This window comes from Duganella caerulea (assembly GCF_040362985.1).
Taxonomy (GTDB): Bacteria; Pseudomonadota; Gammaproteobacteria; order Burkholderiales; family Burkholderiaceae_D; genus Rugamonas; species Rugamonas vulcania.
The window spans coordinates 564,951-622,438 of sequence record NZ_BPWJ01000004.1 but is presented as its reverse complement, the minus strand read 5'-3'; the positions used below and the strand labels follow the sequence as shown (position 1 = coordinate 622,438).

Below are 57,488 nucleotides of genomic sequence, written 5' to 3'. Positions count from 1 at the left end.
ACGCCCAGAGTTCGCGCGCGGGCAAGCCCTTCATCGCCGTCAACTGCGGCGCGATTCCCGAGGCGCTGATGGAGGCGGAGTTCTTCGGCTACCGCAAGGGCGCCTTCACCGGCGCGGCCGATGAGCGCGACGGCTTCTTCCAGGCGGCCAACGGCGGCACGCTGATGCTCGACGAGGTGGCCGACCTGCCGCTGGCGATGCAGGTCAAGCTGCTGCGGGCGATCCAGGAGCGGCGCGTGCGCAAGATCGGCGCCACCGCCGAGGAGCCGGTCGATGTGCGCATCATCAGCGCCACCCACAAGAACCTGGAACAGTGCGTGGAGCAGGGCAGCTTCCGGCAGGACCTGTTCTACCGCCTGAACGTGATCGAATTGAGTCTGCCGCCGCTGCGCGAACGGCTCGACGACCTGGCCGTGCTGACCACCGCCATCCTCGAGCGGTTGGGCACCTTCGAGCACAAGGTGCGGCTGGGCGAGGGCGTGCTGGAGACCCTGCGCGGCTACTCCTTCCCCGGCAATGTGCGAGAGCTGGAAAATATCCTGGAGCGCGCGCTGGCCTTCGCCAACGACGGCGTGATCGAGGTGGCCGACCTGGCGCTGAAGGGCGCGCGCAACGCCGAGGCGCCGGCGCCGCTGACGGCGTCGCAGTCCGCCGACGGCGCCGCGTCGGCCGTGCCGCCGTCGCCGCCGTCGCCCGCATCGTCGGCGCAGGCGGCATCCGCTGCCGCATCGACTTCGGCGCCGGCATCCGCAGCGGCAGCGACAACCGCCCCGGCCCATGCCGACCCCGCGCCGTCCGCCGCGCTGCCGCATCTCGACGCGCTGCCCAGCAGCCTGCCCGACTACCTGAACCAGATCGAGCGCGACATCATCCTGCGCGCGCTGGCGCAGACGCAGTTCAACCGCACCCAGGCCGCCCAGCTGCTGGGCATCAGCTTCCGCCAGCTGCGCTACCAGATGCAGAAGCTGAACATCCAGGAGCCGGAGGCGTGAGCCGCGCGGAAGTGGGGGCGGACGGCTGGTGGCGGCCGGCGATCCGCTACGACAGCCCGCACGCCGACTGCCGCCCCGACCCCGCCGACATCACGCTGCTGGTCATCCACAACATCTCGCTGCCGGGCGGCCGTTTCGGCGGTCCGCACGTCTCCGACCTGTTCACCGGCCGCTTGGACTATAATACTGACCCCTCGTTCGCCGACCTGCGGGGGCTGAAGGTGTCGAGCCACTTCTTCATCCGCCGCGACGGCCGCGTGATGCAGTATGTTTCTGCCAACGAGCGTGCCTGGCACGCGGGCTTGTCGTCGTTCCGCGGGCGGGAGAAGTGCAACGACTATTCGATCGGCGTCGAGCTGGAAGGCACCGACGGCAGCGGCTTCGAGCCGGCCCAGTACCAGGCGCTGGCCGAGCTGACGGTGGCGCTGCAGGGACGCTACCCGCTGGCCGACGTCCAGGGCCACGAGCACATCGCGCCGGGCCGCAAGACCGACCCGGGGCCGTTGTTTGATTGGGAATTTTATCGGAAAACCTGGCAGTCGCTGCTTAATCGAAAGGCACTGGACCAGCCCGCGTTAGTGGGCGCTAGCGCTGAATTGCGCTTCGCAAAAGGGCTCCCGCAAAGTCAATAGAAAAATTGCCGTAAACGGCAAAATTTCCACTTGTCTTACCATTATCTGACCACTACAATCAGTGTATCGATTCACACCAATCACTAGATATAGTAGTTCCCATGACACTGGTTCTTAAACTATTTACAAGCCGCCAAGGCCAGTCCAACACCCATTTTATTGCAGTTTAACCAGCCAGGCAGGTTTGGCTGGCCGCTTCATTTTGGCCTTTTTTTATACAACATTACGTCGCGCAGCACTGACTGCACGCTGTTATCGGGGAGCTTAAATGCAATCTACTCAAGACATCACCATCAATCCAGCGCTGGTACCAGCAGCCGCTGCGAGCACCGCCAGCAGCCCGGTCACGGCCGCCAGCGACCTCGGTGACTACCGCATCATCCGCCGTAACGGCGCGGTCGTCGCGTTTGAACCGTCGAAAATCGCGATCGCCATGACCAAGGCCTTTTTGGCCGTCAACGGTGGTCAGGGCGCGGCTTCGGCGCGCGTGCGTGAATTGGTAGAACAGCTGACCTCCAGCGTGGTCACCGCCCTGGTGCGCCGCCAGCCATCGGGCGGCACCTTCCACATCGAAGACGTGCAGGACCAGGTTGAACTGGCGCTGATGCGCTCCGGCGAACACGATGTCGCCCGCGCCTACGTGCTGTACCGCGCCAAGCACATGGAAGAGCGCCGCGCCGCCAAGGAAGCGCAAGGCGCCGCCGCCACCATCGACGCGCCGCAAATCCACGTGGTTGAAAACGGCGAGCGCAAGCTGCTGGACATGAACCGCGTCACCGGCTTGATCAACGCCGCCTGCATCGGCCTGGAAAAGCACGTCGACGCCGACGCCATCGTGGCCGAGACGCTGAAGAACCTGTACGACGGCGTGCCGGTCGAAGAGCTGCACAAGTCCGCCATCCTGGCCGCCCGCGCGCTGATGGAAAAAGACCCGGCCTACTCGCAAGTGACCGCCCGCATCCTGCTGCACACGATCCGCAAGGAAGTCTTCGGCAAGGAAGTGGCGCAGGGCGCCGCGGCCGCCGAATACGTGACCTACTTCCCGCAATACATCGCCAAGGGCATCGCCAACGAACTGCTGGACACCAAGCTGGCCGAGTTCGACCTGGCCCGCCTGGCCAAGGCGCTGGTCGCCGACCGCGACCTGCAGTTCGGCTACATCGGCCTGCAAACCCTGTACGACCGCTACTTCCTGCACGTGCGCGACGTCCGCATCGAGATGCCGCAGGCGTTCTACATGCGCGTCGCCATGGGCCTGGCCCTGAACGAATCGGACCGCGAAGCGCGCGCCATCGAGTTCTACAACCTGCTGTCGACCTTCGACTTCATGTCGTCGACCCCGACCCTGTTCAACTCGGGCACCCTGCGCTCGCAGCTGTCGTCGTGCTACCTGACCACCGTGTCGGACGACCTGGAAGGCATCTACGACGCCATCAAGGAAAACGCCCTGCTGGCGAAATTCGCCGGCGGCCTGGGTAACGACTGGACCCCGGTGCGCGCGCTGGGCGCCCACATCAAGGGCACCAACGGCAAATCGCAAGGCGTGGTGCCGTTCCTGAAAGTGGTCAACGACACCGCCGTCGCGGTCAACCAGGGCGGCAAGCGCAAGGGCGCGGTGTGCGCCTACCTGGAAACCTGGCACATGGACATCGAAGAGTTCCTGGACCTGCGCAAGAACACCGGCGACGACCGCCGCCGCACCCACGACATGAACACCGCCAACTGGATCCCGGACATGTTCATGAAGCGCGTGATGGAAAAGGGCGAGTGGACCCTGTTCTCGCCATCGGACTGCCCGGACCTGCACGACCTGGTCGGCAAGGCCTTCGAAAAAGCCTACCTGGGCTACGAAGCCAAGGCCGCCGCCGGCGAGATCCGCGTGTTCAAGAAGATCGCCGCGCTGGACCTGTGGCGCAAGATGCTGTCGATGCTGTTCGAAACCGGCCATCCATGGATCACGTTCAAGGACCCATGCAACATCCGTTCGCCGCAGTCGCACGTGGGCATGGTCCACAGCTCCAACCTGTGCACCGAGATCACGCTGAACACCGGTCCTGACGAAATCGCCGTCTGCAACCTGGGTTCGGTCAACATGCCGGCCCATATGAAAGAGGGCAAGCTGGATCACGTCAAGCTGAAGAAGACCATCCGCACCGCGATGCGCATGCTGGACAATGTGATCGACATCAATTACTACGCCGTCGACAAAGCGCGCAACGCCAATATGCGTCACCGTCCGGTGGGCCTGGGCGTGATGGGCTTCCAGGACTGCCTGCACATGATGCGCATTCCGTTCTCGTCGAACGAAGCCGTGTCCTTCGCCGACACCTCGATGGAAGCGGTGTGCTACTACGCCTACCTGGCCTCGACCGAACTGGCCGAGGAACGTGGCCACTACCAGTCGTACAAAGGCTCGCTGTGGGATCGTGGCATCCTGCCGCAGGACTCGATCAAGCTGTTGGCCGAAGAACGCGGCGGCTACCTGGAGCAGGACACCTCGTCGGCCATGGACTGGACCCCGGTGCGCGACCGCATCAAGAAGTTCGGCATGCGTAACTCGAACTGCGTGGCGATCGCTCCAACCGCGACCATTTCGAATATCATTGGCGTGTCGGCCTGCATCGAACCGACCTTCCAGAACCTGTACGTGAAGTCCAACCTGTCGGGCGAGTTCACCGAGATCAACGCCTACCTGGTGCGCGACCTGAAGGCGCGCGACCTGTGGGACGAGGTGATGATCTCCGACCTGAAGTACTTCGACGGCTCGCTGGCCAAGATCGACCGCATCCCGCAAGACCTGCGTGACATTTATGCAACCGCGTTCGAAGTGTCGCCGACCTGGCTGGTGGAAGCCGCATCGCGCCGCCAGAAGTGGATCGACCAGGCGCAGTCGCTGAACATCTACATGGCCGGCGCGTCGGGCAAGAAGCTGGACGAGACCTACAAGCTGGCATGGCTGCGTGGCCTGAAAACCACCTACTACCTGCGTACCATCGCCGCCACCCACATGGAGAAATCGACCTCCAAGACCGGCGCGCTGAACGCGGTGGCCGTGGACGGCGGCATGTCGGCCAGCGCCATGGCCGCGTCGGCTCCGGCGGCGGCAGCCGCTGCGCCGGCGGTCGAGGAGGGCGCCGCCTGCTACCTGCGTCCCGGCGACGACGGTTTCGAGGAATGCGAAGCCTGCCAATAAGCGGGCGGCAAACGTACTAATATAGAGAGTGAACCGTCCCGGCCCGTCCGGGCGGTTCTTTTTACACCGAATTCAGAAGGAAAACACCATGTCGCTGTCCTGGGACGAAGAGGCCGCACCGGCCGCATCACAAGCTGCTGTCAATCAAAATGCGCAAGCCGCGCTGGCTTCCGGCGAAGCCAACGCCGAGCAAGTCGCGCTGCGCGTCAATGCCGACGACAAGCGCATCATCAACGGCAAGACCGACGTCAACCAGCTGGTGCCATTCAAGTACAAGTGGGCGTGGGACAAATACCTGGCCGGCTGCGCCAACCACTGGATGCCGCAGGAAGTGAACATGCAGCGCGATATCGAGCTGTGGAAGAACCCGAACGGCCTGACCGAGGACGAGCGCCGCCTGGTCAAGCGCAACCTGGGCTTCTTCGTCACCGCCGACTCGCTGGCCGCCAACAACATCGTGCTGGGCACCTACCGCCACATCACCGCCCCGGAATGCCGCCAGTACCTGCTGCGCCAGGCGTTCGAAGAGGCGATCCACACCCACGCCTACCAGTACATCGTCGAGTCGCTGGGCCTGGACGAGGGCGAGATCTTCAACGCCTACAACGAGGTCAAGTCGATCCGCGACAAGGATGAGTTCCTGATTCCGTTCATCAACACGCTGACCGACCCGGCCTTCACCACCGGCACCGTGCACAACGACCAGCAGCTGCTCAAGTCGCTGATCGTGTTTGCCTGCCTGATGGAAGGCCTGTTCTTCTACGTCGGCTTCACCCAGATCCTGGCGCTGGGCCGCCAGAACAAGATGATGGGCGCCGCCGAGCAGTACCAGTACATCCTGCGCGACGAGTCGATGCATTGCAACTTCGGCATCGATCTGATCAACACGATCAAGATGGAAAACCCGCTGCTGTGGACGCCTGCGTTCAAGGAAGAGATCAAGCAGCTGTTCCTGAAGGCGGTGGACCTGGAGTACGCCTACGCCGAAGACACGATGCCACGCGGCGTGCTGGGCCTGAACGCGACCATGTTCAAGGGCTACCTGCGCTTCATCGCCAACCGCCGCGCCACGCAGATCGGCCTGGAGACGCTGTTCGACCAGGAAGACAACCCGTTCCCATGGATGAGCGAGATGATCGACCTGAAGAAGGAACGCAACTTCTTCGAGACCCGCGTCATCGAGTACCAGACCGGCGGCGCGCTGAACTGGGATTAATCAGTACGCTGGCGGTAGAGCGACACACAAAAAGCCTGGCAATTGCCAGGCTTTTTGCTTTTTGATGGCATCTGACTCGCTTGGGGCAGAAGCTGGCGAATGAGTTCGGTCGAGGCTTCGAGACGCAGAATCTTCGCCGGATGGTGCAGTTTGTACAAGCCTTCCCTGACCTGGAAAATGTCGCATCGCTGATGCGACATTTGAGTTGGACGCACTTTTTGCAGCTGCTGCCATTTTGTTTTTCCACCGCCGCCTCCGTCGCCTGGTGGCCATCGAACTCAAACTTGGGCGCTTCAAAGCCGCCCATAAAGGACAGATGGAGTTGTATCTCAAGTGGCTGGACAGGCACGAGCGCCACTCTGGCGAGGAGTCACCCATTGGATTGATTCTGTGTGCGGAATCCAGTCATGAGCAAATAGAACTGCTTCAGATGCATAAGGATGGCATCACTGTGGCCGAATACTGGACTGAGCTGCCTCCCAAGGCGAAATTGGAGCGCAAGCTGCACATGGCACTTGAGGAGGAGAGAGAGCGTTTAACGCGGCGAGGACTATTGTTGGACCGTTCGGAGTGAGAGCCGCTCGCGGTTGGCCTCGATGACGCGGCCGATGGTCTTGATCGGGGCAGTGCGGATCGGGGCGCCCCAGGCCAGATGTACCCGCCTGCTCAGCATCAAGTGCCACCCGCGCAAACGGCGTTTGGGTTCGGCGCTGAGCTCGGGCGAGGCGGCCCTCTTAAAGTCAAACATATTGTCTCTTAACGAGGGGATGCGTCCTTAATGGCTAATATAGTGTCCCTTAACTTTGCGGCTCATAGCGCAGCGGCGAACCGCCGCAGATATTCAATAGCGTAAACAGACGTATCGGCTGACCTTCAGTCTCGGCATGCCGGCGGCGATTTCGCGCCGCCAGCCGGGAACTCATCGAGCGCCAATGGACCGCATGCCGCACGACGTCCACGCCCGATTCGACCGGGCGATGGCGGCGTCCCTCGACTCGAACTGAGTTTGGTGGCGCGGCGCGTCGACCACGCGCGACGAGGTGTGCGCGAAGCGGTGGTGACGAAGTCCGGCAGCGAGATGGCGGACGCCGTCGCCGCATGCGCGAGAACCTCGTCGCCGAGTCGATGGCCGATCGCGGTGCGGTCCGTCGGCGCGCCTTGCCACGCTTGATGAAACGCGTCGCCGCCGGCGCGAACGCGCGTCCGCATCGCCGCGAAAACGGCGAGTGGAATCGAGCGATGTGCGATCGCGCATCGCGTCGCGCGCGCGTGCGATGCGTGAGCACCGCAGTATTGTGCTTGCCATTCGCCGCACTCTGTCTCATAATCGCGACGAAATTAAAACAGTGAGTAGCGGCGGCGCGCAAGCGATGCGCAAGCGCTCTCGATTTCGGAAGCGGGTGGTGCGGATTTTTCGCCGGTGACGACGGCATCGCAGAAACCCAGGCGGCATAAGGCGCGCTTTGATGCGGTCTTTTTTTCGCGCGACAGCGCGGACGCTTTTTCGAACTCGATCGAGCGCGCACATCGCGGCGCGACGACGCAAGCGGGCATGCCGAATCGGCGTGCGTATGTGAGTTGGGCAGCTTAACGCGAAAAAAAGCGCGCGAATATCTCTCGTGCTGGTTGCGTACCGACAAGGTTTTCGTGTACTTTACGAGATTGAAAATGCGTGTTTTGAAATGTGCGGAAATTTGAAGTCGCACATGCCGCAGAAATGATCGCGATACGGGATACAGATTCACACAGATATGCACAAGACCACACTGTTTTTGTTGAGCCGTCTTTCCTGATTAGGTTCAGGTTGGGCGGTTTTTTGTTTGAAAACGAAAACCGTGCATGGCTGCGACGTAGGTCCATGGAGCTGAACATACGCCCGACCACCCGCAAAACGTCGCAACAAGATTAGTACCTGAGCGCCGTCCGGCCACGGACGGCGACCAGGTCGATGGCTGAAGTGCTGCACTCGTGAGGGGTTGCAGCAGTTCAGCTGGTGCCGAATTCATTAGCGCAAACCGTAGTCCGTTTGCGCCGATGAATAATTCGCCTGGCCTAATTCCGGGCCGGACGGGTTTAAATCTTGTAATGAATTTTTCCCATCCCCGATGAAGGAGAACTAAAAATGGCAACAGCCGCAAAGAAACCAGCAGCAAAGAAACCGGCCGCTAAAGCCGCCGCCCCAGCGAAAAAGCCTGTCGCAGCGAAAGCCGCCGCCAAGCCAGCAGTGAAAGCTGCCGCCAAACCAGCCGCTAAAGCCGCAGCTAAACCAGCTGTGAAAAAAGCAGCCGCCAAGCCAGTCGCGAAAAAAGCAGCCGCCAAGCCAGCAGCAAAAGCAGCGGCCAAGCCAGCAGTGAAAAAAGCCGCTGCCAAGCCAGTCGCTAAAAAAGCCGCAGCTAAACCAGCAGCCAAGCCAGCAGCGAAAAAAGTAGCCGCTAAACCAGCAGCGAAAAAAGTCGTCGCCAAAGCAGCAGCCAAGCCAGCAGCGAAAAAAGCGGCAGCCAAGCCAGCAGCGAAAAAAGTAGCCGCTAAACCAGCAGCTAAAAAAGTCGTCGCCAAAGCAGCAGCCAAGCCAGCCGCCAAAGCCGCCGCCAAGCCAGCAGCTAAAAAAGTCGCCGCCAAACCAGCAGCGAAAAAAGTAGCAGCCAAGCCAGCAGCGAAAAAAGCAGCCGCCAAGCCAGCAGCAAAAAAAGCAGCCGCTAAACCAGCAGCCAAGCCAGCAGCCAAAGCTGCCGCCAAGCCAGCAGCTAAAAAAGCTGTCGCCAAAAAACCAGCGGTAAAAGCAGCAGCCAAACCGGCTGCAAAGGCAGCGGCTAAGCCAGCAGCAAAAAAGCCGGTTAAAGCAGCCGCCAAGCCGGTTGCTAAAAAGCCAGTCGCTAAGAAAGCCGCCGCTAAACCGGCAGCCGCTCCAGCCGCTGCACCAGCCGCAGCACCAGTCGTGGCAGCCGCCGCGAAACCTGCTGTGAAAAAGGCCGCGCCGAAAAAGGCTGCCGCACCGAAGAAGGAAGCTGTCGCCAAGCCAGCCGCTCCAGCTCCGGCCGCCGCTCCCGCAGCAAAGACCGTGTTGGCACCGGCCGCGGCATGGCCGTTCCCAACCAGCACCCGTCCTAGCTAATTAAATAGCTTGGATGCCTGCTGAGGCAATGGGCCGCTGTGTGAGACAATCACACAGCGGTTTTTTTTTGGAGGGGACTCGTGCTTAGTATTCTCGTGTTGATTGTCGACGCCATCGCCACCCTGCTGGGCGGGGCCTTGCTGTTGCGTTTCTGGATGCAGGCGATCCGCGTCCGCCCACCGGCTTCGGTGGCCCAATTCACGTTCCAGCTGTCGGACTGGCTGGTGCGCCCGCTGCGCCGCATCGTGCCCGGCGTGGGCGGCTACGACTGGGCCAGCCTGATCGGCGCCTTCCTGATCGTGCTGCTGGCCACCTCGGTGATGTACCTGGCCGGCTGGACCACGCCGCTGGTGCTGCTGATGGCCTGCCAGCGTTTCCTGCAGTGGATCCTGTACGGCTTCATGGCCCTGCTGGTGGTCGAGGCCATCTTCAGCTGGGTGAATCCGCATGCGCCGCTGGCGCCGTTCGTGCGCGCGCTCAACGAGCCGCTGCTGCGGCCGATCCGCCGCGTGGTGCCGCTGGTCGGCAACCTGGACCTGTCGCTGCTGGTGGCGCTGATCCTGCTGCAGATCGCGCTGCTGGTGCTGGGCATGCTGTTCAGCGGACGCTGAGCGGGCTGACCCGACGTAAAAAAGCCCCGCCTGCCTGAGCGCGCTTCGAGAGCGCGCCCAGTGCAGGCGGGGCTTTTTTGCGCGGCTCGATTAGTAGCGGTAGCCGAACGCGGCTTCGAAGCGGTCGGCGATCTCGGCGGCCGTCGGCTTGTGGTTCTGCGCGCCCTTGCTGGCGATCTTGATCGCGCCCAGCAGGCTGGCCAGGCGGCCGGTGGTTTCCCATTTCCAGCCGTTGGTGATGCCGAACAGCAGGCCGGCGCGGTAGGCGTCGCCGCAGCCGGTCGGGTCCACCGCCTCGGCCACCGGCACCGCCGGGATCTCGATGCGCTGGCCGCCGGTGTAGATCTCCGAGCCGTTTTCGCCGCGCGTGATGATCAGCGCTTCCAGGCGGCTGGCGATCTGCGGCACGGTCAGGCCGGTGCGGTCCATCAGCAGCTCGATCTCGTAGTCGTTGGTGGTGACGTAGGTGGCCTGGTCGATGAAGGCGATCAGCTCGGCGCCGTTGAACATCGGCAGCTGCTGGCCCGGGTCGAAGATGAACGGGATCTGCAGCTTGGCCAGGTCGGCCGCGTGCTTCTGCATGCCCAGGTGGCCGTCCGGCGAGATGATGGCGATCGCGGCCGGGCCGGCCTTGGCGACGTCGTTCTCGTGCGCGTACGACATGGCGCCCGGGTGGAAGGCGTTGATCTGGTTGTTGTCCTCGTCGGCGGTGACGAAGCACTGGGCGTTGTAGGCTTCCGGCTTGATCAGGATGTTGTCGGTGGACAGGCCCAGCTTGCGGAAGCGCTCCATGTAGGCGGCGTTGTCCTGGCCCATGACGCCGACGATGCGCGGATCGCCGCCCAGCAGCTTGAGGTTGTAGGCGATGTTGGGCGCGCAGCCGCCGAACTCGGTACGCATGGTCGGCGCCAGGAAGGAGACGTTGACCTTGTGCAGCTGGTCGGCCAGCAGGATGCTGTCGAAGCGGCCGGGGAATTGCAGGATGGTGTCGATGGCGATCGAACCGCAAATCAGGGAGGTTGGAGTCATGATGGATCTTAAGGGTAGAAGACTGCGATGTGATAGCCGGATGCTTTCAGCTGGCTCAGTTCAAAGTACAGTTTGACAGATTGTTCGGTGTGCGGGGCGAAGCCCTTGTCCAGCGCGACGTCGGGGCCGAGGTATTCGCGCGGCGTGAACACGCGGCGCAGCACGGCCTTGTCGCTGGCGTCGTCCAGCACCAGTTCGATGTGCGGCCAGGCTTGCGCGGTGCTGCTCTGGTTGCGCAACTGGGTGGTGAAGGAGAACGTGGTGTCGCTCAGGGTTTGCAGCTCGCCCTGTTCGATGCTGAGGTCGTCTATCTGCGCCGGCAGTTCGATCTTGCAGCCGAGCGCGTTGCAGGCGGCGGTCAGCGCCGGCTTGAGCGGCGGCAGCGCGGCGGCGATCTGGTTGCGGAAGGTGGTCAGGCCTTGCGCGGCCAGGGCGGCCACCAGCAGCAGCGAGCCCAAGCTCATGGCGATGGTGGCGGCCTTGCCGAACTTCTGGCGGCGGCGGTCGCGCTTGATGAAGCCGGGTTCTTCGGCTTCGGCGGTGTCGGTGTCCGCTTCCGTTTCGGCGAACGGCTCGGCCATCACATGGGCCGGGGCACGGGCGGACTGGGCTTCCGCCAGGCCGGCCGAGGACAGGTGTACCAGCGCTTCTTCGTCGACATCGTCGAGTTCGTTGAAGCGTTCGGCCAGGCTGGGCGGCGGCGCGGCGGCCGGCATGTCGTCCAGCGTCGGTTCGCGGCGCTCGCTGGCGGCGACCGAGGTGAAGGCGTCGTCGGAGGCCGGCTCGGCTTCGCCTTCCGGCGGGGCGATGTTCTGCTCCATCACGGCCAGCTCGGCGGCCAGCGCGGCTTCCAGTTCTTCGTCCGACATGGCTTCGATGCTGAGCGCGTCTTCGAGCGGCTCAGCGTCGGCTTGCGGTTCGGCGGCGGCGTCGAAGGATTCTGCGCCCCATTGCGGCTCGACGGCGGCGATTGGCTCTGGCGCGACGGCTGGCTCGTGCGCGGCTTCCGGCTCAGGCTCTACATCAAGGTCGAGATTGAGATCCAGCGCTTCTTCCACCGCGGGCGGCAGGCTGGCGGGCTCGGCGGGCAGCGCGAGTGTGGTGGCGATCGGTTCGTCGTCGTAGCGCTGGTCGTCCGGCTCGGGGGCGGCGACATACGCCCCAGCCTCGGCGGCGTTCGGCTCGGGTTCGGCGGCGCCCACCTCGGCCTCGGCCGCGTGTGGCTCAGTCTTGGCGACGTGCGCCTCGGCCTCGGCCGTGTCGAGCGCGGTGTCGAGTTCCAGCGTGTAGATGGGTTCTGCGGTGTCGCTGCCCAGCACTTCGGCCGCGCGGGTGTCGAGCGCGGCCATCTTCTGGTCGAAGGGCGTGGGTTCGGGCAGCGGGGAAGGGGAGAGGGCGGAGACGGGCGCCGCAGGGGGCGCGGCTAGCGGCTCCAGCAGGGCCGCGTTGCCATCGAAGACTTCATTACAGGAGCCACAGCGCACTATGCCCCCACGTAATTTCAACTGGTCATGGGCGACCCGAAATATCGTGTTGCAGTGGGGGCATTTGGTGGCGAGCGCCATTGCTGTGGTTAGCGCGCCGCTGGAACCACGTCGCTGCCGAGGCGGCCATGCAGGGCCACCCAGCCGTCTTGCTCAGCCCAGACGCCCAGCTTGATGAACGGTGCGTACGCGGCGGCCACTTCCTCGGCCTGGCGCGCCAGCACGCCCGACAGGATCAGCGCGCCACCGTCGGCCACGCGGCCCGACAGCATCGGCGCCATCAGCTTGAGCGGGCTCGACAGGATGTTGGCGACCACGATGTCGAAACGCTGGGTCGCATGCTTCGATTGCGCGAAGCTGTCCGGCAGGAAGTACTCGATCTCGCACTTGTTACGCTGCGCGTTGTCGGCCGCCGACTCGATCGCCTGCGGATCGATGTCCACGCCGACCACTTCGCCGGCGCCAACCTTCTTGGCCACCATGGCCAGGATGCCGGAGCCGCAGCCGTAGTCCAGCACGGTCTTGCCCGGCGCCGGGTTCGCTTCCAGCCACTCCATGCACAGGCGGGTGGTCGGGTGCGAGCCGGTGCCGAAGGCCAGGCCAGGGTCCAGTTCCAGGATCAGGCCGTTGGCGTCCGGCGCCTCGTGCCAGCTCGGCACGACCCAGATGTTCTTGCCGATGTGGATGGGCGCGAACTGCGACTGCGTCAGGCGCACCCAGTCCTGTTCCTCCACCTTACGGGTGGTGAACTTGGGCAGCGCCGCCAGGCCGATCTGGCCGGCCGCGGCCGCCACGATCACGGCCTGGTCGTCATCTTCATTGGTCAGGGCGACCACGCGGCTGTGTTCCCATGCCGCTTCGGTCGGCTCCATGCCCGGCTCGCCGAACAGCGGCTTTTCCGCGTCGGTGCCTTCGTCCGCGTCTTCCACGGACACCGACAGCGCGCCCACGTCCATCAGGGCTTCCGACAGTGCTTCCGCGTGGTCGCGGGCGATTTCGATGACGATTTCAGTCCAGCTCATTATTGTGGCGCCTTGTTACTCAAACTCAGTTTATGCAGGTCCGGCATGTCCGCCAGCTTCTGCTCCAGATAGTGGATGTTGGTGCCGCCTTCGATGAAGCGGGCGTCGACCATCAGCTCGCGGTGCAGCGGGATGTTGGTCGAAATGCCCTCGACCACCATTTCCGACAGCGCGATCTGCATGCGGCGGATCGCCTGCTCGCGGGTGGCGCCGTAGGTGATGACCTTGCCGATCATCGAATCATAGTGCGGCGGTACATAATACCCCGCATACGAGTGCGAGTCGACGCGCACGCCGGGGCCGCCCGGCACGTGCCAGGAGGTGATGCGGCCTGGCGACGGCGTGAACTTGAACGGGTCTTCGGCGTTGATGCGGCACTCGATGGCGTGGCCGGACAGCATCACGTCGCGCTGGCGGAAGCGCAGCTTCTCGCCGGCCGCGATGCGGATCTGTTCCTGCACGATGTCGATGCCGGTGATCATTTCGGTGACCGGGTGTTCGACCTGCACGCGGGTGTTCATCTCGATGAAGTAGAACTCGCCGTTCTCATACAGGAACTCGAAAGTGCCGGCGCCGCGGTAGCCGATCTTGCGGCAGGCTTCGGCGCAGCGGTCGCCCACTTTCTCGATCAGCTTGCGCGGGATGCCCGGCGCTGGCGCTTCCTCGATGACCTTCTGGTGGCGGCGCTGCATCGAGCAGTCGCGTTCGCCCAGCCAGACGGCGTTCTTGTGTTCGTCGGCGAGGATCTGGATTTCCACGTGGCGCGGATTTTCCAGGTACTTCTCCATGTAGACTTCCGGATTGCCGAAGGCGGTACCGGCTTCGGTCTTGGTCATCGCCACGGCGTTGATCAGGGCCGCCTCGGTGTGCACCACGCGCATGCCGCGTCCGCCACCGCCGCCGGCCGCCTTGATGATGACCGGGTAGCCGACCTTGCGCGCAATTTGCACGATCGCCTTTGGATCGTCCGGCAACGCGCCTTCCGAACCTGGCACGCACGGCACGCCGGCCTTGATCATGGTTTGCTTGGCCGAGACCTTGTCGCCCATGATGCGGATCGATTCGGAGCGGGGGCCGATGAAGACGAAGCCGGATTTTTCCACGCGCTCGGCGAAGTCGGCGTTCTCCGACAGGAAGCCGTAGCCCGGGTGGATCGCTTCGGCGTCCGTGACTTCGGCGGCGCTGATGATGGCCGGCATGTTCAGGTAGCTGAGCGTCGATGGCGCAGGACCGATACACACCGATTCATCCGCCAACTTGACGTATTTGGCGTCTTTGTCTGCTTCCGAGTGGACCACAACCGTCTTGATGCCCAGTTCGCGGCAAGCGCGCTGGATACGGAGGGCAATTTCGCCACGGTTGGCGATAAGGATTTTTTCAAACATGATAGGTTCGCGTATGTCTGTGAGCACCGGCAGGGCCGGTAACGTCAGGTAGAGGAGGGAATGCGGACCAAGCCGGCGCGCCCGTCACCGAGGGGGAGGGCGCAGGCCGGTCTTAGCCTATCACAAACAGCGGCTGGCCGAATTCGACCGGCTGGCCGTTCTCGACCAGGATCTGGGTGATCGTGCCGGACTTGTCGGCGTCGATTTCATTGAGCAGCTTCATCGCTTCGATGATGCACAGGGTGTCGCCTTCCTTGACGGTGGCGCCCACTTCGACATACGCCGGCGAGCCTGGCGAGGACGAACGGTAGAAGGTGCCGACCATCGGCGACTTGACCACGTGGCCGGTCGGCTCGGCGGCGACGGCTGCGACCGGCGCGGCTGCGGCGGCTGGTGCGGGTGCTTGCGCCGGGGCGGCGTGGTATTGCGGCATGCCTTGCGGCTGCATCATCACCATCTGGTTCTGCGGCATGGCGGACGACTTGACGATGCGTACTTTGCTCTCGCCTTCGGTCACTTCGAGCTCGGCGATATCCGATTCCGCGACCAGATCGATCAAGGTCTTCAGCTTGCGTAAATCCATGTAACCCCCAGGAATGTCTTTGTTATGTAAGTGTGAGCGGTGCGCCTTGTGGGCGGGAACCGCGCGAAATTGCGCGCAGATCGCGTAGATTATCGCCTTTTAAGGACGAAGTCGATGGCAAACCGATATCCTTCGATACCCAGTCCGCAAATAGTACCTATAGCGATCGCGCTAAGAAATGAGTGATGGCGAAACGTCTCGCGCTGGTAAATATTCGAAATATGCACTTCAACAAACGGTATCGCCACCCCCGCCAAGGCGTCGCGCAAGGCCACGCTGGTGTGGGTCAGGCCGCCCGGGTTGATGACGATGGCGTCCACGCCTTCCGTTCTGGCGGCATGGATGCGGTCGATCAGCGCCCCTTCGTGGTTGCTCTGGAAGCAGGACAAGCTCGCGCCCGCCGCCTGGGCTTGCGCCTGGGCTGCGTGTTCGATGTCGGCCAAAGTGCTAGCGCCGTAGACCTCGGGCTCGCGGCTACCCAGCAAATTCAGGTTGGGGCCGTTGAGCAGTAGGAGGTTTTTTGCCATGGTTCAGGACCGTTTTCCGCGAAAGTTCCGCATTTTGCCGCCAACTGCCGGCATTGGCAAGAGAAAAAAACTTGTAAAACTATTTACAGAGTTGCCAGGTCCTTGCGCAGCTCGTCAAACTTCAGGCGGCCCAGATAGGTCTTCTTGACTTGGCCGTCGGCGCCGATCAGCACGGTGTACGGCAGGCCGCCGGCGCCGTTGCCGAAGGCGCGCGACAGGTCGGTGCCGGCCATGCCGGCGACGAAGACTGGATAGCTGATTTTGAACTTGTCGTTAAATTCGGCGATATTTGTTGCCGAATCTATACCAATTCCGATAACTTGCAGCTTCTTACCCTCTTCTCCGGCTGCCAGCGCCGACAGTTCCGGCATCTCCTGCACGCACGGGCCGCACCACGGCGCCCAGAAATTGACCAGCATGGCTTTGCCTTTATATTGGGCCAGCGGCTGGGCCACGCCCTTGGCGTCCGGCAGAGTCTGCTTATATAAGTCGTTCACCGGGCCGGTGATCCCGGCCGGCTGGGTGGTGGCGATCGGCGACGCCTGGTCTTTTTTATGCATGCCGACGTAGGCGCCGGACGCGGCAAATAGCAAAGCGACAACGACGTAGGCGGCGAGATGTTTTTGATTCATGATATGGATGGGTCTTGGTTTTCGTGAGTACTGTTAACTAGTAGGGCGCGCACGGTGGCGATATCGGCGCGCATCAATTTGCCATCGGCGCGGGTCTTGACGGCGCCGCGCAGGTCGTCCAGCTCATATAAGGCGGCGTGCACGCCTTCCTTGTGCCACATGAAACTCACCGTCTCGACCGAGCCGTAGCGCGGACCCTTGAAGTGCGGGGTTTCCGAAATGTCGATCTGCAGGTTGCGGTTCAGCAGGAAGATTTCCACTTCCTTGGCGCTGTCGGCGAACAGCTGCAGGTGGATGTCGTCGTGCGGGCCGGCCGTGCCGTTCAGCACGGCGCCGGTCAGATAGGGCTGGAAGGCGGACAGGCCGTCCATGATGTCGACCGCCAGCGTGCGCAGCCGGAACAGGCGCGCCGGCTGGGTGTCGGCATGGAACAGCGACTGGTAGATCCGCACTTCCGCCTCGATCTGGGCGTTGTCCGGCAGCAGGTTGAGCGGCGGCTGGGTGTCGCCGAGGATCTGCTTGGCGGCCTTGCGCTTGGCGCTGTTGTAGTCGTGGCCGTCCTGGGCGATCAGGCGCGCGGCGGCCGCGGCGATCTCGGCGCGCAGCAGCAGGACTTCTTCGGTGGCATTGGACGTCATGGACGAGATAATACTCCGAACCGGGAAAAGGGCGTCAGGTCGGGTAAAATCCCGTATTCATTCGTCGTCTTGATCACCATGCATATTCATATACTCGGCATTTGCGGCACTTTCATGGGCGGCCTGGCTGTCCTGGCAAAAGAAGCCGGCCACCGCGTCACCGGCTGCGATGCCAACGTCTATCCTCCGATGAGCACCCAGCTGGAAGCCCAAGGCATCGAACTGATCCAGGGCTTCGGCCCGGAACAGGTGCAGCTCAACCCCGACCTGTACGTGATCGGCAATGTCGTCTCGCGCGGCAATCCGCTGATCGAGGAGATCATGAACCGCGGCCTGCCGTTTGTCTCCGGCCCGCAATGGATCGGCGACCACATATTAAAAGACAAGTGGGTGCTGGCCGTGGCCGGCACGCACGGCAAGACCACCACCTCGGCCATGCTGACCTGGATACTGGAAGACGCCGGCTACGCGCCCGGCTTCCTGATCGGCGGCGTGCCGATGAACTTCGGCGTCTCGGCCCGCATGCAGGGCGACAAGGACTCGATCTTCTTCGTCATCGAGGCCGACGAGTACGACACCGCCTTCTTCGACAAGCGCAGCAAGTTCGTGCACTACCACGCCAAGACCGCGATCCTGAACAACCTGGAATACGATCACGCCGACATCTTCCCCGATCTGGGCGCGATCGAAACCCAATTCCACCACCTGGTGCGCACCGTGCCGGGCATCGGCCGGGTCATCTACAACGCCGACGAGGCCTCGCTGCAGCGCGTGCTCAAGCGCGGCTGCTGGAGCGAGAAGGAAGGCTTCGGCGGCGCCGAGGGCGCCGATTGGGCGATGAAGGAATACGATGACGGCAGCTTCGACGTGATTTTCGGCGGCGAAGTGGCCGGCCATGTCGAGTGGAAGCTGACGGGCAAGCACAACCGCGCCAACGCGCTGGCCGCGATCGCCGCCGCTCGCCACGTCGGCGTGCCGGTGGCGCAGGCGGCCAAGTCGCTGGCCACCTTCGAGAACGTCAAGCGCCGCATGGAAGTGCGCGGCGTGGTAAACGATATTACTGTTTATGACGATTTCGCCCATCATCCGACCGCCATCGCCACCACCGTCGGCGGCCTAAGGCAAAAACTCAATAATGTCGGCCCCGCCAAGGCGGAGACCCGCATCCTGGCCGTGCTGGAGCCGCGCTCCAACACCATGAAGCTGGGCGCGATGAAGGATGCGCTGCCGGGCAGCCTGTCCGACGCCGACCTGGTGTTCGGCTACGGCAGCAAGCAGGCGCTGGGCTGGAGCCTGGGCGACGCGCTGGCGCCGCTGGGCCAGCTCGCCAGCGCCTATGAAGACATCGATGCATTGGTGGCAGCCATCGTCCAGGCCGCGCGGCCGGGCGACCAGATCCTGGTGATGAGCAACGGCGGCTTCGGCGGCGTGCACAACAAGATACTGGAAGCGCTGGCGCGATGATCCTCTATCTGCACGGATTCCGCTCGTCGCCGAAGTCGATGAAGGCGCGCGTGATGGCCGAGCGCATGGCGGCATTGGGCCTGTCGGACCAGTTCATCTGCCCGCAGCTGCCGGCCTCGCCAAAGCTGGCGATGGAATTGGCGCTCTCTTTAATAGAGCGCGTGCCGGCCAGCGAGCTGAGCATCGTCGGTTCCTCGCTGGGCGGCTACTACGCCACCTGGCTGGCTGAGCGCATCGGCTGCCGCGCCGTGCTGCTGAATCCGGCCATCGTGCCGCTCAAGGACCTGGACCAGCACGTCGGCGTGACCACGCAATTCCATTCCGACGAGCCGTTCGAGTTCAAGCGGGAATACATCGAGGAGTTGCGCGCCCTGGCCGTCAATCCGGTCACGCGGCAGGAGCGCTACTTCCTGATCGCCGCCACCGGCGACGAAGTGCTGGACTATCGCGATATGGTGGCGCACTATGCGGGCGCGCGCCAGCACGTGATCGAGGGCAGCGACCACGGCATTTCCGAGTTCCCCGACTATGTGGAGTCTGTACTGGAATTCTGCGGTATCGAGGCGCATCAGTGACGGCGGCAATTCGCGCGCGTGTACGTACCCCCTCGCTGCGGCAGACACAATGGCAACCGCACGTGCTGGCGCTGAACGCGCCGCCGGGCTACCGCCAGTGGCTGACCGCCGACGGTTCGCTGACCGCCAAGCTGAAAGCGCACAGCCGCGCCTTCCGCGTGCAGTGCCTGCACCAGACCACGGCGCGCTGCCTGTCGGACGAGGCGGCCGCGATCGGCATGCACCGGCCGGGCCGCGTCTGGGAGAGGGAAGTGCTGCTGCGGTGTGATAATACGCCTGCGGTGTTCGCGCACACGGTAGTGCCGATGTCGGCCACGGCCGCCGACTGGCCACTGTTCAGCGCACTGGGCGAGCGCTCGCTGGGCACGACCCTGTTTGGTGACCCGCAAGTGCGGCGTGGTGTTTTGGAATTTGCAAGATTGCGGGAAGGGCATCCCCTGGCGCAGCGCGCGCGCAGGGCGCTCGGGCTGGACGGCCCGCAAGAGCTCATATTATATGCACGGCGCTGTCTATATCGGCGCCGTCAAGGTACCCTGCTGGTGACGGAAGTGTTTTTACCTTCCGTACTGGAATTGAAACTAATAACAACGAACAGAAGCTAGCAATGAATCTATTTTTCGAAGAATCCGGCGATTTCAAGGTCGGCTCCATGATGTCGCAAGCCGGCGAGGCCTACCAGGTGGAAATGGCCAGCGGCAAGCGCACCAAGGTCAAGATCAAGGACGTGCTGCTGCAGTACGAGAAGCCGTCGCCGACGGATTTGATGGAACAGGCCAAGGCGGTCGCGGCCGACATCGACCTCGACTTCCTGTGGGAAGTGGCGGGCGAGGAGGAATTCGGCTTCGCCGAGCTGGGCGCCGAATACTTCGGCCACGCGCCGCTGCCGGCCGAAGCCGCCGGCCTGATCCTGAGCCTGCACTCGGCGCCGATCTACTTCTACAAGAAGGGCCGTGGCCGCTACAAGGCCGCGCCCGAGCAATCGCTGCGCGCCGCGCAAGCCGGCATCGAGAAAAAGAAACAGCAGGCGCTGGTGCAGGCCGCGTACGTCGAAGAGCTGAAGGCCAACAAGCTGCCGGCCGCGATGCAGAACATCGTCATGCAGCTGCTGTTCAAGCCGGACAAGAACTCCATCGAATACAAGGCGCTGGAGGCGGCCTGCAACGAGCTGCACACCAATCCGCAGCGGCTGATGCTGGCGGCCGGCGGCATCGCCTCGCCCAAGGCGCTGCACATGGCCAAGTTCCTGTTCGAGAACTTCCCGCGCGGCGCCGGCTTCCCGGACGTGCCGGTGCCGGTGCCGCCGACCAATCTGCCGCTGGCCAAAGTGCAAGCGTTCTCCATCGACGACGTCACCACCACCGAGATCGACGACGCCTTCTCCGTCACCAAGCTGGACGACGGCAACGTCAAGATCGGCATCCACATCGCCGCGCCGGGCCTGGGCATCCAGCCGGACGACGCGGTCGACAAGATGGCGCGCGCGCGCATGTCCACCGTCTACATGCCCGGCGATAAGATCACCATGCTGCCGGACGCCATCGTCGAGGCGTTCACGCTGGCCGAGGGCAAGACCTGCCCGGCGCTGTCGCTGTACGCCACGCTGAACCCGGCCGACTGGTCGGTGCTGGCCACCGAGACCCGCGCCGAGATGGTGCCGATCGCGAACAACCTGCGCCACAACGACCTCGACGACCTGGTCAACGAGGAAACGCTGGCCAGCGGCGAGGGCGACTATCCGCACAAGGAATCGCTGGGCCTGATCTGGAAATGGGCGCAGGTATTGGAGGCGGCGCGCATGGTCAAGCGCGAGGGCTTCGGCCTGAAGCCGGAACAGAACAACCGCGTGGACTTCAACTTCTACGTGGAAGACGACGTGGTCACGGTCAGCCGCCGCAAGCGCGGCGCGCCGCTGGACAAGATCGTGGCCGAGCTGATGATCTTCGCCAACAGCACCTGGGGCAAGCTGATGCACGACCACGGCGTGCCGGGCATCTACCGCAGCCAAGGGCAGGGCGTGGGCGGCTGGGCCGCCAAGATGCAGGTGCGCATGCTGACCCATGCGGCGCCGCACCAGGGCCTGGGCGTGGACCAGTACGCGTGGAGCACCTCGCCGCTGCGCCGCTACACCGACCTGGTCAACCAGTGGCAGATCCTGGCGTGCGCCGAGCACGGCGTGACCGCGCCGCTGGTCGCGCACTTCAAGCACAAGGATGCCAACCTGTTCGCCATCGTGTCGCAGTTCGACGCGGCGTACGCGGCGTATGGCGATCATCAATCGAACATGGAACGCTACTGGTGCTTGCGCTGGCTGGGCCAGCAGGACGCGCGCCAGGTCGAGGCTGTGGTGCTCAAGGACGAGGTGCTGCGCCTGGTCGACATTCCGCTGATTATCCGCCTGCCGGGCATGCCGCAGGTGGCGCGCGGCGCGCAGGTCAAGCTGGACATCCTGCGCTGGGACGAGGTGGACCTGACCATCGAAGCGCGCATCCTGGAAATCCCGACCACCGACACGGTGGCCGCCGATGCCGAGCTGGACTACGAGGACGAGGAAGCACCAGAAGAAGCGGTCGACGCGCCGGAAGTGGCGGTCGAGGCCGCTGCCGAGGAGCCGGCGGCGGAATAAAACCCGCAGCCCCGCGTTTGCTTTGACGTAAAATCAGCCCTAACTTTTCTACCCGCCGGCCTCGCGTGAAGTCTTTCAAAGAAAACCGCTTGCTGTACCTCGCCATCGGCCTGTCGCTGATGGCGCATGGCGCCTTGCTCGCGGTGCACTTTGTCGCGCCCAAGCCGGCGCCGGTGCAGGCCACCGATCCGGGGCTGGAAGTCATCCTGGTCAACGCCAAGCACAGCAAGGCGCCGCTGAAGGCCGACGCGCTGGCCCAGGCCAACCTGGACGGCGGCGGCACGGTCGACAAGGGCCGTTCCAAATCGCCGCTGCCCGACATGCGCAAGATGGAAACGGGCGACAGCATCAAGGCCGCCAAGCGCCGCATCGCCGAGCTGGAGGAGAAGCAGCGCAACCTGCTGACGCAGGCGGCCAAGCAGATTCCGTTCACCGCGCCGCCGGTGACGGAAAAGACCAAGCCCGACCCGTTGCCGACCGGCGCCGACCTGCTCGAGTCAAGCAAGGCGATCGCCCGCCGGGTGGCCGAGATCAGCGAGACGATAGAGGACCAGAACAAGCGCCCCAAAAAGACCCTGATCACGCCAAGCACGCGCGAGGTTGGTTACGCCAACTACTACAAGACGATGCAGAAGCGGATCGAAGACATTGGCACGCTGAATTTTCCGCAGCAGAATGGCCGCAAACTGTATGGCCAGTTGATGTTGTCGATCCCTGTATTCCAGGACGGAACGATCTACGACAAGGAAGGCATCAAGGTCGAACGCAGCTCCGGCAATGCGGCGCTGGATGAGGCGGCGATTCGCATCGTGCGCCGGTCCGCGCCGTTCGGCAAGTTCCCGCCGAATATGCTGTCGAACGACAGGGACGATCTGTGGGTGATCGTCACGACTTTCAAATTCACCCGCGAAGACAAACTACAAGCCGACTTAAGCGGCGGAGGACGTTGATGGACCGCTACTGCGTTTTCGGCAATCCGATTGCCCATAGCAAATCGCCCGAGATCCACGCCGCGTTCGCGGCCCAGACCGGGCAGGAACTGACCTATGAAAAACGGCTGGCGCCGGTGGACGGCTTTGCCGCCGCCGTGCAAGCCTTCATCGCCGAGGGCGGCAAGGGCGCCAACGTCACCGTGCCGTTCAAGCTGGACGCGGTGAAGGTGGCGCAGGCGCTGACCATCCGCGCGCGCGCGGCCGGCGCCGTCAATACGCTGCACTTCACCGAGGACGGCATCGTTGGCGACAACACCGACGGCGCGGGACTGGTGGCCGACATCGTCAGCAATGCCGGCGTGCCGATCACCGGCAAGCGCGTGCTGCTGCTGGGCGCGGGCGGCGCGGCGCGTGGCGTGGTGCTGCCGATCCTGGAGCATCGCCCGGCGCAGCTGGTCATCGCCAACCGCACTGTGGCCACGGCCGAGGCATTGGCGGAACAGTTCGCCGCGCTGGGCGGCGAGGGCGTGGTGTCGGCCTGCGGCTACGGCGACATCGAGGGCGCGTTCGACATCGTCATCAACGCCACCTCGGCCAGCCTGAGCGCGGAATTGCCGCCGGTGTCGCCGTCGGTGTTCGCGCCGGGCGCGCTTGCTTTGGACATGATGTACGGAGCCTCCCCCACGGTATTCTTGCAGTTCGCGGGCCAGCACGGCGCACGCTTGCGTGACGGCCTGGGCATGCTGGTCGAGCAGGCCGCCGAGGCGTTCAGCCTGTGGCGCGGCGTGCAGCCGGCCACGGCCGACGTGCTGCAGTCGCTGCGGGCCAAGCTGTGAGCGCGGCCAAGGCGGGCAAATGGCGCTGGGTGAAGTGGATCTTCATCCTGCCGGTGCTGCTGTTCCTGGCGGTGCAGCTGTATTTCTTCCTGCAGATCTGGTGGTGGGTGGACCATAATCCGTCGATGACCAGCTTCATGCGCGAACAGCAGTCGGCGCTGCGCGAGAAGAACCCGAACGCCAACATCCAGCAGGTATGGGTGCCGTACAACCGCATCTCGACCAACCTCAAGCGCGCCATCATCGCCTCCGAGGACGCCAATTTCTCCGAGCACGAGGGCGTGGACTGGGACGCGCTGCAAAAGGCCTACGAGAAGAACAACAAGAAACACAAGGTGGTGTCGGGCGGCTCGACCATCACGCAGCAGTTGGCCAAGAACCTGTTCCTGTCGGGCTCGCGCAGCTATGTGCGCAAGGGCCAGGAGCTGATCATCACCTACATGCTGGAAACCTTGATGGACAAGGAACGCATCTTCGAGATCTACCTGAACGTGGTGGAGTTCGGCACCGGCACGTTCGGCGCCGAGGCGGCGGCGCGGCATTATTATGGCGTCAGCGCGGCCAACCTGGGCGCGGCCCAGGCGGCCAAGCTGGCGGTGATGTTGCCCAATCCGCGCTTCTTCGACAAGCACCGCGATTCGGGTTATCTGGCGCGGCGTACCGGCGTGATCCTGCGCCGCATGGGATCGGCGGAACTACCCTAGGAGGCAGCGATGTTGCACAAGCAGCGTGGACTCGGTTTGATACAGGTGGCCATCATCATGGCTTCGTTGGCGGCGATAGCGATGGCGTTTTTGATGTCGGCCCGCCATGAGCGCAACTTCTTCGCCGAAGGGCTGGGCACGCTGACCGGCAAGGCGCCTGCTTCGGCGTCGGCTTCCGCTTCGGCGGCGGTTGCGGTGCCGGCGGCGCCGGCCGGCGTGCTGCGCAAGTGCGTCATCGACGGCAAGACCGTGCTGTCGGATGTCGATTGCAAGGACGGAAAAGTGGTCAAGGCCATCGACACGCGCGGCATCGAAGCGCCCAAAGTACCCAAGCCGGACCCCGCGGACTCGGCCCCGCAGTCGGCCACCGACAAAATGATAGAAAAAGCGACCCGCTAGGCTGAAATACCGCATGGCAGGCTGGCCTCGGCGGGGGCTTTGCGGGTACACTTGCGCTGTTTCCAGAAGGCTCACGTACCCATGATTAATGTTTTCGTTCTCCAGAATGGCCGGCTCAACCAGGTTCCCATCGACAGTCGCGAAGACCTGGAAAAGGTCGAGCCTGTTTGGGTCGACCTGACCGACCCGACGGACGACGAACGCGCGTGGGTCAAGGCCATCTACGGCGTGACCTTGCCGGGCGAGGACGAGGTCAAGGACATCGAAGCATCGGCCCGCTACTACGAGGCGGAGAACGGCGACCTGCACCTGCGCACCGACTTTTTGCTGGAAGAAGAGGACGGCCCTTCGCGCATCGTCACGGTGGCCTTCATCCTGGCGCGCAAGATGCTGTTCTCGGTGCACACCGACGACCTGCCGGTGTTCCGCCTGGTGCGCATGCGCGCGCGCTCGCGGCCGGGCTCGATCGCCGACTACATGGACGTGCTGCTGGACCTGTACGCGACCGACGCCGAATACTCGGCCGACGCGCTGGAGGGCATCTACCAGAACCTGGAGGAAGTCAGCGGCCGGGTGCTGCAGGAAGAGTTCACCGACCAGGACGCGGCCGCCGCGCTGAACGCCATCGCGCACGAGGAAGACTTGAACGGCCGCATCCGCCGCAACATGATGGACACGCGGCGCGCGGTCAGCTTCCTGATGCGCGGACGCTTGTTGAACTCGGAGCAGTTCGAGGAAGCGCGCCAGATTCTGCGGGACATCGAATCGCTGGACGGCCACACGTCCTTCCTGTTCGACAAGATCAACTTCCTGATGGACGCCACGGTCGGCTTCATCAACATCAACCAGAACAAGATCATCAAGATCTTCTCGGTGGCCAGTGTGGCCTTCCTGCCGCCGACGCTGATCGCCTCGATCTACGGCATGAACTTCAAGTGGCTGCCGGAGCTGGAATGGCAGCTCGGCTACCCGTTCGCCATCGTGCTGATGATCACCAGCGCCATCGCCCCGTTCTGGTACTTCCGACGCCGTGGGTGGTTGAAGTAAGCGTCACACCGGCTGCGGGCTGAATTCCAGCGAGAGGGTGCTGAAGTAGGGCGCCGTCGACCATTTCTCGTTCAGCGACAGCGCGCGGTCGTACAGCGCCGCCTTGATGTCGATGCCGACCTTGCTGAAGTCGAACGGCTGCTTGTCGCGCGCCGTGCAGGCCGAGGCGGCGCCGGCCAGGAAGGATTCCTCGTCGAACGCGCCCGACCACAACTGCGCCTGCAGCCCCTCGACGATCGCTTCCGCCTGCACCGCCTCGGTCTCCACATCCTTGTTGGACGCGTCATGCACCGCCTCCATGACGAACTGCGCGTCGGCGCCGCGCGCCAGCAGGCTGAGGAAGCCGTGGCGCAGCGGCAGGGCCGATTCCACCACGTAATGCAGCAGATCGTGCGGCAAAATGCCCTGGCGCGGCATCACCGTGTCCGTGCAGCTGCCGTTGTTGCGCACGAAGCGCAGCACGTCATACTTATCCGTCTTGGAACGTTTTTCAGCGATCAGTTTCATAACGCGCAATATTATTTCGAGAATCACATTATTATGCCCGCAACAAGGGGCGCAAATAGTCACCAACTTTCACGTTCGTAATAAATTCACCACCGTAATCCTTTAGAATGGCGGCCTGTGTCACTCTCCGGTCACTCGCCTCGGTTATTCTGGCCGAAGAAAGCCCCCAATAATGAGCAAAAAACGGCAATTTTTCCCCCGCCAGGTGGTCGAAGCCGGCGGTAACCGCTGGGACTGGGCACTGCTGCCCATCGTGCTGTCGATCTTTGTCCTGATCGCCTATGGCAGCCAGCAAATGGTGCGTCCATACGAGGTCGGCCAGGCGTTGCCGTTGTCGCTGGACCCGAGCTACCTGCCTTACTACCTGCTGCGCACCACGCTGCGCATGTTCATCGCGCTCGGCGCGTCGGTGGTCTTCGCCTGCGTGTTCGCCGCGCTCACCACCAAATACAAGCTGGCCGAAAAAGTGCTGGTGCCGATGCTCGACATCCTGCAGTCGATCCCCATCCTCGGCTTCCTGTCGATCACCGTCACCGCCTTCATCGCGCTGTTCCCCGGCAGCCTGCTGGGCGTGGAGTGCGCGGCCATCTTCGCCATCTTCACCTCGCAGGCCTGGAACATGGCCTTCTCCGCCTACCAGGGCTTCCGCACCGTGCCGGCCGAACTGTCGGAGGCGGCCAGCGTGTTCCAGCTCTCGGGCTGGCAGCGCTTCTGGCGCCTGGAGCTGCCGTTCGCCATGCCCGGCCTGTTGTGGAACATGATGATGTCGATGTCCGGCGGCTGGTTCTTCGTGGTGGCGTCGGAGGCGATCTCGGTCTCCGGCCAGGACATCAAGCTGCCCGGCATCGGCTCCTACATCGCCATGGCCATCGCCCAGAGCGACATGAGCGCCATCGGCTGGGCCATCGGCGCCATGCTGGTCGGGGTGCTGATGTACGACCAGCTGTTCTTCCGCCCCCTGCTGGCCTGGGCCGACAAGTTCCGCTTCGAGGAAACCGGCAGCGACACCGCCCAGCAATCGTGGCTGCTCACCTGGCTGCGCCGCACCGAGCGCACGCAGGCCATCGTCGAATGGTTCGGCAATATGCTGTCGCGCTCCATCGCGCTGTTCCGCCTCGGGCACGACGGCACCTCGATCCGCGCCCGCCGCGATAAGCCGTCGCTGGTCCCGCAGCGCGTGTGGGACGCGGTGATCGCCGCCGTGGTGTTCTACGCCTTGTGGAGCCTGGGCCACTTCATCCGCACGGAAGTCGGCTGGACCGAAGTGGGGCATGTGTTCGTGCTTGGCCTGTACACGCTGGCGCGCGTGATCATTCTGCTGGCGCTGGCCTCCCTGGTGTGGGTGCCGGTCGGCGTGTGGATCGGCATGAACCCGCGCTGGGCCTCGCGCACGCAGGCGGTGGCGCAGTTCCTGGCCGCCTTCCCGACCAACCTGGTGTTCCCGGTGGCGGTGGTGCTGATCGTGCGCTACCACCTGAACCCGGACATCTGGCTGTCGCCGCTGATGATCCTGGGGACGCAGTGGTATTTGCTGTTCAACGTGATCGCCGGCGCCTCCACCATCCCGACCGAACTGCGGCACGCCGCCAAGAACTTCGGCCTGACCGGCTGGCTGAAATGGCGCCGCTACCTGCTGCCGGCGATCTTCCCCAGCTTCGTCACCGGCGCCATCACCGCCACCGGCGGCTCGTGGAACGCCGCCATCGTGGCCGAATGCGTCAGCTGGGGCTCGACCACCTTGCGGGCGCACGGCATCGGCAGCTACATCCAGGAGATGACCACCGCCGGCGATTTCCCGCGCATCGCGCTGGGCATCGGTATCATGTGCGTCTTCGTCATGGGCTTCAACCACTTCGTGTGGCGCCGCCTGTACACCATGGCCGAGAGCCGGCTGCATTTCTAGTATTGAGATCGAATTATGAGCACTCCTATCGTCGAATTGAAATCGGTCGGCAAGCATTTCCGCGGCGCCGACGGCTCCGCGCGCGCGGTGCTGGAAGGCGTCGACTTCACGCTGCATGAAGGCGAGATCGTCGCGCTGCTGGGCCAATCGGGTTCCGGCAAGTCGACCATGTTGCGCATCATGGCGGGGCTGATCCAGGCCGACGAGGGCCAGGTGCTGTACCGCGGCATGCCCTTGTACGGCACGGCGCGCGGCATCCGCATGGTGTTCCAGTCGTTCGCGCTGTTCCCGTGGCTGACGGTGCAGAAGAACGTCGAGCTGGGACTGGAGGCGCAGGGCATGCCGGCCGAGGAACGCGCCGAGCGCGCCGAGAAGGTGATCGACCTGATTGGCCTGTCCGGCTTCGAGGGCGCGCTGCCGCGCGAGCTGTCGGGCGGCATGCGCCAGCGTGTCGGCATCGCCCGCGCGCTGGTGATGGAGCCGGAAGTGCTGCTGATGGACGAGGCGTTTTCCGCGCTGGACGTGCTGACCGGCGAGCGCCTGCGCGAAGAGATCCTGGAGCTGTGGCAGTCCGGCCAGATCCCGACCAAGGCCATCCTGGTGGTGTCGCACAACATCGAGGAAGCGGTGATGATGGCCGACCGCGTGCTGATCTTCGCCAGCGATCCTGGCCGGGTGCGCGCCGAGCTGCCGATATCGCTGCCGCAGCCGCGCAAGGCCGAGGGGCCGGAAGTGCGCCAGCTGATCGACAAGGTGTATGAGCTGATGACCGCCGGCGCCGGCCGCCGTGGCCTGATCAGCGAGAAGGAGGTCAAGCTGCAGCTGGGCGACCGCCTGCCGCAGGCCGACATCGCGCACATGGAAGGTATCGTGGAGCTGCTGTCGGAGGAGCCGTTCTCCGGCCGCGCCGACCTGCCGCAGCTGGCCGAAGAAACGGAACTGACCGACGCCGAGCTGCTGGAAGTGTTGAACGGCTTGATCCTGCTGGGCTTTGCCTACCTGACCAACGGCGACATCCTGCTGACCGACTTGGGCGGCCGGTACGCGGCGGCCACCAACACCGAGCGGCAGGAGATCTTCGGCAAGCAGCTGCTGGAGCATGTGCCGCTGATCGCCTACATCTGCCACGGCCTGGAACAGGACAAGTCGGGCGACCTGCCGGAAGACCTGTTCCTCAAGCTGCTGCGCTTCACGCTCAGCGAAGAGGAAGCCGAGCGCGCGCTGCGGGTCGCCATCGAGTGGGGCCGCTACGGCGACCTGTTCGAGTACAACTTCAACACCGGCGTGATCCAGTCCTCCGAAGAGGACGAGGAAGACGAGGCTTAAGCCGCGAGTTTCTTGAACACGCGCGCGGCGGCGGCGATGGTTTCGTCGATCACCGCGTCACTGTGCTGCGCCGAGACGAAGCCCGCCTCGAACGCGGCCGGCGCGAAGTACACGCCTTCGTCCAGCATCGCGTGGAAGAACACGTTGAAGCGCGCACGGTCGCCGGCCATCATCTCGGCGTAGTTGTTCGGCGGCGTCTCGCTGAAGTACAGGCCGAACATGCCGCCGATCGAATCGGCGCAGAATACGATGCCCGCGTCCTTGGCCGCCTTGGTCAGGCCGGCCGCCAGGCGTGCCGCCGTCGCGCTCAGCTTCTCGTGGAAGCCCGGCTCCTGGATGATCTTCAAGGTGGTCATGCCCGCCGCCACCGCCACCGGATTGCCCGACAGCGTGCCGGCCTGGTAGACCGCGCCCAATGGCGCCATCTTGCTCATCAACTCAGCGCTGCCGCCGAAGGCCGCCACCGGCAGGCCGCCGCCGATCACCTTGCCCAGCGCCGTCAGGTCCGGCTTGATGCCGTACAGCTGCTGCGCGCCGCCCAGCGCCACGCGGAAGCCGCACATCACTTCATCGAAGATCAGCACCGCGCCGTGCTTGGTGCACAGCGCGCGCATCGCCTGCAGGAAGGCTTCGGAAGCCTTGATCAGGTTCATATTGCCGGCCACCGGCTCGACGATCACGCAGGCGATGTCGTCGCCGTATTCGGCGAAGGCCTGCTCCAGCTGCGCCACGTTGTTATAGTCCAGCACCATCGTGTGCTTGACGAAGTCCTCCGGCACGCCGGCCGACGTCGGATTGCCGAAGGTGAGCAGGCCGCTGCCCGCCTTGACCAGCAGCGAATCGGCGTGGCCGTGGTAGCAGCCCTCGAACTTGATGATCTTGTCGCGGCCCGTGGCGCCGCGCGCCAGGCGCAGCGCGCTCATGGTCGCCTCGGTGCCCGACGAGACCAGGCGCACCTGCTCGATCGACGGCACCAGGCGGCAGATCTCCTCGGCCATCACGATCTCGCCCTCGGTCGGCGCGCCGAACGACAGGCCGCGCGCGGCCGCCTCCTGCACCGCCTTCACCACCACTGGATGCGCGTGGCCGACGATGGCCGGGCCCCAGGAGCCGATGTAGTCGATGTAGCGCTTGTCATCCGCGTCCCAGAAGTACGGGCCTTCGGCGCGGGTGATGAAGCGCGGCGTGCCGCCCACCGAGCGGAAGGCGCGCACCGGCGAGTTGACGCCGCCGGGCGTGGTTTTCTGGGCGCGTTCGAACAGCTGGTCGTTTTTTGAGGTCGTGGTCATGATGGCATCTTCGGTGTCAAGTTGGTAAAGCCTGGTGCAGATGGAAAAATCGGTTCGGGATGAACTTGCCCATGCCGTAGCGCTGCGCGTGGGCCAGCGCGCCGACGGTGTATTCCTGCGCCGCCGTCACCGCTTCCGGCACGTCGGCGCCGCGCGCCATGAAGGCGGTGATCGCCGCCGACAGCGTGCCGCCGGCGCCCAGGAACGGGCCGGGCATATGCTGCCAGGCGTCGTGGCTGATCACGCCGTCGGCGCCGAACAGGGTGTTGGCCAGCGTGTTCGGCGCGGCCGTCTCGCCTTGCGGCGTGCCGGCCTGGGTGCCGGTGACGAGCACGAATTCGCAGCCCAGGGCCAGCAGGTGTTCGACGTCCGATTCCATGGTGTCCTCGGCGCCTTCGCGCCAGGTCTCGGCCAGGCGGCCCAGCTCCACCTGCGACAGCATCAGCAGCGTGGCCTGCGGCACCAGCAGCTGGCGCAGGGCGGTCAGCAGCTCCTCGGCCTCGTCGGCGTCGGCCGGATCGGGCAGGCGGGAGCTGAACGGATCGAGGATCAGCGGCGCGTCGGGATAGTCGGACAGGATCTCGGCGATGGCCGCCACCTGCTCGATGTTGGTCACCGCGCCGACCTTGAAGGCGGCCATGGTCATGTCTTCCAGGACCACGCGGGCCTGGTCCGAGACCCAGTCGGGATCGATGTCCTGGGCGTCTTCGACGCGGGCGCTGTCGCCGATCAGCAACGCGGTGGTCACCGCCAGCCCGTTGCAGGAGAGGGCGGAAAATACCGCGAGGTCGGCCTGGACGCCGATCGCTCCGGCCGGATCGGTGGCACCGAAGCTTAATATGAGAGGAGAAGTTTGGTTTTGCACGGCGGGTAGATTAAGATACCTAATTCAGCATTTTACTTGATTGAAGGGTGGCAGAACGTGAGTAGCAATGAAACAACGCAGGAGTTCCAGACCTGGATGTGCCTGATCTGTGGCTGGATCTATGACGAGCAAGCCGGTTTGCCGGACGAAGGCATCGCCCCCGGCACCCGCTGGGCCGATGTGCCGATGAACTGGAGCTGCCCGGAATGCGGCGCCCGTAAGGACGATTTCGAGATGGTAGCCATCTGATACGCCGCGCCGGACGACTGGCGCATCGCTAGTATCGCGCCAACCGCCGCCTGCCTATGCTATGGTGTAGCCACCATACCAGCGAACCGATTATGACGACGACCACGCCGCATGCTAATGCCCTGAAAATCATGGTGATCGACGACAGCAGCACGATCCGTCGTTCGGCCGAGATCTTCCTGACCCAGGCCGGCTACCAGGTGGTGCTGGCCGAGGATGGATTCGACGCGCTGGCCAAGATCAGCGACCACCATCCGGCGCTGATCTTCTGCGATATCCTCATGCCGCGCCTGGACGGCTACCAGACCTGCGCGCTGATCAAGAAGAGCGCCAAATTCCACGCCACGCCGGTGCTGATGCTGTCGTCCAAGGACGGCCTGTTCGACCGCGCGCGCGGTGCCATGGTCGGTTCTGCCGCCTATCTCACCAAACCTTTTACCAAAGACAGCCTGCTGGCCGCGGTGCGCGAGCATACCGGCGGCGCGGGCGTCTCCACACAAGAATAAGCCAGCTTCAGGGGAACACCATGGCCATACAAAGAATTCTGATCGTCGACGATTCGCCCACGGAGCGCTACTACCTGACCGACATCCTGGTCAAAAACGGCTTCTCCGTCTCGACCGCCGAAAACGGCGAGGAGGCGCTGGCCAAGATCAAGGCCGACAAACCGCAGCTGATCCTGATGGACGTGGTCATGCCCGGCGCGAACGGCTTCCAGGTCACCCGCGCGATCTCCCGCGATCCCGAGCTGCAGGACGTGCCGGTGATTATCTGCTCCAGCAAGGACCAGGAGACCGACCGTATCTGGGGCCTGCGCCAGGGCGCGCGCGAATACCTGGTCAAGCCGGTCGACGCGGCCGAACTGCTGGCCAAGATCGCCGCTTTGTCTGCCGCCGGCTAAGCGATGAGCGGCCCGACGCCCGACACCCCATCCACCCCGGCCGGCCCGGAACGCCGTAGCCGCCTGCGCCAGTATCAGGTGCAGCTGTTGGAGCGCATGCAGGCCGCAAAAACCGGCGCCGCTGCGGGCGGCCGTGAGCTCGGCGTGCTGATAGGCGGGCGTCTCTGCCTGCTGGACTTGACCCAGATCAGTGAAATCGTGCCGCTGCAGCCGGTCACGCCGGTGCCGCTGGCGCAGGACTGGTACCAGGGACTGGCCAATATCCGCGGCAACCTGACCGGCGTGATCGACCTGGCGCGCTACCAGGGCCTGGCCGCCGGCGACGCGGCGGCGGCCGAACGGCGCCTGATCACCTTCGCCCCCACATTGGGTTTCAACTGCGCGCTGTTGGCCGAGCGTGTGCTGGGCCTGCGCAAGCTGGCCGACATGCAGGCGCTCGAAGTACCGGCCGATGCCGGACCTGAATGGAACCGCCAGCACTACACCGACGGCGAGGGCCAGCAATGGACCCGCATCGACCTGGCGCAGCTGGTGCGTGAAGCGCGTTTTCTGCAGGTTGGTTTGTAAGGGCGGCATACTGGGGTAGATCGCAACTAATCCGAAGAGGGTGTAATGGCTTTCAAGATGGGGTTTTTCTCGCGGGGCGACCGCAAAGCCGCGCCGGACATGGCAGCGAATTCGGAGTTTGGCGAAGCGGGCGATTCGCAGTTTTTGCACACCGGCGCTGTGGCGGCGCCGATGCCGATGCCGCCGCCGGACAGCACCGACGCCAGCGACAGCACCGCCGCCGTCACGGACAGCGCCGCGCCGCTGCGCCTGCGCGATGCGCTGGGCCGCCGTGGCGGCGCTCCGGTGGCGCCGGCCGAGCCGGGGGCCGGCTTCAGGCTGCCGCTGATCGGCCACCTGCCGGCGCAGCGCCAGCTGAGCATCCTGTCGACGGCGCTGGCGGTCAGCCTGGCGCTGAGCGCCTTGTTCGTCGCCCTCAACACCATCCACAGCGCCAACCGCTCCACCCAGACCCAGGTCGCCAGCGATGCGCTGATGCATTCGCAGCGCATCGGCAAGGCGGCGCCGAACGCGGTGCAGGGCAGCGCGGAAGGCTTCCGCCAGCTGGAGGAAAGCCGCAAGGAATTGAACAACGACTTCGTGCTGATGACGCGCGGCGGCCGCTATCACGGCCGCGAGATCGGCGAGCCGATCGCCGCGCTGGCGCCCGTCGTGGCCGCGGCCCGCAAGCAATGGGGGCCGTCCGATATCGCGGCCGGCACCATCCTGCTGCTGAAGGCGGACCTGAGCGGCGTCGATAAGACGCTGAAGAAGATCAACGACCTGTCGCCGTCCCTGCTCAACCGCACCGAGGACATCTCCGCGCTCAAGGTGCAGCGCGGCGGTTCGGCGCGCGAGATCGCGGCGCTCGGCAAGCTGACCATGCTCACGCAGCGCATGAGCCGCGGCGCCAGCGAGTTCCTCACCGCCGGCGGCATCACGTCGGAGACCGCGTTCCAGCTGGGCCGCGACACCACCGTGTTCCGTAACACCGTCGACGGCTTCCTCAACGGCAGCGCGCCGCTCGGACTGGCGGCCGTGCGCGAGCCGGACCTGCGCGAGAAATTCACCGCGCTCAAAAACGATTTCGAGGAATACCAGAAGCTGGTGACGGCCATCCTCGACAAGCTGGATAAATTCAGCGCCGCCAAGAACGCCGAACAGCTGATCTTCAACGACAACGAAGCCCTGCGCCAGCGCCTGTCGGTGCTGCAGCAGGCTTACCGCGAAGACCAGGATTCGCTGGGCCTGACCTTCTGGCTGATGGTGGCCGGCGGCATGCTCACGCTGGTCTCGGCGGCGGCCATCGGCCGCGTGCTGCTGGTCGATTCCTACAACCGCACGCGCGGCGCCGACCGCCGCCGCCAGGAAGCGGAATCCATGCGCCAGCAATCGCAGCGCAAGGAGGAAGAGGCGAAGGCCATGAACGACCAGAACCAGGCTGCGATTCTGCGCCTGATGAACGAGCTGCAGGAGGTGGCGGACGGCGACTTGACGGTGCAGGCCACGGTGTCCGAGGACATCACCGGCGCCATCGCCGACTCGGTCAACTACACGGTGGAAGAGCTGCGCGGCCTGGTGGGCCGCGTGACCGCCACCGCCGAACAGGTGACCAAGGCGTCCACCCACGCGCAAAGCATCTCCAGCGACCTGCTGCTGGCGTCGCAGCAGCAGTCGCGCGAGATCCAGGACGCGTCGGCCACGGTGGTCAAGATGGCCAACGAGATCACCGACGTGTCACGCTCGGCCAGCGAATCGGCCGACGTGGCGCGCCAGTCGGTGGCGGCGGCGCAGCAGGGCGCGACGGCGGTGGAAAACGCCATCAAGGGCATGCACGAGATCCGCGAGCAGATCCAGGACACGTCCAAGCGCATCAAGCGCCTGGGCGAATCGTCGCAGGAGATCGGCGAGATCACCGAGCTGATTTCCGACATCACCGAGCAGACCAACGTGCTGGCGCTGAACGCGGCGATCCAGGCCGCGTCGGCCGGTGAGGCGGGGCGCGGCTTCTCGGTGGTGGCGGAAGAGGTGCAGCGCCTGGCCGAACGCTCGGCCGAAGCGGCCAAGCAGATCGGCGCGCTGGTGCGCACCATCCAGACCGACACCCACGACGCCGTGGCCGCGATGGAGAAGTCGACCCAGGGCGTGGTCGAAGGCGCGCGCCTGTCCGACGCGGCCGGCGCGGCGCTGAACGACATCTCGCAGGTGTCGAACCGCCTGGCCGAGCTGATCTCCGGCATCTCGATGGCGACCGGCCAGCAGGCCACGTCGGCGTCCAGCGTGGCGCAGAACATCCAACACATTTTGACGGTGACCGAGCAAACGCAGGACGGTACCCAGCAAACCGCACAATCGATTCATAAGCTGTCAGTGCTGGCGCAGGAATTGAAAAACTCGGTGGCGCGATTCCGTATCGCGTCCTGAACCGCCCATCATTGAAAGGCCGAGGCAAGCATGACCACAACTGATTTTCCGAATCCGCCGCAACCGCAGTTCGATACCGGCCCCTTGTCGTGGGTGATGGTGGAAATCCGCGAGTCGCTGGCACGCTCGAAGACCGCCCTGTTCGAAGCGGGCGGCCGGGCGCCGGAGGATCAGGCGACCCAGCTGCAGCACGCGCGGTCGCACCTGCACCAGGCGCACGGCGCGCTGATGATGGTGGACGTGGATGGTGTCGGCCTGATGACGCAGGTGGCCGAGGAGGCGCTGGACCGCTTCAAGGCCGGCACGCTCAAATGCAGCACCGACCATGCGCAGACGCTGGCGGAGCTTTATCAGGCGCTGGTGGAGTATCTGCAGGAGCTGCTGGAGGGCGCGCCGTCGCAGCCGGTCAAGCTGTTCCCTTACTATCGCGCGGTGCAGGAGATGATGGGCGCGGAGCGCGTTCATCCGGCGGACCTGTTCTATCCCGATTTGTCGCGCAGCGTGGCGGCGCCGCCGGCCGGCGAGGCCGCTGCGGCGGACTACACGGCGTTCCGGCAGCGCTTCGAGAAATCGCTGCTGCCTTACCTGAAGAGCACCGAGGCGGCGCAGCAGCGGGAGCATGCCGCCGCGCTGCTGGATGCCGTGAAGCTGGTCGCCGCCGCCCAGCAGGACGCCAGGGCGCGCACCTTCTGGCTGGCGATGCAGGCCTTCGCGGAGCTGGTGGCCAACGGCGAACTGGCGGGCGGCTTGTACGTCAAGCAGTTGTTCGGGTTGATCAATCTGCAAATACGCCGTTTGAGCCAGGGCACCGCCGCGCAGCCGGATGCGATGCTGCGCGATGCGCTGTTCTTCATTGCCGCTGTTCCGCCGTCGCCATCGTCATCGGAGACGGTGCTGGAGCTGCGCCGCGTGTTCGCGCTCGACGGCCTGGTGCCGGCCGATTATGAACGCCGCCGCTACGGCCAGATCGACCTCGATGCGCTGGAGCGCGCCAAGGCCGGCATGGCGCGGGCCAAGGCGAGCTGGGACCGGCTCGCCGGCGCGGAGATCGATCCGGCGCTGGACGCGGCGTTCGGCAGCGCGCTGGCCGATGTGGCCGAGGCTTGCGACCAGTTGGATCTGCCGGCGCTGAGCATCCTGTTACGGCAGTTGGCCGACGTGGCGCATACCGCCATCTCGGCGGGCCGCAGCGAGGAGCTGGCGCTGGAGATGGCGACCGCGCTGCTGTTCGCCGAACATGGGCTGGAGCAGATCCGCCATCTGCCGGGCGATTTCGCGGCGCACGCGGACACGATAGGCGCGCGCTTGCTGGCGCTGGTGGCCGGCGACACACCGCCGGAACCGGCGCAGTGGCAGAGCGGCCTGGCGCAGCAGATGCGGCAGGACGATACCGTGGTCGCGCTGGCGATGGAGATGAAGGCCGGCTTGCGCCAGGTCGAGAAGGTGCTCGACGATTATTACGTCGACCCGTCGAAGCGGCCGTCGCTAACGGAGCTGGACCCGGTGCTGCACCAGTTGCAGGGCGCGCTGTCCATCCTCGACCAGGAAGACGCGACGAAGGCGGCGCAGCATGTGAAGGCCGCCGTGCATGCGCTGGCGGCGGGCGAGGGCGATCCGTCGCTGGAGCCCAAGGCGCTGGACGATATCGCGCAGAACGTCGGTGCGCTGGGCTTCTTTGTCGATATGCTGGCGCAGAACGCGGCCGGTGCCCGCGAGCGCTTCGCGTTCGACGCGGCACATGGCGCCTTCCGTTCGGTGCCGTTCAAGAAGATGGCCGGCTCCGAGTCGATACCGGTGCTGGAGGAGCAGGTGCCTGCGCCGGCTCCGGTGGCGATGCCGGAGCCGGCGCCCGCGCCGGCCAGCAGCGATGCGGCGGTGGAGGCCGAGCTGCTGGACATCTTCATCTCCGAGGCCGGGGAGGTGCTGCAGTTTATCGATGCCACGCTGGCCAAGCCGCGCGCGGAGTCGGGCAGCGAGGAGAACCTGACCATGCTGCGGCGCTCCTTCCATACGCTGAAGGGCAGCGGCAGGATGGTGGGCCTGAGTCAGTTCGCCGACGCGGCGCATGCCATCGAACGCGTGATGAATGTGTGGCTGGCGGAGGCGCGGCCGGCCACGGATGCCCTGTTTGATTTGCTGAACGAGGCGGCGCGCCAGATGGGCGCGTGGGTGGGTGAACTGGTGGCGGCCGGGATCTCGGCGCGCAATGCTGATGCGCTGGTCGCTGCGGCCGCGCGCGTGCAGGAGGGCGGCGAGTTCGCGATCGATGCGGCGGCGCCGGCGCCAACGCCGATGCCAGCGCAGGAAGCCGAGGCCAAGGCGGAGGTAGTCGCGGAGGCGGAGGGGCTGCCGTTCGATGCCGCTGACGAATCGCAGACGGTCGAGCCGCCGCCGATCGAGCCACCATTGGCCGCAACTCCGCCCGCGAGCGAGCCGCCGCTGGTTGAGCCGCCATCGACCGCAACTCCGCCCGCGGTCGAGCCGCGGCCGGCGACAGCACCGCCGGCGATTGTCTCCAATGGCAACGTCATCGACTTCCCATCCATCACACCGGCGGTGCCGCGCGACGACAACGTCAAGCATATCGGCGAGCTGGAGATCCCTCTGCCGCTGTACAACATCTACCTGCACGAGACGGACGAACTGGTTCGCCTGCTCACGCAGGACTTCGGCGAATGGCGCCATGAGCCGCGCCGGCCGGTCCATGCGGAGGCGTTGCAGGCATCGCACACGCTGGCCGGGACGTCGGGCACGGTCGGCTTCAAGGTCTTGCGGGAATTGGCGCTGGCGCTGGAGTCCACGCTGCAGGCGCTGCTGCCGCCCGCGCCGCATCTCGACCAGGTGCAGCATGATTTGCTGGACTTTACGATGGAGCGCATTCGCCAGATGCTGCAGAGTTTCGCGGCCGGCGACATGCCGGCGGCGCAGCCGGAGCTGATCACCGCGCTGCACGACCTGCGCGCGGAACTGGAGGCCACGCCGCCAGCGGCCAGCAACGATATCGAGGCGCGGCTGGACGATCTGGTCGCGGAGACGATGCACGACATCACATCCGCGCCGGTGGAGTCGGCGATGGAGAAGTTGTTCCGCGAGGCGTTCGAAGCGCTCAGCGGCAGCGTGCCGGAATCGGAGGCGCCCGTGCGCGAAGCGGCACCGAAAAAGGTCGAGGCGCGCGCGGACGACAGCATCGACGATCTGTTCAACGCCGCGTTCGACGACGCCTTCGCCGAACCGCCGCTCATGATCGCCGAGCCGGAGCCCGAACCCGCGCCGCCAGCGCCCGTGCAGGAGTTGGCGCCCGAACCCGAACCCGAACCGGCAGCGACCGCGCCTGCACCCGAGCCCGAGCCGGCAATCCCCGCGCTCGCGCCCGAGCTAGCAGCCTCCGCCCCCGAGTCCGAGCCTACAGCCGCCACGCTCGCCCCCGAGCTAGCAGCCTCCGAGCCCGAGTCCCAGCCCGCAGCCGCCACGCTCGCACCTGAGGCCCAGCCACCAGCCTCCGCGCCGCTGGCCCTCGCGCCTGAACCGGAGCCCGAGCCGCTCGCCCCCGCGCCAGAACCGGAATCCGCGCTGGAGCAGGAGCCGGAGCTCATCCCCGACGGCGACGTTTTGCTGCAGGCCGAAGTTATCGAACTCCCGCCGGCCGAACCCGAAATCCTGACCGCCGCACCAGCAATCTTCCACGACGAATTGGACGCCGACCTGCTGCCGGTCTTCCTGGAAGAGGGCGCGGACTTGCTGCCGCAGGTGGGCGAGGCATTGCGCACCTGGCACCACAATCCCGCCGACACCGCGCAAGCCCAAAGCCTGCTGCGCCTCCTGCATACCGTGAAGGGAAGCGCCCGCATGGCCGGCGCGATGCGACTGGGCCAGCACGCCCACGAAATCGAAACGCACATTGAAAACATGGTGCACGCCGGTTCCGCCACGCCGCAAGCGTTCGACGAACTGCTGGCCCACTACGACCACGCGCTGCTGCTGTTCGAACAGCTCCAGCATCCGGACGCATTGCACCAAGCCGCCGGCCTGGCCGCCGATGTCGCCAGCCTGGAGGCAGGCCAGCCGTCCATCGCCGGCACCAGCGGCATCGCGGCGGACAGCACCGACGGCGCCGAAGCACCTACAGCCGCAGCGCCCGCGCCAGCCGCACAGGCGCCCGCCGACGAATTGCAAGCGAGCGCGAAATCGCCGCTGGTCCGCGTCCGCGCCGACATCCTGGACCGCCTGGTGAACCAGGCCGGTGAAGTATCGATCTCCCGCTCCAAGCTGGAGAACGAAGTCGAAACCCTGCGCGCCTCGCTGTTCGACTTCTCCGAAAACCTCACCCGCCTGCGCCGCCAGCTGCGAGAAGTGGAAATGCAAGCCGAATCGCAGATCGCCTCCCGCATGTCGATCTCCAGCGACCGCGAATTCGACCCGCTTGAATTCGACCGCTTCACGCGCCTGCAGGAGCTGACCCGCATGATGGCGGAAAGCGTCAACGACGTCGCCTCCTTCCACGAAAGCCTGACCCGCAGCGTCGACAACGCCGGCGACGACCTGGTACTGCAAGCGCGCCTCACGCGCGATCTGCAGCGTGACCTGATGCGCGTGCGGATGGTGCCCTTCGCCAGCATCTCCGAACGCCTGTTCCGCGTCGCGCGGCAAAGCGCCAAGGAAGTCGACAAGCGCGTCAACCTGGACATACGCGGCAGCGCGGTGGAAATCGACCGCAGCGTGCTGGAACGCATGGCCGCGCCGTTCGAACACCTGCTGCGCAACGCCATCGCCCACGGCGTGGAGAGCCGCGCCGCCCGCAGCGCGGCGGGCAAGAACGAAACCGGTGAGCTGCTGGTGCAGGTCACGCAGCAGGGCAATGAAGTCGTCATCGAATTCACCGACGACGGCGGCGGCCTCGATCTGGAACGCATCCGCGCCAAGGCGATCAGCAGCGGCCTGCTGCGGGAAGACGAGGAAGTCACCGACGTCCAGATTGCCGACCTGATTTTCGAACCCGGCTTCTCCACCGCCGAAGCGCTGACCGAATTGTCCGGGCGCGGCGTCGGCATGGACGTGGTGCAGTCCGAAGCGCAGGCGCTGGGCGGGCGCGTCGACACCTTCTCCGAACCCGGAAAAGGCACGCGCTTCACCATCCACCTGCCGCTCACGCTGGCCGTCACGCAGGTGGTGCTGTTGGCGGCGGGCGGCAAGACCTACGCGCTCCCCGCCATCCTGGTCGAGCAGGTGCTGCAGATGAAGGACGCCGCGCTGAGCGAAGCGCAGCACAACGGCTACGTGCCGGTGCACGGCCAGCACGCCGCGCTGCACTACCTGCCCGCCTTGCTGGGCGACGCGGCGGCGCAACCGCCGGCGCAGCGATCCGCGCCGGTGATGATGCTCAAGAACGGCAACGAGCGGCTGGCGGTGCGCGTCGACGAGGTGCTGGGCAACCGCGAGGTCGTCATCAAGAACATCGGGCCGCAGCTGGCGCGCATGGTCGGCATCGCCGGCGCCACGGTGCTTGGCTCGGGCGACATTGTCCTGATCCTGAACCCGGTCGCGCTGGCGCAGCACCTGGCGCACCATCCCGAGATGCAGCAGCACTATGCGCGGGCGGCGGCGGAGGGCTCCGCGCCACGGCAAGGGCGGTCCATCATGGTGGTCGATGACTCCATGACCGTTCGCCGCGTGACCCAGCGCCTGCTGGAGCGCGAAGGCTACAACGTCGTGCTGGCCAAGGACGGTGTCGACGCGCTGGAGCAGCTGCAAGGGGCCAGGCCGGACCTGATGCTGGTCGATATCGAGATGCCGCGCATGGACGGCTTCGACCTGACGCGCAACGTGCGCGGCGACGAGCGCACCAAGGACATCCCCATCATCATGATCACGTCGCGCAGCGCGGACAAGCACCGCAACTACGCCCTGCAACTGGGAGTGAATGCCTACTTCGGCAAGCCTTTCCAGGAACCGCTGCTGCTGGATGCGATAGCCGGTCTATTGAAACCGTAAGCCCACGCATGAAGATCGCACTGGCATCCATATTGATATTCTTGGGCTGCTGTCGCGATCTGGCGTGTGCCCAGGCGGCCGAGGTGCTCACCGCCTGGACCTACTACGCCGCGCCGCCGTTCCTGACGGATGCCCGGTCCAATGCCGGACTGGATCGGGACCTGGTGGCTTACCTGAACCAGAAGCTGGCCGGTAAATATGAGGTCCGCCTGATGTTCGTGCCGCGCGCCCGCCTGGGGTCCATGCTCGATACCGGCGCCAGGGGCATGGTCTTGTTTGCGCCGTCGGTTATTTTTGGTGGGCCGGCCGGCGGCAAATACCTCTGGACCTCGGTCTTGTTCGATGACCGCCAGGACCTGCTGTCGCGCGCCTCGGCGCCGTTCGAATATGACGGTCCCGCTTCGCTGCACGGCGTCCGCTTCGGCGCGATGCTGGGCCATACCTATCCGGCGCTGGCGGAAGACATGGACAGCGGACGTATCTACGCACACCGCAACAACAACGAAGGCGCGTTACTGAGCATGCTGTTGATGCAGCGTCTCGACGTGATCACGCTTGCCGATTCATCCGCCCGCTATCTGGTCAAGAACGATGCCAGCATCGCCGGGAAAATCCATGTCTCAAAACAGAACCTGGGCAGCTACGCCCGCCACCTGATGTTCCAGCAAGGGATGACCAGGGAACGCGACGACATCGAGGACGTCGTGGCCAGGATGGACAGCGATCCAGCCTGGCTCGCCATTCTGCGGAAGTACGGCTTGACCCACGGGACGCGTTAGGCGGCGCGCACGGCGGCTTCGATCGCGGCGACGTCGATTTTCCCCATCTTCATCATGGCCTGGAACGCGCGCTGGGCGACGTCGCCGCCCTTGGCCATGGCGTCGGTCAGCACGCGCGGCGTGATTTGCCACGACAGGCCCCATTTGTCCTTGCACCAGCCGCAGGCGCTTGCGCTGCCGCCGTTGTCGATGATGGCGTCCCAATAGCGGTCGGTCTCGGCCTGGTCGTCGGTGGCGATCTGGAACGAGAATGCCTCGCTGTGCTTGAAGGCCTTGCCGCCATTGAGGCCGATGCACGGGATGCCGCAGACCGTGAACTCGACTGTCAATACGCTATCCGCTTTCCCGCCGGGGAAATCGGACGGCGCCCGGTGCACCTTGCCGACCGCGCTGTCGGGGAAGGTGCGGGCGTAGAAGTGCGCGGCTTCTTCCGCGTCATGGTCGTACCACAGGCAGATCGTGTTTTTGTTCATCGTCACTCTCCTTGGTTAGTCGAGGATGTAGTCTACCTCCGCTTGCGCGCGCGGCGGCGCGAGCTTGCACCGGGCATTTGCAAGTCATTTGTGGGTCCGACAAGATTAACTTTCTCCCTGCGGTTGTCGATATTCCATCGATGACGCTTTTATCTACAGGAAGAAAGCATCATGTCAGTTACCAGCACATATTCATTCATACAAGGGTTCTTCAACGGCGTGTTCGTTGGCCAGAACGCCGTCAGCGCAGCAGATCAGCCATTTACCGAATCGCCTCCGGGCAGCGGCACTTTCGTGGTCCATCGTCCCACCGGCGAGAACCTGGTCGATCTCGGTAAGGTCATCAACACCAACGCCAACGTCGGCATGGTCGCCAAGCAGCTGATCGCGGCGGGCGCTTCGCTCACCAGTGGCTTGCGCGTGCAGGGCACGCCGTGGATCAGCGTTCCCTACTTCAGCCAGTCGCCCGCCGCGCACAAACCTTTCGACATGCTAGCCAAAGTCAATTTCGATTTCCATATCGAGACGCCTTGGTTCTGCAGCGATATCGATGGCACCATCTCGGTGTTCTTGTTCGTCTTCCTCGACAGCCAGAAGCATCTGCATGTGACGGTTGATGGCACCTGGTTCTCGTTCGAGGGCGGCGCGCCTTTCTGCGCCGGCCCCGCTTCCGATGCGCTGAAGGCCGCGATGCCGGCGGTGCGCAAGGAAGTCCAGGCGCTGCTGCCCCAACTGACGTCGGCCATCGCCAACGTCAAGTTCTCCAATATTTACTTCTTGCCTGGCGACGGTAAAAAAGCCGCCGGCGCCTTCGTACAAAACGCCAGCAGCGATGCGTCGCTCGGCCTGCTCTTAGCTTAAAAGGAAAATGAAAATGGATAAGGATCAAAAACTGGTCAACGACATCAGCGCGCTGCTGCGTGACGCCGGCTACACCGGCCTGAATGTGCATACCGACCAAAACGGCACGCTGCTCAACGCCACCCGTGAACGTGGCGGCGTGGTGCTGCGCCTGGCGCCCGATATGCAGAAAGTCAGTCGCCGCACCGAGGGCGGCGCGGCGGAGGCGCGCGCCGAGCGGCTGGATGTGCATCAGGTGCCGGCGATGGAGGGCGTGGATCAGCAGATACGCGCCAATCCGGAACTGGCCAAGGCCATGGGCATCCCGGCTGCGCATCTGAAGTACATCATGTAGCTCGCTTCGATCCGGCCTGGCCCGCGTGATGGGCGGGGCCGGATTGCGCGGCGCAGGCCATCAGCTGCTGCGCCAGCGCTTCGATCTCCGGCGCCACCGGCGCGCCCAGCGCGCTCAATGCCATGCGCTGGTAGCGCCGGTAGACCGCCAGTCCTTCCTCGAAACTGGCGTCGTCCAGGTGGATGCGCATCAGGTCCGTGCTCAGGGCCTTGCAGTACGGGTCGGCCTCCAGCGCGCGCTCCAGCAGTTGTGCGGCGGCTGCCGTGTTGCCGGCGCGGGCCAGCTGGCGGCCTGCTTCGCCCAGCGCGCGCGCCAGCTTGCCGCGCCATAGTTCGCGCCGCGCCAACAGCCACGGCGCGCTTTCCCCATGCAGCAATTCTCCCCGGTACAGCGACAGCACCTGCGTGGATGCCGCCAGCAGCGCGGCTTCGTGCGATGCGGAGGTACTGCCGGCGCCGGCGTCAGCGCCGGTACCGGCGGTGCTGCACTCCTTCGTCAGCGTTTGCAAGCGCGCCAGCAGGCGGTCCATCGCCGCCGTGTCGCTCCAGCAGCGCTGCGGCGCCAGCGACAGCGCTCCCTGTTCCAGCACGATGCTGCCGGCGCCCACCGTCGTCCGCAGGCGCGACAGCGTGGTCTCCAGCGCGTGGCGCGCGGTGTCGCCGTCGGCGTCCGGCCATAGCAGCTCGGCGGCGCGGTCCAGCGAGATGCTGGCCGGCGCGTGGGCGGCGATCAGTTTCAGGATGTCGAGCTGGCGGTGCTTGGATTTGCCTTGCGAGCGCAGTGGCTCGCCGTCGATGCGTAGCTCGAAGCCGCCGAACACGCGTACCTGCACCGGCCATGGCCAGTTGTCGCTGGCGTCTTCGGGCGGCGCCAGGCGCCAGGCGCGTATCACCGCGTTGGCCGCGTCGGGGACGATACCGGCCGCCAGCGCGTGCGCGCACAGTGGCTGCAGGATGTGCGGCGTGGCGAAGGTCAGGTAGCTGCCCTGCGATGCGAAGTGGTACAGCGCGCGGCGCAGCTTTTCCTGTGCCAGCAGCAGCTGCGCCGGTTGCGCCTTGCCGTCGGCGCTGGTGATCTGCAACCACGCCTCCAGCAGGTCGGCCCAGGTGGCGGCAAGCGGCGAGTTGTAGTCGGCGGCGTGGCGGCGCAGGACGGCCGTTTCGGCGGCGCAGCGGTCGCGGTCCAGCAGCGTATAGGCGACGCAGCTGGCGGCCTGCGCGTAGACCTCGTAGGGAATGCTGCCGAAGCGCAGCGCCGCCTCGTGCGCCAGGCGCGCGTGCTCCAGCGCGCCGTGGCCGTCGCCCCGGCAGCTGGCCAGCCAGGTCTGCGTCAGCTGCAGGTGGGCCACCAGGTTGTGGTGCTGCGCCGGCGTTTGCTCGGCGATCTCGGTGGTGGCGGCGGCGGCTTTGTCGAGTTCTCCGCGCAGCAGGCAGGAGGCGGCGTACAGCAGCACGTAGTGAGCGTCCATGATGCGGATGCCGCTGCTTTCCGAACTGGCGCGGCAGGCGGCGAAGGTGGCGTCGAAGCGGGCGTGGTCCATGCCCACCAGCGCATCGTACAGCTGCACCAGGTGCGACAGGTAGCGCGCGTACGGCGGCAGCGCGGAAGCTTCCGGCAGCGCGTCCAGCAGCACGCGCACCTTGCGCACGGCGGCGTAGCGGCCGGACTGGTAGTAGTGCTGGCCCAGCATCGCGCCCAGCCTCACCTTCAGCGTGGGATCGGCCGGCTGGCGCAGCACTTCGAGCGCACGCCGCTCCCACAGTTCCATGTCCTGGTGGCCGGGATCGGTCATGAACAAGCCGCTCCACATGCTGTGCGTCAGGTGCGCTTTCAGGCCGGGATCGGGCAGCTGGTCGTAGTCCTGCGCCGGGTCCACATGCCGCTGCAGGAAGGCGCGCAGCGGCTGTTCGGCCGCGCCGTCGAAGAAGTAGGAGCTGATGATGGCGCTCAGCGCCAGGAAGCGGTGCATCGGCCGGTTCTGCTCCGTGAACGCCTCCAGCGCCTTGAGCAGCGCGGCGCGGGCGCGCGCGGTGTCGCTCATGAACACGGCAAGGCCCAGCCAGTAATGGTGCCACGCGCCGCGATGCGCTTCGGGCAGGGCGTCGATCCAGCGCGCCAGCGTGGTGTGGCGCGCGCTGGCCAGCATCGTCTCGGCGCGCGATTCGATCAGGCCCGCCGCGCGTTCGGGCATGCCGTGTTCCAGTGCCAGCTTGATGGCGGCGTCGCCGCTGCCGTCGGCCAGTAGCGTGTCGACGCAGCCGGCGATCCAGGCGTGGCGCTGCGCCTCGTCGATGCGGGTGGAGGCCCATTTGCGCAGGAAACCCTGGAACAGCGGATGCAGCGCGTACTGGCGGCCGGGGTATTCGTAGATCAACGCTCCCTGCGCGGCCAGACGCGCAACGATGTCGGCCGCGTGCGGCGCGCCGGACAGCGTGGCAGCCCACGCGCCGCTGAAGTTCGGCAGCCAGCATACCGCCAACAGCGTGGCGCGCTCCTCGTCGCTGTAGGCGCTGAACACTTCCTCGGCCAGGTAGCCGACCATCGCTTCCGACAGCACGTCCTCCGCCGCCAGCGCGGCGCCCGGACGGCGCTTTAGCCACGAGGCCACCAGCGCGATGCCGGCCGCCCAGCCGCGCGTGAAGTTGTAGACGCTGTCGGCGACGGTGTCGGCGTGGCCGACGCCCAGCACGTTGAGCAGCACTTCGGTTTCGTCGCGGCTGAAGGCCAATGCGGCGCTGTCCAGTTCATGCATGTCGCCGTGCGCCAGCAGGCGCGCGCAGGCGGACGGCGGCAGCGCGCGGCTCAGCACCACCACCTTGCTGGCCGGCGGCAGCTCGGTCGCCAGCGTTTCGAGGAACTGGCGGAAGAAGGGCGCGTCCTGGCAGCGGTGGGCGTCGTCCATGACGATGCGGCTGGCCGGCGCCAGCGCCGCGCCCAGCGAGCGCGCATACAGCCGCAGGTAGCCCTGCAGCGCGGGCAGGTGTTCGCGCAGCAGTGGCGGCGGTTGCCAGTCCGGCGCCACGCCGCCGTTGACGATGGCTTGTTCGAAGTAGAGCAGGAAGCTGGCCGGGTCGATGTCGGCTTCGTCCAGCCGCAGCCAGGCCACGGTGGGGCCGGCGGCCTGGCAGAACTCCAGTCCCAGGCTGGTCTTGCCGGAACCGGCCGGCGCGGCGATCCAGGTCAGCGTGGCGGGGGAGTCGAGCACCGCCTGCACGGCGTTGCTGCGGCCGATCAGGCGGGCGACGGGACGGGAAGTCTTGGCGAGTGAGGCCATGGTGGCGGTTCCTTGAGGCGAATTGCGCAGGAACAACCAGTTTAATTCTGAATGCCAAAAGAACAAATCTTAAATTTCGACAACTATCGTGCTGCAAGGGGCGGCCGCACCGCCCCTTGCGTTCAGGCTTACACCGGATCGACCTTGTTGGTCAGCGTGAAGTGCGCCTCGGCGTAGTTGTCGCCGTCGACGAACATCCACCAGGTGCCGGTCTTGTTCGGCCCGATGGTGAACGGCGCCAGGTGGCCTTCCTGGTAGTTGTCGCCGTCGGCGTAGCCCTCGCCGTAGCAGCGCAGGGTGGCCTTGACCTGGATGACGTCATTGGCCAGCAGGTCCAGCGTCAGGATCAGGCGGCCCATCGCGTCGTCGGCCACTTGGTCGAACACCTTGACCGCGTGGGTGCTGGACGACGGCCCCAGTTGCGCGATGCTGTAGAAATCTCCGACGCTGTGCGGATACGCGGCGGCGGCGAATTCATAGTCGGTAGTCGCCATCCAGCCGTCGATGGTCAGGCGGCGGAACCAGTGCGGCGGCGGTTGCAGGTCCAGCGTCATGTTCGCGGTCTGGTTGGCCACCACCGTCGCCGAGGCGCTGCCATGCAGCTCCTGCTTCTCGGCGGTCACCAGCACGCTGCCCACCGGTACGCCGGTGAGCGTGAAGCTGCCGTCGGCCGCCGTGTGGGTGAACTGGTTCTGCGAAATCTGCACGCTCACGCCCGCCGCCGGCTTGCCCTCGTAATGCACCACGCCGTGCAGCGTGCCGGTCTGCGCCACCTTTTTCCATTTGTAGATGGTCACTTCCTCCCAGCGCGCCGGCCGGTAGATCAACGGCTCGCAATAGCCGTACAGCGGCGCGTCGAAGAAGCACAGGTTGGCGGGGCTGACGGCGTTGGCGTCGCCAGTGTGGCGCCAGGCGTCGGAGTCCTTGGCGTCGGTGTCGCACCAGTCGGAGGCGAAGGCGTTGAGCATCTGGTTGGCGGTATCGTCGGCGGCGTCGGTCAGCGCGTTGCCGAACCAGCCGGCGCTCTCCAGCACCATCTCGTGGATCTTCGAGTACAACACCTCGCCGGCGGCGATGCGTTCGTCGGACTGGTAGAGATACAGGCCGTCCGGCGTGGACGGCGTGATGCCGGCGCCGGCGGCCAGGTCGCTCTGTTCCAGCATGCCGCCTTCCATCGGCACGCCGGACTGCTTGATCGACATCCACAGCAGCGACGAGCACACGGTCGGGAAGGTGTTGGCCGCCCATTTGGCGCTGGCTGGCGCCTTGTCGGTCAGGCCGATGGCGGGATTGGTGTAGCAGAAGAAGCGGTAGTGGCTCTTGCCGGCCTGCTGCGCGGCGAAATCGGCGATACCGTGCAGCGTCTGGCGGATCTCCAGCGTTTCCTTCAGCGGATCGGGCTTGACCACCATGGCCGGCACGATCTCCGGCGCCACGCCGCCCAGGTCCAGCTTCGATTCGATGGTGGCGAAGCCCGCGATCGAATGCTTCTTGCCGGTCTCGGGATCGACCATGTCCTCGCCGTCGACCGCGTGTTCGACGGTCTGCGTGACCACGCCCGGCCACAGGTATTTGAGCACGTCGGGACGGGCGCCGTCGCCGCCGATGAATTCGATCAGACGGTCTTCCGATGCGGTGGAGTGGGTGATTTCGTCGCGGTTGCGGGTCATGATGCCGGAGTGCGAGTAGCGCTGCGGCGGCGTCACCGTCTGCAGCACGGCGGAGATCAGGCTGCCGTTGCTGGGGTTGAGGATCAAGTCGCCCTTCTTGGCGTTCATGAAGCGCGGCGGCATCTGCATCCAGCGCTTTTCCTGGGTCGGCATGCAGTACATGCCGTCGGGGATGTGGTCCGGCATATTCCACGGATCGCACTCCTGGCCTTCGACCGGGAACGGCGGCTCCACGTGCAGGTCCATCGCCGTCAGCGTTTGCAGCGGTTGCAGCGCGCTGGCCAGCACGGCCGGCATGCGGCTCACGCCCACTTGCAGCGTCGACGCGGCAGCCGGCAGCATGCCGTAGCTGCCCAGTCGCTTCACTTCGTCCAGCGTGATCGAGCCGGGATTGGCGACCAGCTGGCGGCTGGCCAGGTCGCTCAGCAGGGCTTGCGCGTTGGCGTTGACCAGCAGCTTCCTGCTCATGTGCTGCGGCAGATCGAAGTGCGCGCTGACGCGCACCGGCAGCCCGTTTGGCGCCGTGCCGCGATAGTGCACGCTGAAGGCGATGGCCTGCTGCGGCAGCTGCGCTTTCGGGACGACGACGTCGATGCGGGTCGCGGCCTGCGCCTTCAGCACGACGGCGCTGGCGGTGGCGGGGCGCAGTTCGAATTCGCGCGGACCGTCTTCATAGGCCAGCTCCAGCTGCATGCTGCTCAAGGTCAGGTTGTTCGCTTCGGGATTGCGCACGACGAAGCTGGCGCGGTAGCTGCCGTCGATGAACTGGGCGCTGAAGTCGCTGCTCTCGACCGGCGGCTGCAGCACGCCGCGCTGGCGCGCCAGGAAGTAGGGATTGGCCACGCTGACGCTGCGCTGGATCGTGCGCGCCGCCTCGCCCGGCTGCTGCACCGTCACCTGCACGTGGAACACCGTGTGCGGCCGGTTGGGATTGAGCTGCGCGGAGAAGTCATGCTGCAGCGTGGGATGCGTGCTGCCCAGTGCGATGGCGCCCAGCTGCCAGTTGTAGACGGCGGCCGTGGCGCCGCCGCCCATGTTGATGGCGGCGCGCGGCGGCGTGGTGGTCAGGATGGGATGGCTGGCGGCGTCGCGCGCGGGAATGGTCAATGCGCTCATCGCGGTCTTGCGCGGCACGATGGGGCCAGTTGGAATGGCCGGAGTGCGCGGCTTGATCTCGATGCGCGGACGCGGCGTGCCCTGGGTGCGGCGCTCGGGCGCGTTCTGCACCGTCAGTATCATCGTGGTGGGATTGTGCGGCGCGCTGCGCACCGTCAGCATCGGCGGCTGCTTGCCGTCGGCGGGAGCGTTGATCTGGACTTCGGCTTTCAGCTTCTCGATGGCGCCGCGCTTGCCGGCGACGACGTTGATGGTCTTCTTGCCGGCCCGGTTCCAGACCAGGTACTGCTTGGAGCCGGGCACGCCGTTGATGCTGATGTTGGCGCTTTCGGTGTTGTCGTAGGACTGGCCGTTCGGGGCCTTGACTTCGACGCAGACGCTTTCGCCGATGGCGGCCACGGTTGGCGTGCAGACGACGGAACCAAGCAGCGGGGTTGGGGCGGTTGGTGCTTGCAACATGGGAACTCCTGTGGACGTTGGGAATGATGACGTCAGGCCTGTTTTCGGCGGGCCTGGTGTTCCCAGTGTCGTGTGGAGCGTCCCACAAATCGCTCACAAATGCGTTAGCCGTCCTTCTTCACCACCGCGTAGCGTTCCAACGTGCGCTTGCGCGCCTCGTCGTGCATGACCAGCGGATCGGGATAGTCCAGCGGCAGCATGCGCGGCACCAGCCACGGCGCGTGGATTTCCTTGTCGCTCAAGTCCTTCAGCTGCGGCAGGTAGCGGCGGATGAATTTACCCGAGGCGTCGAACTTTTCCGATTGCGTGATCGGATTGAAGATGCGGAAGTAGGGCTGGGCGTCGCAGCCGGACGAGGAGGCCCACTGCCAGCCGCCGTTGTTGGAGGCCAGGTCGAAGTCGTTCAGGTGCTGCGCGAAGTAGGCTTCGCCACGGCGCCAGTCGATGCCCAGGTCCTTGATCAGGAAGCAGGCCGTCACCATGCGCAGGCGGTTGTGCATGTAGCCGGTCTGGTTCAGCTGCGCCATGGCGGCGTCCACCAGCGGATAGCCGGTGCGGCCCTCGCACCAGGCGGCGAACAGCTCGTCCGCATGGGGGCCGGTTTCCCACTCGATGGCGTCGTAGGCCGGCTTGTAGGAGCCGCCCACCACGTGCGGGTTGTGGTACAGGATCATCGCGTAAAACTCGCGCCAGATCAATTCCGCCAGCCAGACCGGCGCGCCTTCGCCGCCGGCGCCACGTGCCATCAGGTCCAGCACGGTGCGCACCAGGTGCCGCACCGACAGCGTGCCGAAGCGGAAGTGGATCGACAAATAGGACGGTCCCTTCACGGCCGGATAGTCGCGCGCCTCCTTGTAGCTGGCGATGCGGGGCAGGAAGTCCTCCAGCAGCGCGGTGGCGCCGGACATGCCGGTCGGGATCTTCAGCGCGGCCAGGTTGCTGGGCTCGAAGCCGAGCTCGGCCAGAGTCGGCAGGGCCGGAGCGTTGGCCGGGGCTGGCGCCAGGCGCGCGGCCAGCGGTTCGACGTGGTACGGCGCCAGCACCGACGGGTCCGCCTCCAGCTTCTTCAGCCAGGCATTCTTGTACGGCGTGAACACCGAGAACACGCCGCCGGTTTGCGACAGCACTTCGCTCTTCTCGAAGATCACCTGGTCCTTGCAGCTGACGAAGCGGCGGCCATCGGCCTGCAGCGCCCGCTCCACGGCGGCGTCGCGGGCGATGGCTTGCGGCTCGTAGTCGTGGTTGCAGTAGACGGCGTCCACGCCCAGTTCGGCGGCCAGGGCAGGGATCGCGGCGGCCGGATCGGCATGGCGCACGATCAGGTGGCCGCCCAGCTGTTCTAGCTCCGTGGCCACTTCGGCGATGCTGGCATGGATGAAGTCGACCCGCCGGTCGCGGCGCGGCAGGCCGTCCAGGATGGTGGTGTCATAGACAAAAACGCAATGCACGCGGGCGCTGTCTTGCAGGGCGCGGTGCAGGGCTGCATGGTCGAAAACCCGCAAATCGCGGCGCAACCAGACTAGGGAGGAATTCAGTTTCATTGAGTCTGTGTCAATCTCGTGTGGGAACTCAAACGTGGCCGCATCCGCAATTCAGTGTAAACTAGCGGTTAGACAGAGTTGCTAGCCGCGCGAATACTACAGTAATTGTCAGCAGCACAGAAAGAACCACGCATATGAAGAAAAGCAAAATCGGCCAAACTCTCCCTGTACCCGGCATGCTCCAGGAAGCCGGCGATCCGTTGGAAGCCCCAGGCGCCGGCGCCACCGCCACCCTGAACCTGGCAAATCATTTCCTGATTGCAATGCCTTCCATGCAAGATCCGGTGTTTGGCGGGACTGTCGTGTACGTGTGCGAGCACAACGAAAACGGCGTGCTGGGCGTGGTCATCAACAAACCCACCGACATGACGATGGAAGTGCTGTTCGAGCGCATCGACCTCAAGCTGGAGTCCAATGTCGACGTCGACGCCCCCATCATGTTCGGCGGCCCGGTGCAGGACGACCGCGGCTTCGTGCTGCACACGCCGGGCACCCGCTATTCCTCGTCGCTGACGGTGACCAAGGACGTGGCCTTCACCACCTCGATCGACGTGCTGGAGGCCGTGGCCGCCGGCGAAGGTCCGCCGCGCATGCTGGTGTCGATCGGCTATTCGGGCTGGAGCCCGGGCCAGCTGGAGGACGAGATCAGCCGCAACGGCTGGCTGACCGTGGGCGCCGATCCCGACATCCTGTTCAAGCTCCCGATCGAGGAGCGCTACACGGCCGCCATGCGCCTGCTGGGCATCGATCCGCTGATGCTGACCTCGGAGGCCGGGCATGCATAAGGTGCCAGGCTAACCGTGACCATCGAGACCATCTTCGCATTCGATTTCGGCGTCAAGCGCATCGGCGTCGCCATGGGCAACACCATGATTCGCCAGGCCGAGCCGGTCAAGGTGATCGCCGCCATCGACAACGCCACCCGCTTTGCCGACATCCAGGCGCTGCTGGACGAGTGGAAGCCGGCGCGGCTGGTGGTCGGCCTGCCCATGCATCCCGACGGCGCCGCGCACGAGATGACGGCGCGCGCCCGCAAGTTCGCCAACCAGCTGCATGGCCGCTTCAACCTGCCGGTGGAGCTGGTGGACGAACGCTATTCCTCGGCCGTGATCACGGCCAAGCGCGGCGAGGTCATCGACGACCGCGCCGCCGCCATCATCCTGCAACAATATTTCGACTCTCATTAAACCCATGTCCACACTGAATCCCCACCAACTCGACGCCGAAGCGCTGTATGCGACCCTGCTGGCCGACGTCAAAGCCGGCCTGGCCGGCGTGGCCGATGTCGCCATCGTCGGCATCCACTCCGGCGGCGCCTGGATCGCCGAGCGCCTCGCGGCCGACCTCGGCCTGTCCGCCCGCTGCGGCGTGCTGGACGTGTCCTTCTACCGCGACGACTACGCCAAGAAGGGCCTGCCGGCCGACATCAAGCCGACCAACATCGGCTTCGACGTGGCGGCCGCCAATATCCTGCTGGTGGACGACGTGCTGTACACCGGCCGCACCACGCGCGCCGCGATCAACGAGCTGTTCGACTACGGACGCCCGGCGCGCATCATGCTGGCCGCGCTGGTCGACCGCGGCGAGCGCCAGCTGCCGGTGGCGGCCGACTTCGTCGCCGGCCACGTGCAGGTGCCGCCGGGACAGGCGCTGGTGCTCAAGCGCGCCGACGATGGAAAATTCACGCTAACCATAGAATAAAACCATGCTTAATCCGCAACTGAATAAACACGGCGAACTCCAGCACCTGCTGTCGATCGAGGGACTGCCCAAGTCCATCGTCAACCACATCCTGGACACCGCCTCGTCGTTCGTCGGCATCTCCGACCGCGACGTCAAGAAGGTCCCGCTGATGCGCGGCAAATCGGTGTTCAACCTGTTCTTCGAGAACTCCACGCGCACCCGCACCACCTTCGAGATCGCCTCGAAGCGCCTGTCGGCCGACGTGATCAACCTGAACATCCAGGCCTCGTCCGCCAGCAAGGGCGAATCGCTGCTCGACACCATCGACAACCTGTCGGCCATGCACGCCGACATGTTCGTGGTGCGCCACGCGCAGTCGGGAGCGCCCTACCTGATCGCCAAGCACCTGCACGACACCAAGCAGCCGCACGTCCACGTGGTCAACGCCGGCGACGGCCGCCACGCGCACCCGACCCAGGGTCTGCTGGACATGTACACCATCCGCCACTACAAGAAGGACTTCACCAACCTGACGGTGGCGATCGTCGGCGACATCCTGCACAGCCGGGTGGCCCGTTCCGACATCCACGCGCTGACCACGCTGGGCGTGCCGGAAGTGCGCGCCATCGGCCCGCACACGCTGCTGCCGGGCGGCCTGGAGCAGATGGGCGTGCGCACCTTCACCAACATGGAAGAGGGCTTGAAGGGCGTGGACGTGATCATCATGCTGCGCCTGCAGAACGAGCGCATGAGCGGCGCGCTGCTGCCGTCGGCGCAGGAATACTTCAAGAGCTACGGCCTGACGCCGGAACGCCTGGCGCTGGCCAAGCCGGACGCGATCGTCATGCACCCGGGCCCGATGAACCGCGGCGTCGAGATCGACTCGGCGGTGGCGGACGGTCCGCAGGCGGTGATCCTGCCGCAGGTGACGTTCGGGATTGCGGTACGCATGGCGGTGATGAGCATAGTGGCGGGGACGCAGGGATGAAAGCAGGCATGAAACTTCATATCAAAAACGGCCACCTGATCGATCCGGCCAACGGCATCGATGGCAAGAACGACCTTTATATCGCCGACGGCAAGGTGCTGGCGATTGGCAGCGCGCCGGCCGGCTTCACGGCCGACCAGACCATCGACGCGAGCGGCCTGATCGTCTCGCCCGGTTTCGTCGACCTGTCGGCGCGCCTGCGCGAGCCGGGCTACGAATACAAGGCCACGCTGGAATCGGAAATGCAGGCCGCCATGCAAGGCGGCGTGACCAGCCTGATCTGCCCGCCCGACACCGATCCGGTGCTCGACGAGCCGGGCCTGGTCGAGATGCTCAAGCACCGCGCCAAGACGCTGAACCAGGCCAATGTGCACCCGCTGGGCGCGCTGACCGTCGGCCTCAAGGGCCAGGCGCTGACCGAGATGGCCGAGCTGACCGAGGCCGGCTGCATCGGCTTCGCCCAGGCGGAGGAGCCGATCGAGGACACCAACGTGCTGCTGCGCGCGATGCAGTACGCCAAGACCTTCAACTACACCGTGTGGCTGCGTCCGCAGGACGCGCACATCGGCCGCGGCGGCATCGCGGCCAGCGGCCCGCTGGCCTCGCGCCTGGGCCTGTCCGGCGTGCCGGTGATGTCGGAGACCATCGCGCTGCACACCATCTTCGAGCTGATGCGTTCGACCGGCGCCCGCGTGCACCTGTGCCGCATGTCGTCGGCGGCCGGCCTTGAGCTGGTGCGCAACGCCAAGAAGGAAGGCTTGCCGGTCACCTGCGACGTCGGCGCCCACCACATCCACCTGACCGACGCCGACATCGGCTTCTTCGATTCGAACGCGCGCGTGACGCCGCCGTTCCGCAGCCAGCGCGACCGCGACGCGATCCGCCTGGGCCTGCTGGACGGCACCATCGACGCGCTGTGCTCGGACCACACGCCGGTCGACGACGACGAGAAGCTGCTGCCGTTCGGCGAAGCCTCGCCCGGCGCCACCGGACTGGAGCTGCTGCTGTCGCTGGCGCTGAAATGGGCCGACGACTACGCCGCCACCCAGGACACGGGTTCGGTGCGTCCGCTGGCACGCGCGCTGGCCCGCATCACGTCCGACGCGGCCCGCGTGGCCGGGCTGGACGCCGGCACCCTGTCGGTCGGCGCGGCGGCCGACGTCTGCCTGTTCGATCCGGAAGCGCGCTGGACGGTGGAAGCGTCGGCGCTGGCCAGCCAGGGCAAGCACACGCCTTTCCTCGGCTACAACCTGGCCGGACAGGTCCGCGCCACCATCGTGGCCGGGCACGTCGCCTTCCAACGCAGCTGATCGGTTTGCATGAAGCTTTCGATGATCTTCCGCCTGGCGCGGGTGTTTCTGCATGTGCTAGTCGGAATGGCGATCTGCGCGACGGTGTTCCCGTGGATCGGCCAGGAAAAGCGTAACGGCCACATCCGCCGCTGGTCGACCAAGCTTTTAGCGATGTGCAATGTGACGGTGGAGCAGAGCGCCGGCGTGCCGCTGCTGGACCGCGCGATGGTGGTGGCCAACCACGTGTCGTGGCTGGACATCTTCGTCATCCACAGCCTGCATCCGAGCCACTTCGTGGCCAAGGCCGAGATCCGCTCGTGGCCGCTGGCCGGCTGGCTGGCGGAGAAGGCCGGCACGGTCTTCATCGCGCGCGGCAACCGGCGCGATTTGCGGCACATCTTCAAGGGACTGGTGCACAGCCTGGAGCGCGGCGAGCGCGTGGCCTTCTTCCCGGAGGGGACCACGGCGGCGCAGGGCAACCTGCTGCCGTTCCACGCCAACCTGTTCGAGGCGGCCATCGACGCCAGGGTGCCGGTGCAGGCCATCGCGCTGTCGTACCGCGATCCTTCCGGCGCCTCGCATCCGTCGGTGGATTTCATCGGCGAGACCACCTTCGCCGAGAGCATCATGCTGATCCTGGACGGCCCGCCGGTGAAGGCGCGCCTGACGATACTGCCGGCCATCGACAGCATCGGCGCGCACCGCCGCGAACTGGCCGAGGCCTCGCACCAGGCCGTCGCCGCCGCGCTGGGTGTGACGGCGGCGCCGCACTAGCCTTTCTTGCCGCCATGCTGCTGGAACGCCGGACACGGCACCTGCAGCAGGGCCCGGTCCTCGAGGCACACGGCGGACAGCTGCCCGCCCCACACGCAGCCGCTGTCGAGGCCGATCAAATGCGGCTGCATCACCAGCCCCAGCGCCGACCAGTGGCCGAACACCACCGTGTCCTTGCGGCTGCGCCGGCCCGGCACCTCGAACCACGGCATCAGGCCCGAACCCGGTTCGGCCGTGCCGCTTTCCTTCATCTTGAAATCCATCCTGCCCTCGGCGGTGCAGAAGCGCAGCCGCGTCATTGCGTTGATGATGCAGCGCAGCCGGTCCGCGCCCTGCAATGCGTCGCTCCACTGGTCGGGCAGGTTGCCGTACATCTCGGCCAGGAATTCGGCCAGGCCGGGGCCGCGCAGCATCTGCTGCACCTCGCCGGCCAGCGCCATGGCCTGCGCCGCTGTCCACTGCGGCAGCAGGCCGGCGTGCACCAGCACGTGGCCTTGGGTGTGGATGGCCAGCGGACGGCGCCGCAGCCAGTCGATCAGCTCGTCGCGGTCGGGCGCGTGCAGGATCTCGGCCAAGGTGTCGGACTTGTGCTCGGGCCGGATGCCGTAGG

50 protein-coding genes and 1 pseudogene (2 of these 51 cut by a window edge) are annotated in these 57,488 nt (G+C 65.4%); 35 read left to right on the top strand and 16 right to left on the bottom strand.

The features are described 5' to 3' along the window. The 9 genes and pseudogenes from ACUJB0_RS15610 to ACUJB0_RS15570 form a co-directional block, all read left to right on the top strand. Positions 1-992 carry the 3' portion of a sigma-54-dependent transcriptional regulator gene (locus ACUJB0_RS15610; RefSeq protein ID WP_444846016.1) on the top strand. Its footprint begins 568 nt before the window's first position, so only the last 992 of its 1,560 coding nucleotides appear in the window; its start codon lies off the left edge, out of view; the stop codon is at positions 990-992. Beyond that, the gene (gene ampD / locus ACUJB0_RS15605; RefSeq protein WP_444846015.1) at positions 989-1,624 is read left to right on the top strand and encodes a 1,6-anhydro-N-acetylmuramyl-L-alanine amidase AmpD; all 636 of its coding nucleotides are present in this window, start codon (positions 989-991) and stop codon (positions 1,622-1,624) included. Before ACUJB0_RS15610 ends, ampD begins: the two co-directional genes overlap by 4 nt. 268 nt (positions 1,625-1,892) lie before the next feature. Further along, positions 1,893-4,817 carry a ribonucleoside-diphosphate reductase subunit alpha gene (locus ACUJB0_RS15600; protein WP_444846014.1) on the top strand — a complete coding sequence of 975 codons (2,925 nt, stop codon included), beginning with the start codon at positions 1,893-1,895 and terminating at the stop codon, positions 4,815-4,817. A gap of 88 nt (positions 4,818-4,905) precedes the next feature. Continuing rightward, positions 4,906-6,033, top strand: a complete 1,128-nt coding sequence (locus ACUJB0_RS15595) for a ribonucleotide-diphosphate reductase subunit beta (protein WP_444846013.1) — start codon at positions 4,906-4,908, stop codon at positions 6,031-6,033. An 80-nt stretch (positions 6,034-6,113) separates the two neighbouring features. Next, a pseudogene (locus ACUJB0_RS15590) lies at positions 6,114-6,212 on the top strand (hypothetical protein); the annotation flags it as partial. Positions 6,213-6,238: 26 nt separating this feature from the next. Continuing rightward, positions 6,239-6,607, top strand: coding sequence for a PDDEXK nuclease domain-containing protein (locus ACUJB0_RS15585; protein ID WP_444846012.1), 369 nt, complete (start codon positions 6,239-6,241; stop codon positions 6,605-6,607). Positions 6,608-7,131: 524 nt separating this feature from the next. Then, the gene (locus tag ACUJB0_RS15580) at positions 7,132-7,383 is read left to right on the top strand and encodes a hypothetical protein (RefSeq protein WP_444846011.1); all 252 of its coding nucleotides are present in this window, start codon (positions 7,132-7,134) and stop codon (positions 7,381-7,383) included. 772 nt (positions 7,384-8,155) lie between these two features. Continuing rightward, the gene (locus ACUJB0_RS15575; RefSeq protein WP_161098064.1) at positions 8,156-9,145 is read left to right on the top strand and encodes a transcriptional regulator; all 990 of its coding nucleotides are present in this window, start codon (positions 8,156-8,158) and stop codon (positions 9,143-9,145) included. A gap of 80 nt (positions 9,146-9,225) precedes the next feature. Then, complete coding sequence (locus ACUJB0_RS15570) at positions 9,226-9,756, top strand: YggT family protein (RefSeq protein ID WP_441307084.1); 531 nt, start codon at positions 9,226-9,228, stop codon at positions 9,754-9,756. A 90-nt stretch (positions 9,757-9,846) separates the two neighbouring features. Here the strand turns inward: ACUJB0_RS15570 and ACUJB0_RS15565 are convergent, their stop codons facing one another. From ACUJB0_RS15565 to ACUJB0_RS15530, 8 genes are all read right to left on the bottom strand, one after another. Continuing rightward, positions 9,847-10,785 carry a carbohydrate kinase family protein gene (locus ACUJB0_RS15565; protein ID WP_444846010.1) on the bottom strand — a complete coding sequence of 313 codons (939 nt, stop codon included), beginning with the start codon at positions 10,783-10,785 and terminating at the stop codon, positions 9,847-9,849. An 8-nt stretch (positions 10,786-10,793) separates the two neighbouring features. Continuing rightward, positions 10,794-12,350: a DUF3426 domain-containing protein gene (locus tag ACUJB0_RS15560; RefSeq protein ID WP_444846009.1), complete on the bottom strand. Its 1,557-nt coding sequence runs from the start codon at positions 12,348-12,350 to the stop codon at positions 10,794-10,796. Positions 12,351-12,358: 8 nt separating this feature from the next. Next, positions 12,359-13,291 (bottom strand): 50S ribosomal protein L11 methyltransferase, encoded by a 933-nt coding sequence (gene prmA, locus ACUJB0_RS15555; protein WP_444846008.1) that lies wholly within the window; start codon positions 13,289-13,291, stop codon positions 12,359-12,361. After that, on the bottom strand, positions 13,291-14,676 hold the full coding sequence (gene accC / locus ACUJB0_RS15550; RefSeq protein WP_117012071.1) for an acetyl-CoA carboxylase biotin carboxylase subunit: 1,386 nt from the start codon (positions 14,674-14,676) through the stop codon (positions 13,291-13,293). Before accC ends, prmA begins: the two co-directional genes overlap by 1 nt. Before the next feature lie 112 nt (positions 14,677-14,788). Further along, entirely contained in the window at positions 14,789-15,259 is a 471-nt protein-coding gene (gene accB / locus ACUJB0_RS15545; RefSeq protein ID WP_444846007.1) for an acetyl-CoA carboxylase biotin carboxyl carrier protein, read from the bottom strand. A gap of 89 nt (positions 15,260-15,348) precedes the next feature. Next, positions 15,349-15,786 (bottom strand): type II 3-dehydroquinate dehydratase, encoded by a 438-nt coding sequence (aroQ, locus tag ACUJB0_RS15540; protein WP_161089295.1) that lies wholly within the window; start codon positions 15,784-15,786, stop codon positions 15,349-15,351. 83 nt (positions 15,787-15,869) lie between these two features. Beyond that, positions 15,870-16,418, bottom strand: coding sequence for a TlpA family protein disulfide reductase (locus tag ACUJB0_RS15535; RefSeq protein ID WP_444846006.1), 549 nt, complete (start codon positions 16,416-16,418; stop codon positions 15,870-15,872). Next, positions 16,415-17,056, bottom strand: coding sequence for a hypothetical protein (locus ACUJB0_RS15530; RefSeq protein WP_444846005.1), 642 nt, complete (start codon positions 17,054-17,056; stop codon positions 16,415-16,417). Before ACUJB0_RS15530 ends, ACUJB0_RS15535 begins: the two co-directional genes overlap by 4 nt. 78 nt (positions 17,057-17,134) lie before the next feature. Here ACUJB0_RS15530 and mpl point away from each other — a divergent pair, with 78 nt between their 5' ends. The 9 genes from mpl to corA all read left to right on the top strand — a co-directional run bounded on the left by mpl (position 17,135) and on the right by corA (position 25,636). Next, entirely contained in the window at positions 17,135-18,520 is a 1,386-nt protein-coding gene (gene mpl / locus ACUJB0_RS15525) for a UDP-N-acetylmuramate:L-alanyl-gamma-D-glutamyl-meso-diaminopimelate ligase (protein ID WP_444846004.1), read from the top strand. Next, complete coding sequence (locus ACUJB0_RS15520; protein WP_444846003.1) at positions 18,517-19,095, top strand: YqiA/YcfP family alpha/beta fold hydrolase; 579 nt, start codon at positions 18,517-18,519, stop codon at positions 19,093-19,095. The genes mpl and ACUJB0_RS15520 overlap by 4 nt, the downstream gene beginning before the upstream one ends. Before the next feature lie 8 nt (positions 19,096-19,103). Then, positions 19,104-19,697, top strand: coding sequence for a chorismate--pyruvate lyase family protein (locus tag ACUJB0_RS15515; protein WP_444846058.1), 594 nt, complete (start codon positions 19,104-19,106; stop codon positions 19,695-19,697). Positions 19,698-19,699: 2 nt separating this feature from the next. After that, entirely contained in the window at positions 19,700-21,718 is a 2,019-nt protein-coding gene (locus tag ACUJB0_RS15510; protein ID WP_444846002.1) for a ribonuclease catalytic domain-containing protein, read from the top strand. A gap of 65 nt (positions 21,719-21,783) precedes the next feature. Next, a complete protein-coding gene (locus ACUJB0_RS15505; protein ID WP_444846001.1) occupies positions 21,784-22,668 on the top strand; it encodes a TonB family protein in 885 nt (294 codons plus the stop codon). Further along, a complete protein-coding gene (gene aroE, locus ACUJB0_RS15500; RefSeq protein ID WP_444846000.1) occupies positions 22,668-23,486 on the top strand; it encodes a shikimate dehydrogenase in 819 nt (272 codons plus the stop codon). Before ACUJB0_RS15505 ends, aroE begins: the two co-directional genes overlap by 1 nt. Then, positions 23,483-24,190, top strand: coding sequence for a monofunctional biosynthetic peptidoglycan transglycosylase (gene mtgA, locus ACUJB0_RS15495; protein ID WP_444845999.1), 708 nt, complete (start codon positions 23,483-23,485; stop codon positions 24,188-24,190). Before aroE ends, mtgA begins: the two co-directional genes overlap by 4 nt. A gap of 9 nt (positions 24,191-24,199) precedes the next feature. Continuing rightward, positions 24,200-24,589 carry a DUF4124 domain-containing protein gene (locus ACUJB0_RS15490; RefSeq protein ID WP_444845998.1) on the top strand — a complete coding sequence of 130 codons (390 nt, stop codon included), beginning with the start codon at positions 24,200-24,202 and terminating at the stop codon, positions 24,587-24,589. An 81-nt stretch (positions 24,590-24,670) separates the two neighbouring features. Further along, complete coding sequence (corA, locus tag ACUJB0_RS15485) at positions 24,671-25,636, top strand: magnesium/cobalt transporter CorA (RefSeq protein ID WP_117012059.1); 966 nt, start codon at positions 24,671-24,673, stop codon at positions 25,634-25,636. Positions 25,637-25,639: 3 nt separating this feature from the next. On the opposite strand, the gene ACUJB0_RS15480 is transcribed toward corA, so the two are convergent. After that, positions 25,640-26,143: a hypothetical protein gene (locus ACUJB0_RS15480; RefSeq protein ID WP_444845997.1), complete on the bottom strand. Its 504-nt coding sequence runs from the start codon at positions 26,141-26,143 to the stop codon at positions 25,640-25,642. Positions 26,144-26,315: 172 nt separating this feature from the next. On the opposite strand from ACUJB0_RS15480, the gene ACUJB0_RS15475 reads away from it, so the two are divergent. Then, the gene (locus ACUJB0_RS15475) at positions 26,316-28,046 is read left to right on the top strand and encodes an ABC transporter permease (protein ID WP_444845996.1); all 1,731 of its coding nucleotides are present in this window, start codon (positions 26,316-26,318) and stop codon (positions 28,044-28,046) included. Between the two features lie 15 nt (positions 28,047-28,061). Further along, complete coding sequence (locus ACUJB0_RS15470; protein WP_161098048.1) at positions 28,062-29,372, top strand: ABC transporter ATP-binding protein; 1,311 nt, start codon at positions 28,062-28,064, stop codon at positions 29,370-29,372. Here ACUJB0_RS15470 and hemL read toward each other — a convergent pair. Beyond that, positions 29,369-30,661, bottom strand: a complete 1,293-nt coding sequence (gene hemL / locus ACUJB0_RS15465) for a glutamate-1-semialdehyde 2,1-aminomutase (protein WP_444845995.1) — start codon at positions 30,659-30,661, stop codon at positions 29,369-29,371. The genes ACUJB0_RS15470 and hemL overlap by 4 nt on opposite strands. 16 nt (positions 30,662-30,677) lie before the next feature. Further along, positions 30,678-31,526 (bottom strand): bifunctional hydroxymethylpyrimidine kinase/phosphomethylpyrimidine kinase, encoded by an 849-nt coding sequence (gene thiD / locus ACUJB0_RS15460; RefSeq protein WP_444845994.1) that lies wholly within the window; start codon positions 31,524-31,526, stop codon positions 30,678-30,680. Between the two features lie 57 nt (positions 31,527-31,583). Between thiD and ACUJB0_RS15455 the strand changes: the two genes are divergently transcribed. The 7 genes from ACUJB0_RS15455 (at position 31,584) to ACUJB0_RS15425 (ending at position 42,413) form a co-directional block, all read left to right on the top strand. Continuing rightward, on the top strand, positions 31,584-31,775 hold the full coding sequence (locus tag ACUJB0_RS15455) for a rubredoxin (RefSeq protein ID WP_301547057.1): 192 nt from the start codon (positions 31,584-31,586) through the stop codon (positions 31,773-31,775). A gap of 92 nt (positions 31,776-31,867) precedes the next feature. Continuing rightward, the gene (locus tag ACUJB0_RS15450) at positions 31,868-32,281 is read left to right on the top strand and encodes a response regulator (RefSeq protein WP_117012052.1); all 414 of its coding nucleotides are present in this window, start codon (positions 31,868-31,870) and stop codon (positions 32,279-32,281) included. A gap of 20 nt (positions 32,282-32,301) precedes the next feature. Next, complete coding sequence (locus tag ACUJB0_RS15445; RefSeq protein WP_444845993.1) at positions 32,302-32,676, top strand: response regulator; 375 nt, start codon at positions 32,302-32,304, stop codon at positions 32,674-32,676. A 3-nt stretch (positions 32,677-32,679) separates the two neighbouring features. Beyond that, positions 32,680-33,243 carry a chemotaxis protein CheW gene (locus tag ACUJB0_RS15440; RefSeq protein ID WP_444845992.1) on the top strand — a complete coding sequence of 188 codons (564 nt, stop codon included), beginning with the start codon at positions 32,680-32,682 and terminating at the stop codon, positions 33,241-33,243. Between the two features lie 45 nt (positions 33,244-33,288). Further along, complete coding sequence (locus tag ACUJB0_RS15435; protein WP_444845991.1) at positions 33,289-35,646, top strand: methyl-accepting chemotaxis protein; 2,358 nt, start codon at positions 33,289-33,291, stop codon at positions 35,644-35,646. Positions 35,647-35,676: 30 nt separating this feature from the next. After that, positions 35,677-41,634, top strand: a complete 5,958-nt coding sequence (locus tag ACUJB0_RS15430) for a hybrid sensor histidine kinase/response regulator (RefSeq protein WP_444845990.1) — start codon at positions 35,677-35,679, stop codon at positions 41,632-41,634. A gap of 8 nt (positions 41,635-41,642) precedes the next feature. Continuing rightward, positions 41,643-42,413: a substrate-binding periplasmic protein gene (locus ACUJB0_RS15425; protein WP_444845989.1), complete on the top strand. Its 771-nt coding sequence runs from the start codon at positions 41,643-41,645 to the stop codon at positions 42,411-42,413. Here ACUJB0_RS15425 and ACUJB0_RS15420 read toward each other — a convergent pair. Then, positions 42,410-42,886: a VOC family protein gene (locus ACUJB0_RS15420; protein WP_444845988.1), complete on the bottom strand. Its 477-nt coding sequence runs from the start codon at positions 42,884-42,886 to the stop codon at positions 42,410-42,412. The genes ACUJB0_RS15425 and ACUJB0_RS15420 overlap by 4 nt on opposite strands. Positions 42,887-43,057: 171 nt before the next feature. Between ACUJB0_RS15420 and ACUJB0_RS15415 the strand changes: the two genes are divergently transcribed. Next, a complete protein-coding gene (locus ACUJB0_RS15415; RefSeq protein WP_444845987.1) occupies positions 43,058-43,747 on the top strand; it encodes a hypothetical protein in 690 nt (229 codons plus the stop codon). A gap of 13 nt (positions 43,748-43,760) precedes the next feature. Then, a complete protein-coding gene (locus tag ACUJB0_RS15410) occupies positions 43,761-44,081 on the top strand; it encodes a hypothetical protein (protein WP_444845986.1) in 321 nt (106 codons plus the stop codon). On the opposite strand, the gene ACUJB0_RS15405 is transcribed toward ACUJB0_RS15410, so the two are convergent. The 3 genes from ACUJB0_RS15405 to ACUJB0_RS15395 form a co-directional block, all read right to left on the bottom strand. Next, positions 44,074-47,355, bottom strand: a complete 3,282-nt coding sequence (locus ACUJB0_RS15405; RefSeq protein WP_444845985.1) for an AfsR/SARP family transcriptional regulator — start codon at positions 47,353-47,355, stop codon at positions 44,074-44,076. The two genes, ACUJB0_RS15410 and ACUJB0_RS15405, sit on opposite strands and share 8 nt — an antisense overlap. 128 nt (positions 47,356-47,483) lie before the next feature. Beyond that, positions 47,484-50,600 carry a carboxypeptidase-like regulatory domain-containing protein gene (locus ACUJB0_RS15400; RefSeq protein ID WP_444845984.1) on the bottom strand — a complete coding sequence of 1,039 codons (3,117 nt, stop codon included), beginning with the start codon at positions 50,598-50,600 and terminating at the stop codon, positions 47,484-47,486. Between the two features lie 104 nt (positions 50,601-50,704). Further along, the gene (locus ACUJB0_RS15395) at positions 50,705-52,141 is read right to left on the bottom strand and encodes a cryptochrome/photolyase family protein (RefSeq protein WP_444845983.1); all 1,437 of its coding nucleotides are present in this window, start codon (positions 52,139-52,141) and stop codon (positions 50,705-50,707) included. A gap of 134 nt (positions 52,142-52,275) precedes the next feature. Here ACUJB0_RS15395 and ACUJB0_RS15390 point away from each other — a divergent pair, with 134 nt between their 5' ends. From ACUJB0_RS15390 to ACUJB0_RS15365, 6 genes are all read left to right on the top strand, one after another. After that, positions 52,276-52,926, top strand: coding sequence for a YqgE/AlgH family protein (locus ACUJB0_RS15390; protein WP_444845982.1), 651 nt, complete (start codon positions 52,276-52,278; stop codon positions 52,924-52,926). A gap of 72 nt (positions 52,927-52,998) precedes the next feature. Continuing rightward, complete coding sequence (gene ruvX / locus ACUJB0_RS15385) at positions 52,999-53,328, top strand: Holliday junction resolvase RuvX (protein WP_217430646.1); 330 nt, start codon at positions 52,999-53,001, stop codon at positions 53,326-53,328. 4 nt (positions 53,329-53,332) lie between these two features. Then, a complete protein-coding gene (pyrR, locus tag ACUJB0_RS15380) occupies positions 53,333-53,842 on the top strand; it encodes a bifunctional pyr operon transcriptional regulator/uracil phosphoribosyltransferase PyrR (protein WP_117012039.1) in 510 nt (169 codons plus the stop codon). 4 nt (positions 53,843-53,846) lie between these two features. Beyond that, complete coding sequence (locus tag ACUJB0_RS15375) at positions 53,847-54,812, top strand: aspartate carbamoyltransferase catalytic subunit (RefSeq protein WP_117012038.1); 966 nt, start codon at positions 53,847-53,849, stop codon at positions 54,810-54,812. Positions 54,813-54,820: 8 nt separating this feature from the next. Beyond that, positions 54,821-56,122: a dihydroorotase gene (locus ACUJB0_RS15370; protein ID WP_444845981.1), complete on the top strand. Its 1,302-nt coding sequence runs from the start codon at positions 54,821-54,823 to the stop codon at positions 56,120-56,122. Between the two features lie 9 nt (positions 56,123-56,131). After that, the gene (locus ACUJB0_RS15365) at positions 56,132-56,878 is read left to right on the top strand and encodes a lysophospholipid acyltransferase family protein (protein ID WP_444845980.1); all 747 of its coding nucleotides are present in this window, start codon (positions 56,132-56,134) and stop codon (positions 56,876-56,878) included. On the opposite strand, the gene ACUJB0_RS15360 is transcribed toward ACUJB0_RS15365, so the two are convergent. Beyond that, positions 56,875-57,488, bottom strand: partial view of a symmetrical bis(5'-nucleosyl)-tetraphosphatase gene (locus ACUJB0_RS15360; RefSeq protein ID WP_444845979.1) — the 3' portion only. 250 nt of this gene lie beyond the right edge of the window; only the last 614 of its 864 coding nucleotides appear in the window; its start codon lies beyond the right edge, outside the window — the gene reads right to left on this strand; it ends in the stop codon at positions 56,875-56,877. The two genes, ACUJB0_RS15365 and ACUJB0_RS15360, sit on opposite strands and share 4 nt — an antisense overlap.

Bases quoted from the DNA above. Each gene is read 5' to 3' on its own strand.
- ACUJB0_RS15600 (WP_444846014.1), top strand. From the start codon at position 1,893: ATGCAATCTACTCAAGACATCACCATCAATCCAGCGCTGGTACCAGCA.
- ACUJB0_RS15595 (WP_444846013.1), top strand. From the start codon at position 4,906: ATGTCGCTGTCCTGGGACGAAGAGGCCGCACCGGCCGCATCACAAGCT.
- ACUJB0_RS15580 (WP_444846011.1), top strand. From the start codon at position 7,132: ATGCGCGAGAACCTCGTCGCCGAGTCGATGGCCGATCGCGGTGCGGTC.
- ACUJB0_RS15575 (WP_161098064.1), top strand. From the start codon at position 8,156: ATGGCAACAGCCGCAAAGAAACCAGCAGCAAAGAAACCGGCCGCTAAA.
- ACUJB0_RS15565 (WP_444846010.1), bottom strand. From the start codon at position 10,785: ATGACTCCAACCTCCCTGATTTGCGGTTCGATCGCCATCGACACCATC.
- ACUJB0_RS15560 (WP_444846009.1), bottom strand. From the start codon at position 12,350: ATGGCGCTCGCCACCAAATGCCCCCACTGCAACACGATATTTCGGGTC.
- prmA (WP_444846008.1), bottom strand. From the start codon at position 13,291: ATGAGCTGGACTGAAATCGTCATCGAAATCGCCCGCGACCACGCGGAA.
- accC (WP_117012071.1), bottom strand. From the start codon at position 14,676: ATGTTTGAAAAAATCCTTATCGCCAACCGTGGCGAAATTGCCCTCCGT.
- accB (WP_444846007.1), bottom strand. From the start codon at position 15,259: ATGGATTTACGCAAGCTGAAGACCTTGATCGATCTGGTCGCGGAATCG.
- aroQ (WP_161089295.1), bottom strand. From the start codon at position 15,786: ATGGCAAAAAACCTCCTACTGCTCAACGGCCCCAACCTGAATTTGCTG.
- ACUJB0_RS15535 (WP_444846006.1), bottom strand. From the start codon at position 16,418: ATGAATCAAAAACATCTCGCCGCCTACGTCGTTGTCGCTTTGCTATTT.
- ACUJB0_RS15530 (WP_444846005.1), bottom strand. From the start codon at position 17,056: ATGACGTCCAATGCCACCGAAGAAGTCCTGCTGCTGCGCGCCGAGATC.
- mpl (WP_444846004.1), top strand. From the start codon at position 17,135: ATGCATATTCATATACTCGGCATTTGCGGCACTTTCATGGGCGGCCTG.
- ACUJB0_RS15520 (WP_444846003.1), top strand. From the start codon at position 18,517: ATGATCCTCTATCTGCACGGATTCCGCTCGTCGCCGAAGTCGATGAAG.
- ACUJB0_RS15510 (WP_444846002.1), top strand. From the start codon at position 19,700: ATGAATCTATTTTTCGAAGAATCCGGCGATTTCAAGGTCGGCTCCATG.
- aroE (WP_444846000.1), top strand. From the start codon at position 22,668: ATGGACCGCTACTGCGTTTTCGGCAATCCGATTGCCCATAGCAAATCG.
- ACUJB0_RS15490 (WP_444845998.1), top strand. From the start codon at position 24,200: ATGTTGCACAAGCAGCGTGGACTCGGTTTGATACAGGTGGCCATCATC.
- corA (WP_117012059.1), top strand. From the start codon at position 24,671: ATGATTAATGTTTTCGTTCTCCAGAATGGCCGGCTCAACCAGGTTCCC.
- ACUJB0_RS15480 (WP_444845997.1), bottom strand. From the start codon at position 26,143: ATGAAACTGATCGCTGAAAAACGTTCCAAGACGGATAAGTATGACGTG.
- ACUJB0_RS15475 (WP_444845996.1), top strand. From the start codon at position 26,316: ATGAGCAAAAAACGGCAATTTTTCCCCCGCCAGGTGGTCGAAGCCGGC.
- ACUJB0_RS15470 (WP_161098048.1), top strand. From the start codon at position 28,062: ATGAGCACTCCTATCGTCGAATTGAAATCGGTCGGCAAGCATTTCCGC.
- hemL (WP_444845995.1), bottom strand. From the start codon at position 30,661: ATGACCACGACCTCAAAAAACGACCAGCTGTTCGAACGCGCCCAGAAA.
- ACUJB0_RS15450 (WP_117012052.1), top strand. From the start codon at position 31,868: ATGACGACGACCACGCCGCATGCTAATGCCCTGAAAATCATGGTGATC.
- ACUJB0_RS15445 (WP_444845993.1), top strand. From the start codon at position 32,302: ATGGCCATACAAAGAATTCTGATCGTCGACGATTCGCCCACGGAGCGC.
- ACUJB0_RS15440 (WP_444845992.1), top strand. From the start codon at position 32,680: ATGAGCGGCCCGACGCCCGACACCCCATCCACCCCGGCCGGCCCGGAA.
- ACUJB0_RS15435 (WP_444845991.1), top strand. From the start codon at position 33,289: ATGGCTTTCAAGATGGGGTTTTTCTCGCGGGGCGACCGCAAAGCCGCG.
- ACUJB0_RS15430 (WP_444845990.1), top strand. From the start codon at position 35,677: ATGACCACAACTGATTTTCCGAATCCGCCGCAACCGCAGTTCGATACC.
- ACUJB0_RS15425 (WP_444845989.1), top strand. From the start codon at position 41,643: ATGAAGATCGCACTGGCATCCATATTGATATTCTTGGGCTGCTGTCGC.
- ACUJB0_RS15420 (WP_444845988.1), bottom strand. From the start codon at position 42,886: ATGAACAAAAACACGATCTGCCTGTGGTACGACCATGACGCGGAAGAA.
- ACUJB0_RS15415 (WP_444845987.1), top strand. From the start codon at position 43,058: ATGTCAGTTACCAGCACATATTCATTCATACAAGGGTTCTTCAACGGC.
- ACUJB0_RS15410 (WP_444845986.1), top strand. From the start codon at position 43,761: ATGGATAAGGATCAAAAACTGGTCAACGACATCAGCGCGCTGCTGCGT.
- ACUJB0_RS15405 (WP_444845985.1), bottom strand. From the start codon at position 47,355: ATGGCCTCACTCGCCAAGACTTCCCGTCCCGTCGCCCGCCTGATCGGC.
- ACUJB0_RS15400 (WP_444845984.1), bottom strand. From the start codon at position 50,600: ATGTTGCAAGCACCAACCGCCCCAACCCCGCTGCTTGGTTCCGTCGTC.
- ACUJB0_RS15395 (WP_444845983.1), bottom strand. From the start codon at position 52,141: ATGAAACTGAATTCCTCCCTAGTCTGGTTGCGCCGCGATTTGCGGGTT.
- ACUJB0_RS15390 (WP_444845982.1), top strand. From the start codon at position 52,276: ATGAAGAAAAGCAAAATCGGCCAAACTCTCCCTGTACCCGGCATGCTC.
- ruvX (WP_217430646.1), top strand. From the start codon at position 52,999: ATGGGCAACACCATGATTCGCCAGGCCGAGCCGGTCAAGGTGATCGCC.
- pyrR (WP_117012039.1), top strand. From the start codon at position 53,333: ATGTCCACACTGAATCCCCACCAACTCGACGCCGAAGCGCTGTATGCG.
- ACUJB0_RS15375 (WP_117012038.1), top strand. From the start codon at position 53,847: ATGCTTAATCCGCAACTGAATAAACACGGCGAACTCCAGCACCTGCTG.
- ACUJB0_RS15370 (WP_444845981.1), top strand. From the start codon at position 54,821: ATGAAACTTCATATCAAAAACGGCCACCTGATCGATCCGGCCAACGGC.
- ACUJB0_RS15365 (WP_444845980.1), top strand. From the start codon at position 56,132: ATGAAGCTTTCGATGATCTTCCGCCTGGCGCGGGTGTTTCTGCATGTG.